Annotated in this window: 51 protein-coding genes (1 of these 51 only partly in view); 15 read left to right on the top strand and 36 right to left on the bottom strand. The window is 67.5% G+C overall.

Translation table 11 applies throughout. The features are described from left to right. From AC3A5Z_RS08875 to AC3A5Z_RS08855, 5 genes are all read right to left on the bottom strand, one after another. A protein-coding gene (locus AC3A5Z_RS08875; protein WP_487519006.1) for a helix-turn-helix domain-containing protein crosses the window boundary here: on the bottom strand, positions 1 to 1199 show its 5' portion. Its footprint begins 76 nt before the window's first position; only the first 1199 of its 1275 coding nucleotides appear in the window; the start codon lies at positions 1197 to 1199; the stop codon falls past the left edge of the window. A 204-nt stretch (positions 1200 to 1403) separates the two neighbouring features. After that, a complete protein-coding gene (locus AC3A5Z_RS08870; RefSeq protein ID WP_487519005.1) occupies positions 1404 to 2384 on the bottom strand; it encodes an ABC transporter substrate-binding protein in 981 nt (326 codons plus the stop codon). Between the two features lie 37 nt (positions 2385 to 2421). Then, complete coding sequence (locus tag AC3A5Z_RS08865; RefSeq protein WP_487519004.1) at positions 2422 to 3267, bottom strand: ABC transporter permease; 846 nt, start codon at positions 3265 to 3267, stop codon at positions 2422 to 2424. Then, positions 3264 to 4127 (bottom strand): ABC transporter permease, encoded by an 864-nt coding sequence (locus tag AC3A5Z_RS08860; RefSeq protein ID WP_487519003.1) that lies wholly within the window; start codon positions 4125 to 4127, stop codon positions 3264 to 3266. The genes AC3A5Z_RS08865 and AC3A5Z_RS08860 overlap by 4 nt, the downstream gene beginning before the upstream one ends. A 57-nt stretch (positions 4128 to 4184) precedes the next feature. Then, positions 4185 to 4982 carry an ABC transporter ATP-binding protein gene (locus tag AC3A5Z_RS08855; RefSeq protein ID WP_487519002.1) on the bottom strand — a complete coding sequence of 266 codons (798 nt, stop codon included), beginning with the start codon at positions 4980 to 4982 and terminating at the stop codon, positions 4185 to 4187. A gap of 83 nt (positions 4983 to 5065) precedes the next feature. Between AC3A5Z_RS08855 and AC3A5Z_RS08850 the strand changes: the two genes are divergently transcribed. After that, positions 5066 to 5464 carry a cupin domain-containing protein gene (locus tag AC3A5Z_RS08850; RefSeq protein ID WP_487519001.1) on the top strand — a complete coding sequence of 133 codons (399 nt, stop codon included), beginning with the start codon at positions 5066 to 5068 and terminating at the stop codon, positions 5462 to 5464. A 3-nt stretch (positions 5465 to 5467) separates the two neighbouring features. Here the strand turns inward: AC3A5Z_RS08850 and hydA are convergent, their stop codons facing one another. Together hydA and AC3A5Z_RS08840 are read right to left on the bottom strand one after the other, a co-directional pair. Further along, positions 5468 to 6922 carry a dihydropyrimidinase gene (gene hydA, locus AC3A5Z_RS08845; protein WP_487519000.1) on the bottom strand — a complete coding sequence of 485 codons (1455 nt, stop codon included), beginning with the start codon at positions 6920 to 6922 and terminating at the stop codon, positions 5468 to 5470. Positions 6923 to 7010: 88 nt separating this feature from the next. Continuing rightward, positions 7011 to 8270, bottom strand: a complete 1260-nt coding sequence (locus tag AC3A5Z_RS08840) for a Zn-dependent hydrolase (RefSeq protein ID WP_487518999.1) — start codon at positions 8268 to 8270, stop codon at positions 7011 to 7013. A gap of 138 nt (positions 8271 to 8408) precedes the next feature. Here AC3A5Z_RS08840 and AC3A5Z_RS08835 point away from each other — a divergent pair, with 138 nt between their 5' ends. Then, a complete protein-coding gene (locus AC3A5Z_RS08835) occupies positions 8409 to 9041 on the top strand; it encodes a TetR family transcriptional regulator C-terminal domain-containing protein (protein WP_487518998.1) in 633 nt (210 codons plus the stop codon). A gap of 6 nt (positions 9042 to 9047) precedes the next feature. On the opposite strand, the gene AC3A5Z_RS08830 is transcribed toward AC3A5Z_RS08835, so the two are convergent. Next, complete coding sequence (locus AC3A5Z_RS08830) at positions 9048 to 9332, bottom strand: cupin domain-containing protein (RefSeq protein WP_487518997.1); 285 nt, start codon at positions 9330 to 9332, stop codon at positions 9048 to 9050. Between the two features lie 242 nt (positions 9333 to 9574). Between AC3A5Z_RS08830 and AC3A5Z_RS08825 the strand changes: the two genes are divergently transcribed. Beyond that, on the top strand, positions 9575 to 10663 hold the full coding sequence (locus tag AC3A5Z_RS08825; protein WP_487518996.1) for a transglutaminase-like domain-containing protein: 1089 nt from the start codon (positions 9575 to 9577) through the stop codon (positions 10661 to 10663). A 2-nt stretch (positions 10664 to 10665) separates the two neighbouring features. On the opposite strand, the gene AC3A5Z_RS08820 is transcribed toward AC3A5Z_RS08825, so the two are convergent. The 6 genes from AC3A5Z_RS08820 to pxpB all read right to left on the bottom strand — a co-directional run bounded on the left by AC3A5Z_RS08820 (position 10666) and on the right by pxpB (position 17118). Beyond that, positions 10666 to 11718 (bottom strand): c-type cytochrome, encoded by a 1053-nt coding sequence (locus tag AC3A5Z_RS08820; RefSeq protein ID WP_487518995.1) that lies wholly within the window; start codon positions 11716 to 11718, stop codon positions 10666 to 10668. Then, positions 11715 to 12287, bottom strand: a complete 573-nt coding sequence (locus AC3A5Z_RS08815) for a cytochrome c oxidase assembly protein (protein ID WP_487518994.1) — start codon at positions 12285 to 12287, stop codon at positions 11715 to 11717. The genes AC3A5Z_RS08820 and AC3A5Z_RS08815 overlap by 4 nt, the downstream gene beginning before the upstream one ends. Beyond that, entirely contained in the window at positions 12284 to 12682 is a 399-nt protein-coding gene (locus AC3A5Z_RS08810; protein ID WP_487518993.1) for a hypothetical protein, read from the bottom strand. The genes AC3A5Z_RS08815 and AC3A5Z_RS08810 overlap by 4 nt, the downstream gene beginning before the upstream one ends. Beyond that, positions 12682 to 15252, bottom strand: coding sequence for a cytochrome c oxidase subunit I (gene ctaD / locus AC3A5Z_RS08805; RefSeq protein ID WP_487518992.1), 2571 nt, complete (start codon positions 15250 to 15252; stop codon positions 12682 to 12684). Before ctaD ends, AC3A5Z_RS08810 begins: the two co-directional genes overlap by 1 nt. After that, positions 15249 to 16226 carry a cytochrome c oxidase subunit II gene (locus tag AC3A5Z_RS08800; protein ID WP_487518991.1) on the bottom strand — a complete coding sequence of 326 codons (978 nt, stop codon included), beginning with the start codon at positions 16224 to 16226 and terminating at the stop codon, positions 15249 to 15251. Before AC3A5Z_RS08800 ends, ctaD begins: the two co-directional genes overlap by 4 nt. A 160-nt stretch (positions 16227 to 16386) precedes the next feature. Then, positions 16387 to 17118: a 5-oxoprolinase subunit PxpB gene (pxpB, locus tag AC3A5Z_RS08795; RefSeq protein WP_487518990.1), complete on the bottom strand. Its 732-nt coding sequence runs from the start codon at positions 17116 to 17118 to the stop codon at positions 16387 to 16389. A 108-nt stretch (positions 17119 to 17226) separates the two neighbouring features. On the opposite strand from pxpB, the gene AC3A5Z_RS08790 reads away from it, so the two are divergent. Next, positions 17227 to 18006, top strand: coding sequence for a LamB/YcsF family protein (locus AC3A5Z_RS08790; RefSeq protein ID WP_487518989.1), 780 nt, complete (start codon positions 17227 to 17229; stop codon positions 18004 to 18006). A gap of 3 nt (positions 18007 to 18009) precedes the next feature. Here the strand turns inward: AC3A5Z_RS08790 and AC3A5Z_RS08785 are convergent, their stop codons facing one another. The 3 genes from AC3A5Z_RS08785 to AC3A5Z_RS08775 form a co-directional block, all read right to left on the bottom strand. Continuing rightward, positions 18010 to 18954 (bottom strand): 5-oxoprolinase subunit C family protein, encoded by a 945-nt coding sequence (locus tag AC3A5Z_RS08785; protein WP_487518988.1) that lies wholly within the window; start codon positions 18952 to 18954, stop codon positions 18010 to 18012. 80 nt (positions 18955 to 19034) lie between these two features. Further along, positions 19035 to 19325 (bottom strand): DUF2934 domain-containing protein, encoded by a 291-nt coding sequence (locus AC3A5Z_RS08780; RefSeq protein ID WP_487518987.1) that lies wholly within the window; start codon positions 19323 to 19325, stop codon positions 19035 to 19037. Between the two features lie 28 nt (positions 19326 to 19353). Beyond that, complete coding sequence (locus AC3A5Z_RS08775) at positions 19354 to 20334, bottom strand: DUF808 domain-containing protein (RefSeq protein ID WP_487518986.1); 981 nt, start codon at positions 20332 to 20334, stop codon at positions 19354 to 19356. Positions 20335 to 20567: 233 nt separating this feature from the next. Here AC3A5Z_RS08775 and AC3A5Z_RS08770 point away from each other — a divergent pair, with 233 nt between their 5' ends. The 3 genes from AC3A5Z_RS08770 (at position 20568) to AC3A5Z_RS08760 (ending at position 22157) form a co-directional block, all read left to right on the top strand. Then, entirely contained in the window at positions 20568 to 20711 is a 144-nt protein-coding gene (locus AC3A5Z_RS08770; RefSeq protein ID WP_487518985.1) for a hypothetical protein, read from the top strand. Positions 20712 to 20817: 106 nt separating this feature from the next. After that, complete coding sequence (gene gap, locus AC3A5Z_RS08765; protein WP_487518984.1) at positions 20818 to 21819, top strand: type I glyceraldehyde-3-phosphate dehydrogenase; 1002 nt, start codon at positions 20818 to 20820, stop codon at positions 21817 to 21819. Between the two features lie 182 nt (positions 21820 to 22001). Beyond that, entirely contained in the window at positions 22002 to 22157 is a 156-nt protein-coding gene (locus tag AC3A5Z_RS08760) for a hypothetical protein (RefSeq protein WP_487518983.1), read from the top strand. 6 nt (positions 22158 to 22163) lie between these two features. On the opposite strand, the gene coaD is transcribed toward AC3A5Z_RS08760, so the two are convergent. From coaD to AC3A5Z_RS08745, 3 genes are all read right to left on the bottom strand, one after another. After that, positions 22164 to 22664: a pantetheine-phosphate adenylyltransferase gene (gene coaD / locus AC3A5Z_RS08755; RefSeq protein ID WP_487518982.1), complete on the bottom strand. Its 501-nt coding sequence runs from the start codon at positions 22662 to 22664 to the stop codon at positions 22164 to 22166. Positions 22665 to 22734: 70 nt separating this feature from the next. After that, entirely contained in the window at positions 22735 to 23169 is a 435-nt protein-coding gene (locus AC3A5Z_RS08750) for a CBS domain-containing protein (RefSeq protein WP_487518981.1), read from the bottom strand. A 52-nt stretch (positions 23170 to 23221) separates the two neighbouring features. Further along, entirely contained in the window at positions 23222 to 24109 is an 888-nt protein-coding gene (locus AC3A5Z_RS08745; protein WP_487518980.1) for a LysR family transcriptional regulator, read from the bottom strand. A 99-nt stretch (positions 24110 to 24208) separates the two neighbouring features. On the opposite strand from AC3A5Z_RS08745, the gene AC3A5Z_RS08740 reads away from it, so the two are divergent. Further along, on the top strand, positions 24209 to 25708 hold the full coding sequence (locus tag AC3A5Z_RS08740; protein WP_487518979.1) for a CoA-acylating methylmalonate-semialdehyde dehydrogenase: 1500 nt from the start codon (positions 24209 to 24211) through the stop codon (positions 25706 to 25708). 154 nt (positions 25709 to 25862) lie between these two features. Here the strand turns inward: AC3A5Z_RS08740 and uvrA are convergent, their stop codons facing one another. From uvrA to AC3A5Z_RS08705, 7 genes are all read right to left on the bottom strand, one after another. After that, a complete protein-coding gene (gene uvrA, locus AC3A5Z_RS08735; protein WP_487518978.1) occupies positions 25863 to 28727 on the bottom strand; it encodes an excinuclease ABC subunit UvrA in 2865 nt (954 codons plus the stop codon). 107 nt (positions 28728 to 28834) lie between these two features. Further along, entirely contained in the window at positions 28835 to 30010 is a 1176-nt protein-coding gene (locus tag AC3A5Z_RS08730; protein WP_487518977.1) for an MFS transporter, read from the bottom strand. Between the two features lie 39 nt (positions 30011 to 30049). Next, the gene (gene lpdA, locus AC3A5Z_RS08725; RefSeq protein WP_487518976.1) at positions 30050 to 31444 is read right to left on the bottom strand and encodes a dihydrolipoyl dehydrogenase; all 1395 of its coding nucleotides are present in this window, start codon (positions 31442 to 31444) and stop codon (positions 30050 to 30052) included. 97 nt (positions 31445 to 31541) lie between these two features. Then, positions 31542 to 32117, bottom strand: a complete 576-nt coding sequence (locus AC3A5Z_RS08720; protein WP_487518975.1) for a DUF924 family protein — start codon at positions 32115 to 32117, stop codon at positions 31542 to 31544. Between the two features lie 56 nt (positions 32118 to 32173). Beyond that, positions 32174 to 33424 carry an MFS transporter gene (locus AC3A5Z_RS08715; RefSeq protein ID WP_487518974.1) on the bottom strand — a complete coding sequence of 417 codons (1251 nt, stop codon included), beginning with the start codon at positions 33422 to 33424 and terminating at the stop codon, positions 32174 to 32176. Positions 33425 to 33510: 86 nt separating this feature from the next. Next, a complete protein-coding gene (queA, locus tag AC3A5Z_RS08710) occupies positions 33511 to 34542 on the bottom strand; it encodes a tRNA preQ1(34) S-adenosylmethionine ribosyltransferase-isomerase QueA (RefSeq protein ID WP_487518973.1) in 1032 nt (343 codons plus the stop codon). Further along, a complete protein-coding gene (locus AC3A5Z_RS08705; RefSeq protein WP_487518972.1) occupies positions 34539 to 37877 on the bottom strand; it encodes a YhdP family protein in 3339 nt (1112 codons plus the stop codon). The genes queA and AC3A5Z_RS08705 overlap by 4 nt, the downstream gene beginning before the upstream one ends. Before the next feature lie 96 nt (positions 37878 to 37973). On the opposite strand from AC3A5Z_RS08705, the gene AC3A5Z_RS08700 reads away from it, so the two are divergent. The 4 genes from AC3A5Z_RS08700 to AC3A5Z_RS08685 all read left to right on the top strand — a co-directional run bounded on the left by AC3A5Z_RS08700 (position 37974) and on the right by AC3A5Z_RS08685 (position 41288). Next, a complete protein-coding gene (locus AC3A5Z_RS08700; RefSeq protein ID WP_487518971.1) occupies positions 37974 to 38435 on the top strand; it encodes a peroxiredoxin in 462 nt (153 codons plus the stop codon). A 23-nt stretch (positions 38436 to 38458) separates the two neighbouring features. Continuing rightward, complete coding sequence (locus AC3A5Z_RS08695; RefSeq protein ID WP_487519597.1) at positions 38459 to 39271, top strand: ferritin-like domain-containing protein; 813 nt, start codon at positions 38459 to 38461, stop codon at positions 39269 to 39271. A gap of 168 nt (positions 39272 to 39439) precedes the next feature. Next, positions 39440 to 40780 (top strand): DUF5930 domain-containing protein, encoded by a 1341-nt coding sequence (locus AC3A5Z_RS08690; RefSeq protein ID WP_487518970.1) that lies wholly within the window; start codon positions 39440 to 39442, stop codon positions 40778 to 40780. Beyond that, on the top strand, positions 40770 to 41288 hold the full coding sequence (locus AC3A5Z_RS08685; protein ID WP_487518969.1) for a bactofilin family protein: 519 nt from the start codon (positions 40770 to 40772) through the stop codon (positions 41286 to 41288). Before AC3A5Z_RS08690 ends, AC3A5Z_RS08685 begins: the two co-directional genes overlap by 11 nt. Before the next feature lie 61 nt (positions 41289 to 41349). Here the strand turns inward: AC3A5Z_RS08685 and AC3A5Z_RS08680 are convergent, their stop codons facing one another. From AC3A5Z_RS08680 to AC3A5Z_RS08660, 5 genes are all read right to left on the bottom strand, one after another. Continuing rightward, on the bottom strand, positions 41350 to 42126 hold the full coding sequence (locus AC3A5Z_RS08680) for a DUF2189 domain-containing protein (protein ID WP_487518968.1): 777 nt from the start codon (positions 42124 to 42126) through the stop codon (positions 41350 to 41352). 79 nt (positions 42127 to 42205) lie between these two features. Beyond that, on the bottom strand, positions 42206 to 43333 hold the full coding sequence (gene prfB / locus AC3A5Z_RS08675; RefSeq protein ID WP_487518967.1) for a peptide chain release factor 2: 1128 nt from the start codon (positions 43331 to 43333) through the stop codon (positions 42206 to 42208). Between the two features lie 110 nt (positions 43334 to 43443). Further along, positions 43444 to 45993 carry a penicillin-binding protein 1A gene (locus tag AC3A5Z_RS08670; protein WP_487518966.1) on the bottom strand — a complete coding sequence of 850 codons (2550 nt, stop codon included), beginning with the start codon at positions 45991 to 45993 and terminating at the stop codon, positions 43444 to 43446. Positions 45994 to 46120: 127 nt separating this feature from the next. Beyond that, positions 46121 to 47314 carry an N-acetylmuramoyl-L-alanine amidase gene (locus AC3A5Z_RS08665; RefSeq protein ID WP_487518965.1) on the bottom strand — a complete coding sequence of 398 codons (1194 nt, stop codon included), beginning with the start codon at positions 47312 to 47314 and terminating at the stop codon, positions 46121 to 46123. A 12-nt stretch (positions 47315 to 47326) separates the two neighbouring features. Beyond that, positions 47327 to 48475 carry a pyridoxal phosphate-dependent aminotransferase gene (locus AC3A5Z_RS08660; RefSeq protein WP_487518964.1) on the bottom strand — a complete coding sequence of 383 codons (1149 nt, stop codon included), beginning with the start codon at positions 48473 to 48475 and terminating at the stop codon, positions 47327 to 47329. 174 nt (positions 48476 to 48649) lie between these two features. On the opposite strand from AC3A5Z_RS08660, the gene AC3A5Z_RS08655 reads away from it, so the two are divergent. Continuing rightward, complete coding sequence (locus AC3A5Z_RS08655) at positions 48650 to 49387, top strand: DsbA family protein (RefSeq protein ID WP_487518963.1); 738 nt, start codon at positions 48650 to 48652, stop codon at positions 49385 to 49387. Positions 49388 to 49407: 20 nt separating this feature from the next. Here the strand turns inward: AC3A5Z_RS08655 and ispG are convergent, their stop codons facing one another. The 4 genes from ispG to AC3A5Z_RS08635 form a co-directional block, all read right to left on the bottom strand. Next, a complete protein-coding gene (ispG, locus tag AC3A5Z_RS08650; protein WP_487518962.1) occupies positions 49408 to 50541 on the bottom strand; it encodes a flavodoxin-dependent (E)-4-hydroxy-3-methylbut-2-enyl-diphosphate synthase in 1134 nt (377 codons plus the stop codon). Positions 50542 to 50627: 86 nt separating this feature from the next. Next, the gene (locus AC3A5Z_RS08645; protein ID WP_487518961.1) at positions 50628 to 51830 is read right to left on the bottom strand and encodes a helix-turn-helix domain-containing protein; all 1203 of its coding nucleotides are present in this window, start codon (positions 51828 to 51830) and stop codon (positions 50628 to 50630) included. A gap of 113 nt (positions 51831 to 51943) precedes the next feature. Beyond that, positions 51944 to 53167 (bottom strand): 5-aminolevulinate synthase, encoded by a 1224-nt coding sequence (gene hemA, locus AC3A5Z_RS08640; protein ID WP_487518960.1) that lies wholly within the window; start codon positions 53165 to 53167, stop codon positions 51944 to 51946. Between the two features lie 136 nt (positions 53168 to 53303). Continuing rightward, complete coding sequence (locus tag AC3A5Z_RS08635; protein WP_487518959.1) at positions 53304 to 53876, bottom strand: 5-aminolevulic acid synthase; 573 nt, start codon at positions 53874 to 53876, stop codon at positions 53304 to 53306. A 108-nt stretch (positions 53877 to 53984) separates the two neighbouring features. Between AC3A5Z_RS08635 and AC3A5Z_RS08630 the strand changes: the two genes are divergently transcribed. Further along, positions 53985 to 55358, top strand: a complete 1374-nt coding sequence (locus tag AC3A5Z_RS08630; protein ID WP_487518958.1) for a M20/M25/M40 family metallo-hydrolase — start codon at positions 53985 to 53987, stop codon at positions 55356 to 55358. After that, positions 55355 to 55843, top strand: coding sequence for an N-acetyltransferase family protein (locus AC3A5Z_RS08625; RefSeq protein WP_487518957.1), 489 nt, complete (start codon positions 55355 to 55357; stop codon positions 55841 to 55843). The genes AC3A5Z_RS08630 and AC3A5Z_RS08625 overlap by 4 nt, the downstream gene beginning before the upstream one ends. The last annotated feature ends 72 nt before the right edge of the window (positions 55844 to 55915 follow it).

Below are 55915 nucleotides of genomic sequence, written 5' to 3'. Positions count from 1 at the left end.
CCCACCGGCACCGCCTCGCCCGGCTCCACCGACGGCTCGATCAGCATCGTCGCCTCGCGCAACTCCACCCCGGCAAAGCCGCGCGGCAGGTCCGGCGCGCAGAAGGCCCGCACCCGGAACCGCCGGCGGCCCCGCCCCGCGGTCTCGACCAGCGCCTGAACCGGCTGCATCGGCCGCGACAGCGCGGTGTAGAGCGGCCAGAGCGGACAGGCCGCGCCGAACCGCGGCAGCGGAAAGCCCTCCGGCGGCTTGCGATACACCAGCGTCCCCGAACCGTCGCAGATCACCAGCCCGGCCTGCGACCCCGGCAGGAGCGCCGCCCGCCGCAGCACCGCGCCGATGCCCACGCCGAACTGCCGCGCCACCAGCCCCGGATCGCCAGAGGACAGCGCCGCGCGGAACGGCTCCAGGGGCAGCGCCACCGCATCCGCCGCCAGCCGCGCAAGCCAGCCCCGCGCCATCGCCCGCGCCGCCGCCGAAGCGAGGCCCTCGACCTCCGGCTCCAGCGCCGCCGCCTCGCCGCCCTCCAGTTCGGGCAGATGCCAGCCCCGCGCCGCCAGCCAGCCCTCGACCTCCTCCTGCGGCGCGGCGACGCCCTGCTCCTCCGCCGCCGACCCGTCGAGATAGGCCACCAGCGCCTCGGCCCCCACCGCCAGCCGCTCGCTGTCGACATGCAGGTTGCCATGGAAGCGCGCCCGCCAGACCGGATCGATATCCTCGGTCTCGGCCAGGATCGCCGCGGTGGAGCGCACCGAGCTCACCGCCGACAGCACCTCGTGCAGCGCCTGGCTCAGATAGCTGTCATGGGTGATCCGGTCGTTCAGCGCATTGACCGAGCGTTCGAGCAGCGTCACCCGCCGGTGCTGCGCCGCCACCAGTCCCGCCCAGCCGGGAAAGCGCCCGACGAAATCCTCGACCCGGTCGAGCTCCGCCGCCCCGCCCTCGGCCCCCTCGGCCACCGCGCCGCGCAGATCCTCGATCAGCACGCCCTCGTCGCCCGCCTCCAGCACCTGCGCCTCGACCCCCAGCGCCCGCGCCAGCCGCCCCAGCACATCGGTGCCGATCCGGCGCCGGTTGTGCTCGATCAGGTTGAGGTAGGAGGCCGACACCCCCGCCGCCCGCGCCAGTTCCGCCTGCCGCATCCCCAGCGCCAGCCGCTTCTCCCGCACCCGGCTCCCGGTCAGCGCCGTCATCGGCATGACAAACTCTCCCCCTCGCTTTACAGAATTATCAAGGTTAACGAGCGCTTTGCCAAACGCTTTCCTTCCCCCTCACCTTGGAAAAATATCCTCGGGGTGGGGGTCCGGGGGAGGGGCAGACAGCCCCTCCCCCGGCGCTGGCCACCGGCGCAACGCAAAGGGGGCGCGCCCTAAGGCACGCCCCCTCGTCTCAAGCCAGCGTCCTCAGTTCAGCGCCTTGTCCGTCACCTGATGCGTCCAGGCCCCTTCCGGCGCCTTGGAGATCACCGGGTCCGACCCGCCGCCCAGAAGCGCATCCACCGTGCGCTGGTAATCCGCCTCGTCCAGCGTGCCGTTCGAGCCCGCGGTCAGCTTGGCGATCTCGCCCATCATCCGCTTCTGGTGCTCTTCGGTCTGTGCGCCGGTGTCGTCATTCTCCAGCACGATCATCGCCGCCTCGTCGGGGTTCTCCTCCGCCCATTTCCAGCCCTTCATCGAGGCGCGGACGAATTTCACCATCTTCTCCTCGAAGGCCGGGTCGGAGAGCTTCTCCTCCATGACGTAGAGCCCGTCCTCCAGCGTTGCGACACCCTGATCCTCGTATTTGAACACCACCAGATCGTCCGGCGTGAGGCCGGCGTCGATTACCTGCCAGTATTCGTTGTAGGTCATGGTCGAGACGCAGGCCGCCTGCTTCTGCAGCAGCGGATCGACGTTGAAGCCCTGCTTCAGCACGGTGACGCCGCCCTCGGACCCGTCGGTCGCCAGCCCCAGCTTCGACATCCAGTTCAGGAAGGGGTATTCGTTGCCGCCGAACCAGACGCCCAGCGTCTTGCCCTTGAAATCCTCGGGGCTGGCGACGCCAGACTCCTTCAGGCAGGTCAGCATCATGCCCGACGATTTGAACGGCTGGGCGATGTTGACGATCGCCGCCCCCTGCTCGCGCGCGGCCAGCGCCGAGGGCAGCCAGTCCACCATCACGTCGGCGCCGCCGCCCAAGAGAACCTGCACCGGCGCCACATCCGGACCGCCCGGCTTGATCGTGACCTCGAGCCCCTCTTCCTCGTAGAAGCCCTGATCCTGCGCCACGTAATAGCCGGCGAACTGGGCCTGGGTCACCCATTTCAGCTGCAGCGTCACCGCATCCTGCGCCTGCGCCGTGCCCGCCAGAAGCGCGAAGACCGCGCCCGTCACCAATGTCCTCATGTCGACCTCCGTGTTGTGAGCCCTTGCAGGGCTTCGTTTACGTCCGTTGCGACGGGTGCCAGAAGGTCACCCCCCGTTCGATCAAGGCGATGACGCCATAGAAGGCCGAGCCCGCCAGCGCCGCCACCGCGATTTCGGCCCAGACCATGTCGAGCCCCAGCCGCCCGACCTCGGTCGAGATGCGGAACCCCATGCCGCGGATCGGCGAGCCGAAGAACTCCGCCACGATGGCGCCGATCAGCGCCAGGGTGCTGGCGATCTTCAGCCCGTTGAAGATGAAGGGCATCGCCGCGGGCAGCCGCAGCTTCACGAGCGTCTGCCAGTAGTTCGCCGAATAGGTCGCCATCAGGTCGCGCTGCATCGGCTCCGAGGCCGCCAGCCCCGCCACGGTGTTCACCAGCACCGGGAAGAACACCATCACCACCACGACGGCGGCTTTCGAGTGCCAGTCGAAGCCGAACCACATCACGAGGATCGGCGCGATGCCGACGATGGGCAGCGCGGCCACGAAGTTGCCCACCGGCAAGAGCCCGCGCTGCAGGAAGGGCGAGCGGTCGATGGCCACCGCCACCAGCACCGCCGCGGCGCAGCCGATCAGATAGCCGCTCAGCGCGCCCTTGACGAAGGTCTGCAGGAAATCGACCCAGAGCACCGGCAGGCTGGTCGCGATCCGCGCGCCGATGGCCGAGGGCGGCGGCAGGATCACCCCCGGCACCTCCAGCCCGCGCACCACCGCCTCCCAGACCACGAGGATGGTGACCCCGAAGATCGCGGGCACCAGCAGCCGCCCGCCCCGGCTTTTCACGAGGCGCGAGCGCGACAGCCAGATGTTCAGCGCCAGCGCGCCGATCCAGAACAGCGCGGCAAAGACCAGCCAGCTCATCGCGCCATCCCCATCCGCCGCAGCGTCACCCGCTGGATCGCGCCGATGATCCCCACCAGCGCCGCCGCCGCGATGGCCGCCGCGAACAGCGCCGCCCAGATCTGCACCGTCTGGCCGTAATAGCTCCCGGACAGCAGCCGCGCCCCGAGCCCCGCCACCGCGCCGGTCGGCAGCTCGCCGACGATGGCGCCGACAAGACTCGCCGCCACCCCCACCTTCAGCGAGGCGAAGAGATAGGGCATCGACGAGGGCAGCCGCAACTTCCAGAAGGTCTCGCCCCGGCTGGCATTATAGGTGCGCAGAAGATCCAGTTGCATCGCATCCGGCGAGCGCAGCCCCTTCACCATGCCGACGACCACCGGGAAGAAGCTGAGATAGGCCGAGATCACCGCCTTCGGCAGCAGCCCTGACAGCCCGACCGAATTCATCACCACGATGATCATCGGCGCGATGGCGAGGATCGGGATGGTCTGGCTGGCGATGGCCCAGGGCATCACGCTCAGATCCATCGCCCGGTTGTGGATGATCCCAACGGCCAGCAGGATGCCGAGCCCGGTGCCGATGGCGAAGCCGAGCAGCGTCGCCGACAGCGTGATCCAGCCGTGATAGATCAGGCTGCGCTTCGAGGTCACCTTCTGCCCGACGACGCTCTTCCACAGCTCCGCTGCGACCTGATGCGGCGCGGGCAGCACCGGCCGCTCCTGCGCCAGCGTCTGCGGGATGACCTCGGCCAGCGTCACCTCGGTCTCGGCCCGCGCGGCCTGATCGTAGACCCATTGCGCATTCATCCAGACCGCGGCCGCATACCAGAACGCGACGATCACCGCGACCACCGTCAGGATCGGCAGCACCGATTTCATGCCGCGCTCCCCGTCTGCATGGGCTGTGCATCGGATGTGCATGGGACGTGCATCGCCCTATTCGTCATAGGAATGCCCCGCCCTCAGCCCCTCGCGCACCCGATGCGCGATCTCGATGAACTCCCGGCTGTCGCGGATGTCGAGCGGCCGCTCCTTCGGCAAGGGGCTGTCGATCACGTCGGTGATCCGCCCCGGACGCGGGCTCATCACCACGATCTTGGTGGAAAGATAGACCGCCTCCGGAATGGAATGCGTAACGAATCCAATGGTTTTCCCGGTCCGGTTCCAGAGCTTCAACAGCTCCTCGTTCAGCCGGTCGCGCACGATCTCGTCCAGCGCGCCGAAGGGTTCGTCCATCAGCAGGATCTCGGCATCGAAGGCCAGGGCCCGGGCAATCGACGCCCGCTGCTGCATCCCGCCCGAAAGCTGCCAGGGATACTTCCTGCCGAATCCTTCCAGATCAACGAGTTGCAGAACGTCCTTCACCCGCCGCTCCTGCTCGTCGCGCGAGAAGCCCATGATCTCCAGCGGCAGCCGGATATTGCCCGCGATGGTCCGCCACGGGTAAAGCCCCGCGGCCTGGAAGACATAGCCATAAGCCCTTGACTTGCGGGCCTCTTCCGGCGTCATGCCGTTGACGGTCAGCACCCCCGCCGTCGGATGCTCCAGGGCCGCGATGGCGCGCAGGAAGGTGGTCTTGCCGCAGCCCGACGGCCCGATGAACGAGACGAATTCCCCCTTGCCGATCAGCAGGTTGACATCCTTCAGCGCATGCACCGGCCCGTCCGAGGTCTGGAAGGTCAGCTCCAGCCCCCGCGCCTCGATCACCGGCGATCCCGCCCCCTGATCGCTCATGCCATCCCCCCGGCGCGTGCAGGCAGTTGTCGGACGCGGCGCCCGTGGTATCCTGCCGACGTGGCCCCGAGGGAGGAACGCCGATGACCGACTGCCGCAAACTGCGCCCGACCGGGCTCTACGCCGGAAAGCAGGGCTTCAGCTACAACGAGGGAATCTCCGCCGAAACAACGGCTTCCCGCGCGATCTGCATGCATCTTCTGACCATCCCGCCCGGTGGGCGCGCCAAAGTGCACAAGCATTCCACTCATGAGACGGCGATCTACATGCTGGAGGGCGAGACGGTAATGTTCTGGGGCGAGCGGCTCGAACACCGGATGGACACCTTCGCCGGCGACATGATCTATATTCCCGCCGACATGCCGCATCTGCCCGTCAACCTCTCCGACCGTCCCGCCACCGCCGTGATCTCGCGCACCGACCCGCATGAGCAGGAAAGCGTCACGCTGCTGCCGGAGCTCGAGCATCTGGTTCCGCTCTGACACTCAGACCCCCGTTGCCGGAATGCCGCCCCGGGCCACCGGGCGCGGCGAGGTCAGGTCCTTCCAGGCCGAGAGCGCCCGGTTCACCGCCGGACGCGGCTCGCGCGCGACGAACTTGCCATGGCCCTCCTCGGTGCGGATCTCGCCGTCCATGACGGCGACCTTGCCGCGGCTCAGCGTGTAGCGCGGCAGGCCCTTCACCTCCTTGCCTTCGAAGACATTGTAATCGATGGAGGATTGCTGCGCTCCGGCCGAGATGACCTTGGTCTTCTCCGGGTCCCAGACCACCAGATCGGCATCCGCCCCCACCAGCACCGCGCCCTTCTTCGGGTAGCAGTTCAAAATCTTGGCGATATTGGTCGAGGTGACCGCCACGAATTCATTGGGCGTTAACCGGCCCGTGTTAACACCATAGGTCCAGAGCATCGGCAGCCGATCCTCCAGCCCGCCGGTGCCGTTCGGAATCTTGGTGAAATCGCCGACGCCAAATCGTTTCTGCTCGGTGGTGAAGGCACAGTGATCGGTGGCCACGACGGAGAGCGAGCCGGACTGCAACCCGGCCCAAAGCGAATCCTGATGCTGCTTGTTGCGGAACGGCGGGCTCATCACCCGGCGCGCCGCATGATCCCAGTCGGCGTTGAAATACTCGCCCTCGTCCAGCGTCAGATGCTGGATCAGCGGCTCGCCCCAGACCCGTTTGCCTAGGCTGCGCGCCCGGCGGATCGCCTCGTGGCTGTCCTCGCAGGAGGTATGCACCACATAGAGCGGCACCCCTGCCATGTCGGCGATCATGATCGCCCGGTTGGTCGCCTCGCCCTCCACCTGCGGCGGGCGGGAATAGGCATGCGCCTCCGGCCCGGTGTTGCCCTCGGCCAGCAGTCGCGCCGAAAGCTCGGCCACCACGTCGCCGTTCTCGGCATGCACCATCGCCAGCGCCCCCAGATCGGCGCAGCGGCGGAAGCTGGCGAAGAGCTCGTCGTCGTTCACCATCAACGCGCCCTTGTAGGCCATGAAATGCTTGAACGAGGTGATCCCGTGATCGACTACCGCCTGCATCTCTTCGAAGACCTGCTCGCCCCACCAGGTGATCGCCATGTGGTAGGAATAGTCGCAATTCGCCCTGCCGGACTTGTTGTGCCACATCTGCAGGGCGTCCATCAGCCCCTGCCCGGGCGCCGGCAGCGCGAAATCGACCACCATCGTGGTGCCGCCCGCCAGCGCCGCGCGGGTGCCGCTCTCGAAGTCGTCCGCCGAATAGGTGCCCATGAAGGGCATCTCCAGATGGGTATGCGGGTCGATGCCGCCGGGCATGACATAGCAGCCGGAGGCGTCGAGCACCTCGTCGCCCACGAGGTTCGGCCCGATGACGGTAATCACCCCGCCCTCGATCAGCACATCCGCCTTGTAGGTCAGATCCGCGGTGACGATGGTTCCGTTCCTGATGACCGTGGTCGCCATGTCTCACTCCCTGATGAAGGTCTCTGCCTTCTTCCCTGTGACAATATCCTCGGATGACGCGGGGGCCGGACGCCCCCCGCCACCGCTGTCAGGCGACAATTTCCGCCGTCTCGAGCACCGCGTGGAACAGCACATCCGTCCCCGCCGCCGCCCATTCCGGCGAGATCGCCTCGGCCTCGTTGTGGCTCAGCCCGCCGACGCAGGGGCACATGATCATCACCGTCGGCGCCACGCGGTTGATCCAGCAGGCATCGTGCCCCGCACCCGAGATGATGTCGCGATGCGAATAGCCCAGCTTTTCGGCCGAGGCGCGCACCGTCTCCACCAGCGCGGGATCGAAGGTCACCGGGTCGAAATGCCCGACCGGCTCCACCTCGAAACCAAGACCCAGCGCGTCGGCGATCTCTGGCGCCTCGGCCTCCAGCCGTGCCCGCATGCCGTCGAGCTTCTCGCGGTCGGGCGAGCGGAAATCGACGGTGAAGACCGCCTTGCCCGGGATCACGTTGCGCGAATTGGGATAGACATTGGCCTGCCCCACCGCGCCCACCGCGTCCGGCTGCGCCTCCATAGCGATGCGGTGCACCAGCTCAATGATCCGCGCCATGCCGAGCCCGGCATTCACCCGCATGTCCATCGGCGTGGAGCCGGTGTGCGCGTCGCGCCCGGTGAGCGTGATCTGCAACCACCAGAGCCCCTGGCCATGGGTCACCACGCCGATCTCCTTGCCCTCGGCCTCGAGGATAGGCCCCTGCTCGATATGCAGCTCCAGCATCGCATGCATCTTGCGCGCGCCGACCTCTTCGTCGCCAACCCAGCCGATCCGCTTCAACTCCTCGCCGAAGCTCTTCCCGTCGGCATCGGTGCGCGTATAGGCATAGTCCTGCGTGTGCAGCCCGGCGAAAACGCCCGAGGCCAGCATCGCCGGGGCAAAGCGCGCGCCCTCCTCGTTGGTCCAGTTGGTCACGACGATGGGGTGTTTCGTGCGGATGCCGAGATCGTTCAGCGAGCGCACCACCTCCAGCGCGCCCAGAACCCCGAGCACCCCGTCATACTTGCCGCCCGTCGGCTGGGTGTCGAGATGCGAGCCCATGTAGACCGGCAGCGCCTCGGGGTCGGTCCCGGGGCGGGTGGCGAACATGTTGCCCATGGTGTCGACGCCCATCGAACAGCCCGCGTCCTCGCACCAGCGCCGGAACAGCGCGCGGCCCTCGGCATCGGCATCGGTCAGGGTCTGGCGATTGTTGCCTCCCGCGATGCCGGGGCCGATCTTTGCCATCTCCATCAGGCTGTCCCACAGCCGCGCGGAATTGATGCGCAGGTTCTCGCCCGCGGCTGGACTGGCAGTCATGCTGGTCTCCCTGTGAGGGCGGGGTCTTCTGCCCCTTGCCCCGACTCTTCTGTTGTTCTCGGGCTCTCGCTCTGATCAGATCGAAGCGAGCACAACCTGACCAAGCGGTCAACAATATTCTGGGGGCGGGTCCTGCGCATGGCCGATGGCACCAGACCGACCAGACGCGAGGAAGCCCGGCGCGAGAACGAGCGGGCGATCCTTGCCGCGGCGGAAAAGGTCTTCGCCGAGGCGGGCTTCGGCGGCGCCACGATGCAGCTGATCGCCGATCTGGCAGGGCTGCCCAAGGCGAACCTGCACTATTATTTCCCAACCAAGGAAGACCTCTACCGGCGCGTGGTGCAGGACATCTTCGAGATCTGGCTGCATGCGGCGGATGTCTTCGACCTGGCCGATGGCCCTGTGGAAGGCATCGGTGCCTATATTGACGCCAAAATGGAAATCTCCCGCCGCCATCCCGCCGGATCGAAGGTCTGGGCGTCCGAGGTGATGCACGGCGCGCCGGTGATCCAGGATTATCTGGAAACCACGCTGCGCGACTGGACCGACAGCCGCATCGCCCGGATCGAGACCTGGATCGCCCAAGGCAAGATGGCCCCGGTCGATCCGCGGCATCTGCTCTACATGCTCTGGGCCACGACCCAGCATTACGCCGATTTCGGCCATCAGATCGAGACGCTGAACGGCGGCCGCGCCTTGAGCGAGGCCGACTGGCAGGCGGCGAAGCACAGCGTCAAGACGATCCTCCTGCGCGGGATTGGCGCGCGCTGAGCGCGGTCACTTCAACTCGACCTCGACGAAGCTCATGCCGGTCTCGCTCCGGCAGACCACATTGTGCTCCACGCCTTCGGCCCGCAGATAGGCTTCGCCTGCCCGCACCAGCACCTCGCGCGTGGCGCCGCCCGGCTCCTCCAGCAGCATGGCGCAATCGGTGATCGCGGTGATCACATAGTCATGGCCATGCCGGTGCCATCCGGTCTCGGCACCGGGGGCGAAGTCGAAGCGGGTGACGCGGACACGCGCGTCGTCGATCAGTGGGATGGCGATGCAGGCGGCTCTCATGCGGGGCTCCTCGGGGCCTATCGCGGCAGCATGCGGGGCCGGCCCTTCCGGCGCAAGGCGCTCGCGCCTTCTGCGAAAGCGCGGGGGCACGATCTTTCTGCGAAAGATCGGAGAGAGCGTTTTCGCAGAAAATGCGAGGGGGGGCGGATTTTCGCAGAAAATCCGGGTCAGGTGCGACAGGCTTGCATTGGAAGCGCGCTGGACCTAAAGCGCGACAGACCGCAGCCAGAAGGAGCCGGGTGATGGACAGACGGACAGCGATGAAGATCGGTGCGGCGGCCTCGCTGGCATCCTTCCTGCCGCGCGGGGCTTTTGCCGCCTTCACCCCCCGGCCCGCCGGCTGGCGCCAGTTCGAGGTGACGACCCGGATCGAGATCGCCCCCCCCCGCGCCGCGGCCCAGGTCTGGGTGCCGGTGCCGTCGGTCACCGAAGCCGACTGGATGCGCGCCGGCGACACGACCTGGACGACCAATGCCGCCAACGCCACCCTGACCCGGGACCCAGTCTATGGGGCCGCCCTCGTCCATGCCACCTGGGAGGCAGGCGATGCCCCCGCGGTGCTCGAGGTGATCTCCACCGTCTCGACCCAGGACCGTGCCGCCGACCTGAGTGCGCCCGGCACCCCTGCGCCGCTCTCCGAGGCGGATCGCGCGCTCTATACCGCGCCGACGCTGCTGATCCCCACCGACGGCATCGTCAAGACAACCTCCGACGAGATCGTCGCGGGCGCGGGCAGCGACATCAAGAAGGCGCGGCGGCTCTATGACTGGATCGTCGAGAACACCGCTCGCAACCCCGAAGTGCGTGGCTGCGGGCTGGGCGATGTGGCCTCGATGCTGGCAATGGGCGATCTGACCGGCAAATGCGCAGATCTGAACGCGCTCTATGTCGGCCTTGCCCGGGCGCAGGGCCTGCCGGCGCGCGATGTCTACGGTCTGCGCGTGGCGCCTTCGGCCTTCGGCTACAAGAGCCTCGGCGCGGGCTCTGCCACCGTCACCAAGGCGCAGCATTGTCGGGCCGAGGTCTTCCTCGAAGGCTTCGGCTGGATCGCAGTCGATCCGGCGGATGTGCGCAAGGTGATGCTGGAGGAGCCGCCGAAGAACCTCTCGATCGACGATCCCAAGGTGGTCGATGCCCGCGCCGCGCTGTTCGGGGCCTGGGAAGGCAACTGGATCGCCTACAACTTCGCGCATGACGTGGCCCTGCCCGGTGCCACGCAGGATCCGGTGGAGTTCCTGATGTATCCGCAGGCCGAGGTGGATGGCGAGGCGCTGGACCCGCTCGATCCCGACGCCTTCGCCTATACGATCACCGCGCGCGAGATCGCCTGACCTCAGCCGCCCGGTTTCGCGGGCGGCAACGAGGCATAATAAGCCGCGAGCGCCGCGATCTCGTCATCGTCGAGCGCTTCTGCCGCCTTGCGCATCAGCTGCGCCCGCGGCCCGCCACCACGCGGGCCGTCGCGCCAGAGCTTCAGCTGCTGGATGAGGTAAGGCTCGTACTGGCCTGACAGAGAAGGATATTCGGCATTCTCGCGCTCCGGCTCCGGGCCGTGGCAGCTGTGGCAGGCGGGCACGTCGCGGTTGCCGGTTTCGGCGAAGGCGAGCGCCCGACCGGCCTCGGCCTGCGGCGAGGGCTGAGCCTCGCCTTCGACCTCGGCAGAGGCGAAATGCCGGGCGAACTCGGCCAGGGCCGGCTCGGGCACGGCGGAGGCGGCTTGCGCCATGATCCCGCTCTGGCGGCGCCCTTCCCGATAGGCCTGCAGCGACATGGCGAGATAGGCTTCGGTCTGGATATCGAGCCGGGGGATGTGCGGATTTCCGGATCGGCCCTCGATGCCGTGACAGCCCGCGCAATAGGCCAGCCCCTTGGGGCCCTCGGCGGGAGCATTTTCCACCAGCGCCTCGTAATCGCTGGCGCCCATCTGCTGCACCCGGGTCAGGAAGGCCACCACCGGCCAGACCTCGTCGTCGCGGGCCGAGGGCCAGCCGGGCATGCCGCTCATCTTCACGCCTTCGCGGACGATGTAGCCAAGCTCGTTCGGCTGCCAGTTGCCCACCGCCTCGGCAATCGGCGGCGGCCGGGGGGTCATGGCGCGCATCGTGGCCGTTGTCTCCTCGCCCGGAGCGGCATGGCAGACGCGGCAGGCGGACTCGTAGTGCCGGGCGCCGAGGGCGGCCATGGCATCGGTCAGCTCTGGCACCTCCTCGGGGGCCGGAGCGCGCAGTTCGACGCCATTGCGGAAGGTGGTGTGCAGCACCCAGCCGACGCCCGGCCAATGGCCGTCGCGCGCCGACGTGTTGTAGAGCCCGAGAAACACCACCGAGCCTCCCGCAGCGGCGCCGAGCAGGACGAGCGTGGCCAGCGTCTTGATCACCGTGTTCATACCCGCTCCTCCCCCGGCAGGCGCAGCGCCCGCGACACCAGCCAGAGCCCGCCCAGGAGGTAGGCGGGCGTGCCGATCCCCAGCATGAGAAGGCCGCCGAGCCGCTGCCCGTCGATGTCCGGCGCGGTGCCGCAGATCTCGGCATAAAGATCGTCTGAGGCCAGCACCAGAAGCGCGCCCAGCAGCGTCATGTGCATCGAGGTGAGCAACAGCCCACCTGCCCCGGCCAGCGGCTCAGCCCGCAGCGCCCCGGCCCAGACCGCGAGCCCGCCCGCGAGGAACAGCGCCTGCTCCAGCAGATACCACGGCGCCTCCGTGCGGGCCGCGCCATGAAGCGCCGGCAGATGCCAGCCCCAGACGGTCAGGAACTCGATCACAGCCCCCGCCAGCACCGGCACACGCAACCGGCGCAAGGCGCCGGGAAAGGCCAGCACCAGCGCCGGGGCGGCGATGGCGACCAGCAGCATATGGGTCAGCATATGCGCCGGAAAGCCCCCGAAGCGCTGCAGTGGCGCGATCCAGGCCAAGGTGAGCACCACGGCGGCGAAGGCTGCGGCGGGGCGGTTCATTGGCAGGTTCCGGCAAACAGCGCGGGCAAGGCGCTGTAGACCGTGCCGATGAAGGCGACGATGGCGAGGAGGAAGGCGGCATGGCCGAGAAACTCGTGCCGCGCCTCGCTGTCGCCCGCGCCGTGGCTGTAGTCGTAGTCGTCGAGGTAATCCCACTGCCGCCAAGCCACCCAGCCGACCCAGAGGATGCCGCCGAGCGCCACCAGTGTCACCAGACCGATGCCGCCGCGCAGAAGCGGCAGCGCCTCGGGCGCCTTGGCGCAGACCACGGCGGTCGCGGCGTAGCAGAGCACGAAATGCACCGCCCAGATCAGCGGGCCGAAGGTGATGCGCCAGAGGCTCGAGCGTTCCTCGGAGAACTCCTGCTCCTGCGAGATGAGGCGGGTCTTTGCCATCACATCAGCCTCGGTGCGGCGGCGATAACCGCGACCGTCACCAGAACGGTGAGAGCAAGGAAGTGCCAGAACAGCGTGACATTCCAGAGCGGCGCATCGTAGCGCGGCGTGACCTTGCCGAAGATCAGCCCGGCGAGACAGTAGAGCTGCATGATGATCCCGCCGCCGATATGCACCGACGCCCAGACCACCAGCACGCACATTGAGGCCGGGTAGACATGCGAGGTGGGCGAGAGATCGAGCACCGAGCCGATGAGCGCCGCCCCGCCCGCCGCCGCCAGCAGGGGCGCCAGCACGAGGCAGAGCTTGGCCAGCCCCGGCCTCTCCCGCCGGTTGACCTCCCGCGCGGCGATCATCAGCGCCCAACTTGCCGCGAGGGCGACGAGACAGCCGAGCGCCAGCTGCCAGTCGGCATGGAGTGCGCCTTCGGGCGGGTAGTTCGGGCTGGCGGTCCAGTAGAAGAACACGCCGAAGACGAGGCTGGCGAAGGCGGTGGCATCGCCCAGCATGGTGATCCAGACCGCCCACCAGCCGACCGCGCCAGAGCCCGAGACATAGATCGGCAGCCGCAGCTTCAGCCCCGCGTCCATCGTCTCGGCCTCCGGGATCTCGGCGGTGCCGGTCCAGAGCCAGATGAGCACGGTGAGGATGGCGAAGCCTGCCGAGACGATGGCGGGCACATAGAGGTCGAAGGTCGGCAGGATGAAGGCGCCCCCGGTGAAGGCCGCGGCCCAGAGGGTGATCCAGGTCGGCTTGCCGATGCGCAGCACCTGCGACGGCCGCGCGTCGATGACCGAGGTGATCAGCGTTTCTCGGTCGCCGGTGGCGGCGTCGGGCAGGTAGTAACGCCCGCCGTCCATCCGCTCCAGAAGCTTTGGCTGCTCCCAGAGCGGGTAGCGGCTGTGGATGTAGGGGATCGAGCGCACGCCCCAGTTCTCGCTCGGGTTCACGTCATGCGACCATTCCAGCGTGCCCGCGTTCCACGGGTTGCGCTCGGTCACGGGCTGGCGGCCTTTCGGGCGGATCAGATCCCAGGTGAAGACGCAGAACCCCAGCGCGATGATAAAGGCGCCGAGGGTCGAGACCATGTTGAGCCCGTCCCAGCCGATCTCGCCCGGATAGGTGAAGACCCGGCGCGGCATGCCGAGAAGCCCGGTGAGGTGCATCGGCATGAAGCAGAGGTTGAAGCCGGTGAAGATCAGCCAGAAGCTCCAGCGTCCCAGCCGCAGCGAGAGCTTCTTCTTGGTGATGACCGGGAAGAAGTAATAGACCCCGGCGATCAGCGGAAAGATCATGCCGCCAAACAGCGTGTAGTGGAGATGCGCCACGATGAAGTAGCTGTCGTGCACCTGCCAGTCGAAGGGGGCGATGGCGACCATGACGCCGGTCAGCCCCCCCGCAGTGAAGATCGCCAGCGCCCCGGCGATCCAGAGCATCGGCAGGCTCATCGTCACCCGGCCCACCATGAGCGTCGCCACGAAGGCGAAAAGCTGCACGCCGGTCGGGATCACCACCGCCTCGGAGGCCGCCGAGAAGAAGCCGAGCGACATGGCGGGCAGGCCCGTGGTGAACATGTGATGCACCCAGAGCCCGAAGCTCAGGAAGCCGGTACCCACCGCCGACAGCACGATCCAGGAATAGCCGACGATCGGGCGCTGCGCCGCCGTGGGCACAATCATCGCGGCAAGGGCGATGGAGGGCAGGAAGATGATGTAGACCTCCGGATGGCCGAAGATCCAGAACAGGTGCTGCCAGAGCATCGGGTCGCCGCCGCGCGTCGGGTCGAAGAAGGGCCAATTGAACTCGCGCTCCATCTCGAACAAGAGGTCGCCCGCGATCAGCGGCGGGAAGGCGAAGAGGATCATCCCGCCGACCACCAGCACATACCAGGCGTAGAGCGGCATCAGGTTGACCCGCATCCCGGGCGGGCGGCATTTCAGCACGCCGACGATCAGCTCCACCGCCGCGGCGATGGAGGCCACTTCGATGAACGACAGGCCGAGAAGCCAGATGTCGGACCCATGGCCCTCGTCCTGCGTGGCCAGCGGCGGATACATGAACCAGCCCGAGCGCGGCGCGGCATCGAACAGCACCGAGCCCATGACGAAGATGCCGCCGATCACGAAGCACCAGAAGCCGTAGGCCGAGAGCCGGGGGAACGGCAGGTCGCGGGCGCCCAGCAGCGAGGGCAGGATGATGATCGAGACCGCCTCGAACATCGGCACGGCGAAGAGGAACATCATCGCCGAGCCGTGCATGGTGAAGAACTGATTGAAGCGGTCGGCGGAGAGGAAATCGTTGCCGGGCACTGCGAGCTGCACCCGCATCAACAGCGCCAGCACCCCCGCCGCCAGCATGAAGAAGAAGGCGGTCATCGCATACCAGACGCCCACCTCGGAGTTGTTCACGTCCGACAGGTAGCGCCAGCCCTTCGGACTTTCCCAGACCTTGCGGAGCCGCTCGGCCTGCGCCTTCTGCAGCGCCTCGGGCACCGGCTCGGAAAGCATCTCCTCGCTCGGGGGGAAGATGCCTTCGGGCAGCGGCGCGTCGGTGGCCGTGATGCGCGTCATTTCAAACTCTCCAGCCAATCGGCAAGCACGCCCAGTTCGTCGCGCGTCAGGTGGTCATAGGCGGGCATTGCCGCACCGGGCTTTATCGCCGGGGCATTGGCGACCCAGTCGATCAGCGCCTCGCGCTCCATCGGCAGGATCCCCCCGGCGAGCGAGGTGCGGCTGCCGAGATGGCTGAGGTCGGGGCCTACGGCAGAGACGGCGGAGGTGCCGCGCAGGGCGTGGCAGGCGGCACAGCCCTCGGCAAAGAAGAGATCGCGCCCGGGACCGGGGGGCGCGGCAGAGGCCGCCGCCTCGCCCGCCAGCCAGTCAGTGAAGGCCGCCTCCTCCATCGTCACCGCGTTCAGGGCCATCAGCGCATGCGACAGCCCGCAGAACTCGGCGCATTGCCCGCGATAGGTGCCGGCCTTCACCGGCTCCAGCGACATGCGGGTGAACTTGCCGGGGAACATGTCGGTCTTGCCGCCAAGGCCCGGCACCCAGAAGGAATGGATGACGCGCGACGAGGTCAGCTCGATCTCGGTGCGGCGCCCGACCGGCAGGCGCAGCTCGTTGGCCGAGAGGATCGGCGTCTCGGCGCCCTCGGGCCAGTATTCGACCCGCCACCAGAATTGCTCGGCGGTGATCCGCACCTTGAGCCCGTCGCCGGCGGCGCGCTGGTCGGGCATGATGCTGAGCCCGTAGCTGAGCAGCGCCGTCAGCACCACGACAGGCAGCACCACCCCGCCGCCGATGATCACGCCCTCGGCCAGACGACGCGACATCGGGCGTTCGGTGAAGCGGGTGACGTAGAAGAAGAGCCCGTTCACGCCAAGCCAGAGCACCACCGCCCCGGCCAGCATGACGTAGAACAGCCGCCCGAGCTGCACCGCATCGGCCCCGCCCCCGCCGAAGGCCGATTGCGGCCCATCGCACGCGGCGAGGGTCAGGCCCGAGAAGACAAGGAGAAGGCAGGCCCGGGGGGTAAGGCGCATACGGTCACTCGACGTCTGTTCCACACAAGCGCGCCCATCCCCGCGCACTGGCAGGGATCACGGGAATGCCGTTTTCTTCACAGAAACGTGCGTCCGCGCGAAGCGTTCCCCTGGAGCGCCAGATTATCCGCTGCCTCTGGGGGCCGCCGCCATTCGTGCTTCACGAATGGCGGGGCATCTCCTCGAGCTCGGCGCAGATCTCGCCCCGCGCGCTCAGCGCGTCGAGCCGCGCGGCTTCGGCCTCGGCTATGGCGTGGAAGCGGATGGCATCGCCCGCCTCGAAGACGAAGGGCCGGGAGCGGGCCGGATCGAAGCTCCGCAGCGGGGTGCGCCCGAGGAAGCGCCAGCCGCTCGGCGAGGCGACCGAGCCGACCGAGGCCTGCCTGCCGCCGATGGCGATGCCGCCCGCCGGGGTCAGCTGGCGCGGGGTGGCCAGACGCGGCATGTGCAGCGCCTCGGGCAGACCGCCGAGATAGGCATAGCCCGGGACGAAGCCGATCATGTAGACGCGATACTCCGCCCCCGCATGAAGGCCGATCACCTCGGCCGGGGAGAGCCCCTTCAGCCGCGCGATCTCTTCCAGATCGAGCCCCGCCGCGCCGCCATAGAGCACCGGCACATGCCAGAGCCGTTGGGCCAGCGTCTCGGGCCGCGCCGCCGCGGCACGGTCCAACAGCAGGGAACCGAGAGCGGCGCCACGGATCACATCGGGGTCGTATTGCACCAGAAGCGAGCGGTAGCTCGGGGTGGTCTCCATCAGACCGGGGATCGGGTGCGCGGCCAGATCGCGGTCGAGCGCAATGACGCGGGCATTGTCCTCCGGGTCGATGCGGTCGGAAAATTCCACCACCAGCGCCTGATCGCCTGCCGCGAGAAGTCTTGGCTCCGCCATCGCTGCCCCCTGCCCGCCCCGCCACCGGCAGGGCCATTGCCTTTCGGGTTGCAGTATCGGTCTCGCGCGGTATGTCAAGCCAACCGCCCCCGGGGCAAGGAGGTCGCGATGACCAGAACCATCGATCTGAACTGCGACATGGGCGAGGCCTTCGGCCCCTACCGGCTGGGCGACGATGCGGCGATGCTGGCTCTGGTAACCAGCGCCAACATCGCCTGCGGCTTTCATGCCGGCGATCCGGTGGTGATCCGCAACACGCTGCGTCTGGCGCGCGCGCGGGGCGTGGCGGTGGGGGCGCATCCCTCTTTCCTCGACCTCTACGGCTTCGGACGGCGGCGGATCAGCGGCGAGAACCCCGAGGATCTGGAGGCGCAGCTGATCTACCAGATCGGCGCTGTCGAAGCGCTGGCGCGGGCCGAAGGCTGGCCGATCACCCATGTGAAGACCCATGGCGCATTGGCCAACATGGCCGCCGAGGATGCCGTGCTGGCCGGGGTCTGCGCCCGGGCGGCGAAGGCGGTCGATCCGGGGCTGACCATGGTCGTGCCGCCCTATTCCGAGGCTATGCGCGCCGCCGAGGCCGAGGGGCTCGCCGTCGCCTGCGAGATCTACGCCGACCGTGCCTATACCGACGCGGGCGGGCTGATGCCGCGCAGCCGACCCGGCGCGGTGATCCACGACCCGGCGGCGAGCCTGAAGCAGGTGCTGCACATGGTGGTTGACGGCTTCATCCCCACCGAAAGCGGCAAGCGGTTGCCGGTGGAGGCCGCGAGCCTCTGCATCCATGGCGACACGCCCGGCGCGGTGGAGATCGCGACGCGGCTGCGCGAGGGGCTGGAGCGCGAGGGCGTGAGCGTCCGCCCCTTCCGCCTGCCCCCGACGGGCTGAGGCTCAGACCGGCTCCAGCCCGGCCAGCGCTTCGGCATAGGCGGCGCGGGAGGCGAGCAGCAGATCCTCGGCCTCGGCCTGCCCGATGCGGAGGAAGCGGAAACGCGCCCCGGTCGGCATCTGCGCCAGCCGCGGCAGATCGACCGAGGCGACGGTGGCGATCTTGGGATAGCCGCCCGTGGTCTGGCGATCCGCCATCAGCACGGTGGGCTGGCCCGATCCCGGCACCTGCACCGACCCAGCAAGCGTGGCGTCCGACACGATGTCATGCCCCTTGCAGGCAGGCAGCAGCGGGCCTTCCAGCAGCGTCGCCATCCGGTCGCGCTTGGCGCTGACGGTATGCGGGTGACGCAGGAAGCGGGCCCAGGTCTCCGCGTCGAAGTGATCCTCCTGCGGCCCCGGCACCACGCGGACCGGCCCGCGCCGCAACCGCCAGGGGCGGGTCAGCCGCAGCTTCGGCGCAGGCTTGGCCTCGCCCAAGGGCAGGACATCGCCCTCTTGCAGCGCCCGCCCCCCGTGCCCACCGAGCCCGGTGCGCAGATGGGTGGCCCGCGCGCCCAGCACCGGCTCGGTCAGTATGCCCCCTGCCACGGCCACATAGCCCCAGACCCCGTCGCGGATCGCGCCCACCGTCACCAGCGCGTCCGCGGGCACCGGGTGGCTCTGCCAGACCGGCACCGGCTTGCCGTCGATCCTGAGGTCGGTCACAGCGCCGGTCACGGCGATGCGCAGCGCGGTGGAGGCGGTGAAGCTGCCGCCGAAATAGGCAAATTCGAGAGCGGCGGAGTCGGAATCGTTGCCGACCAGCGCATTGGCCATACCGAAGGCTTCGGCATCCATGGGCCCCGAACGCGAAACGCCGGAGCGCAGGTATCCCCTGCGTCCGGCGTCCTGAACGGTCATCATCAGGCCGGGTTTCACGATGCTCAGGCTGGGCGCATGGCGCATGGTCCGCTCCCCGATCCGGACGCGTCGGCGCCCCCCGGATCAGGGTCTAGGCGCCCGCTCCCCGGAAGGCAATGCACGCCTCAGTCCCAGCTCGGGCGGCCTTCGCGCTTGGGATAGGCCTGTTCCTCGCCCTGATCTGTGGTCGTGGGAAACTCGCCCTGGTTCTCGACGGCAAGAAGCGACTCGCCGTCCGGCAGATGCTCGTTCACCTCATGGGTGCCCGCATGCGGGTTTTCCTCGATCGCCAGAAGTTCGCGCGCCCGGTCGAGATAGGGAATGAAACCGCCGTCGGGTGAGCCGTCCTCCTTCCAGAGGGTTTCGGCACGTTCTGCGACCCGGCGATCCCAGGCTTCGAATTCTTCGCGGTTCATCGGCAGCTCCTCTGGATTTGCTGCCGCCTCAATGCTTGGGCGCGGCGCCGGTTCCGTGGCTGTCGCGGCGGAAGAGCCCCATGACCGGGGCCACGATGTAGCTGGCGACCGGGATCAGCGCGAAGCCGAGCGCCAGACCGAAGATGCCATCCATTGCCGCCTTGGCCACCCATTCCACCGCGCCCGGCGCCTGCGGCACAAGCGCCCCGGCAGCCGCAGCCCAGTCGTGGATGTGATGGCCGAGCCAGCCGAAGCCCAGCTCCTCCATGCCGTGGATCACGATGGAGCCGCCGACCCAGAGCATCGCTGCCGTGCCCACCGTGCTGAGCGCAGTGAGGAACTTGGGCATCCCCTTGACGATGGCCCGCCCCAGCGCGCGGGTGAGGCCGAGCCGGCCCTGCAGGCTCATGTGCAGGCCCACGTCATCGGCCTTCACGATCAGCGCCACCCCGCCATAGACGAGGATGGTGATGCCGATGCCAACGACGGCGAGGGTCATGGCCTCCATCACGAAGCTGCCCACCGGGATCGCTGCGAGGGCGATGGTCATTATCTCGGCCGAGAGGATGAAATCGGTCTTGATGGCGCCCGCCACCTTGGCCTCTTCGAGATGGGTCGGATCGCCGGTCTGATACTGCTCATCGGCATGGCTGCCGGGAAAGAGCTTGTGGGCGATCTTCTCCGCCCCCTCGAAACAGAGATAGGCGCCGCCGAGCATCAGGAGCGGCGAGATCACCCAGGGAGCGAAGGCCGAGAGCGCGAGCCCCGCCGGAAGCAGGATCAGCAGCTTGTTCTTCAACGACCCCTTGGCGATGCGCCAGACGATAGGCAGTTCGCGCTTGGCCTCGAAGCCCTGAACGTATTTCGGCGTCACCGCCGCGTCATCGATCACCGCGCCCGCGGCCTTTGCCCCGGCCTTGGCCGCCTGCCCGATCACGTCATCCACCGAGGCCGCCGCCACCTTGGCGATCGCGGCGACATCATCGAGCAAGGCAAGCAATCCGCTCATCCGGTATCCTTCGGGGTCAGGGCCGGAGAGCCGGCGGCAACATCTGCATCGGTGTCTTGTCAGGCCATAATGTTCGCGGCAAGCCCCGCGTTCCGCAACTTGCGCGCAGTTGCCGAAATTCGGCCCGGGGCTGGCCGCGCGCCCGCCGAAGTGTCGCATTCCCGCACGCCGCCCCGAAGGTCAGGCTTCGCCGCCAGCCCCCAGACGGCGGGCGCTTTCTGCCGGAGCATGCCATGACCGACCGCCTCGCCCTCGTCCTCGCGCTGCTGGTCCTCGGGCTGGTGGCGCTGGATCTGGGGCTCGTGCAGGGCGGCGCGACGCTGCTCATCTTGCGCAAACTGTCGCGGCTGGTCGAATATGTGGCGTTCTGGCGCTGAAAGCTCCAGTGTAAGGGTTGAATCGGACGGATTTCTGAGGACGTTAGCCATGGTGCTGACCGGATTCGCGCGAGTCGCGACGCTCCGGCATAATTGGGAGAACTCTATGACCGTAAAAGTGGCAATCAACGGCTTTGGCCGTATCGGGCGCAACGTGCTGCGCGCCATCATCGAGTCCGGCCGCACCGACATCGAGGTGGTTGCGATCAACGACCTCGGGCCGGTCGAGACCAACGCCCATCTCCTACGTTTCGATTCCGTGCACGGGCGTTTCCCGGGCACCGTGACCACCACCGCGACCACCATCGACGCGGGCCGCGGCCCGATCGAGGTCACGGCGATCCGCAACCCGGCCGAACTGCCTTGGGGCCATATCGACATCGTGCTGGAATGCACGGGCATCTTCACCGACAAGGAGAAGGCCAAGATCCACCTCGAGAACGGCGCCTCGCGCGTGCTGGTCTCGGCGCCCTCGACCGGCGCGGACAAGACGATCGTCTATGGCGTGAACCATGACACGCTGACCAAGGACGATCTGATCGTTTCCAACGCCTCCTGCACGACGAACTGCCTGTCGCCGGTGGCGCAGGTGCTGCATCAGGCGATCGGGATCACCAAGGGCTTCATGACCACGATCCACAGCTACACCGGCGACCAGCCGACGCTGGACACGATGCACAAGGATCTCTACCGCGGCCGCGCCGCCGCCCTGTCGATGATCCCGACCTCGACCGGGGCCGCCAAGGCCGTGGGTCTGGTGCTGCCGGAACTGAAGGGCAAGCTCGACGGCGTGGCGATCCGCGTGCCGACGCCGAACGTGTCGGTCGTCGATCTGGTGTTCGAAGCCTCGCGGGCAACCTCGGTGGAAGAGATCAACAACGCGATCCGCGAAGCCGCCGATGGCCGCCTGAAGGGCATCCTCGGCTACACCGACGTGCCGAACGTGTCGTCCGACTTCAACCACGACCCGCATTCGTCGATCTTCCACATGGACCAGACCAAGGTCATGGACGGCAACATGGTGCGCATCCTGTCCTGGTACGACAACGAGTGGGGCTTCTCCAACCGCATGGCCGATACCGCCGTGGCAATGGGCAAGCTGATCTGATCCACGTCTGATCCAAGACCGCCGAAAAACCGGACGGGCCGACGCTTTTCCCAGCGTCGGCCCGTTTTCGTCATGCCGCGGACGCATGGCGCCACGGTTCAGACGCAGGTGGTTGACGTTAGGGAGAGCGGCTATATCGGGGACGGAGGAGGACGAGTGAGACGACAGTAAAGGATACCAACATGACCACCCTCATCAGCACGCTTCTCGACGCCGCCCGCAAGCAGGCCCGCTACCGCCGCACCCGCGCCGAACTGGCCCGCCTGCCGATCGACACAAGGCTCGACAACGACATCTACGACATCGAAGAGACCGCCCGCCGCGCGATCTGGGGCTGAGCCTTCTCAGCCCTGCCGCGGGTAGCGCGCTCCCAGCGCCGCCTCCACCTCGGGGGTCACGAATTTCGACACGTCGCCCCCCAGCCGGGCAATCTCCTTCACCAGCTTCGACGCGATGGCCTGCCTGCGGGCATCTGCCATCATGAAGACGGTCTCGATGCTGGCATCGAGCGCGCGGTTCATGCCGACCATCTGAAATTCATATTCGAAGTCGGCGACCGCCCGCAGGCCGCGCACGATGACGGTGGCGCCCACGTCGCGGGCGCAATCGATCAGCAGGTTCTCGAAAGGATGCACCACGATCTCGCCGCCGCAGCGCGCGACGATCTCGGCGCATTCGGTCTCGACCATCGCCACCCGCTCCTCCAGGCTGAACAGCGGCCCCTTGTCGCGGTTGATCGCCACGCCGATCACCAGACGGTCGACCAGTGCCATGGCGCGCTGGATGATGTCGACATGCCCCAGCGTCACCGGATCGAAGGTGCCGGGATAAAGACCGATGCGCATGGAAGCCCCCTTTTAGCGTCCCGGGAACGCAACATTACTGTGCACCGGGATGCAACCGGAAAAGCTGCGGCTAAAATCCCTTGATCATGCCCTCCAGCGCGTCCTTCTGCATCGACAGCTCCGAGAGTCGTGCCTTCACCACGTCACCGATCGAGATCATCCCGACCATCTCGTCCTCGACCATCACCGGCATGTGGCGGAATCGCCCGTCGGTCATGGTCTGCAGCACATCGACCGCCCGGTCGGAACAGCCGCAGGTGATGACATTCGCCGTCATGATCGCGTCGACCCGGTCGTTCAGGCAGGCCGGCCCGCGCCGCCCCAGCTCGCGCACGATGTCGCGCTCGGACAGCATGCCCTCCAGCTTCTTGCCGTCGGAAGAGACCACCACCGCACCGATCCGCCGCGACGAGAGCACCTCCACCGCGCTGGCTATGGAGGCATCGGGCTGGACTGTGACCACCCCGTCGTCCGACTTCAACTTCAGGATCTGTTGAACGATCATCATTTCCTCCCAGAAACTCTTCGCCTCCGACTCAGCTTAGCGCAGATTCGGCTCAAGTCATGCCTTCCAAACGTATGACTTCGCGCCGGAGGCCGCTGGCCAGCGCATCGGCGAAGCGGTTCATCCGCTCCACCCGCCGGTCGTCGGCATGGCGGATCAGCCAGAAGGCCCGGGTCAGGCTGACGGCCTCGGGCAGGATCTTCACCAGCTCCGGCGCCGAGGGGATGGCGAAGTCATGCACGATGCCGATGCCGCCGCCGGTCCGGAGCCAGTTCAGCTGCACCGAGACCGAGTTCGAGGCCAGAGGCGCCGCCCCTGCCCCGATCTCGGTCAGGTAGTCCAGCTCCTTGTCGAAGATCATGTCGGGGATATAGCCGACGATCCGGTGTGCCTTCAGATCCTCGAGGCTCTGCGGCGCCCCCGCCCGCTCCAGATAGGCGCGGCTCGCCGCCAGATGCAGCTTGTAGTCGGTCAGCTTCTGCACCGTCAGCCGCCCGGCCTCGGGCCGCGAGACGCCGATCGCCATGTCGGCCTCGCGCTTCGACAGGTTGAAGACCCGCGGGAGGGCAACGATCTGCACCTCCAGCCCCGGGTTTTCCTCGCAGATCCGGGTGACGACCTGAGGCAGCAGGTAGTTGGCGCAGCCGTCCGGCGCGCCGATCCGGATCTGCCCGGTGAGCCCCGAGGCGCCCTGCACCTCTTCCACCGCCTCCAGCATCGCCTGCTCGGCCCGCTCGGCATGGGCCAGCATCCGCTGGCCCTGCTCGGTCAGCGCATAGCCCTGCGGGCTCTTGGCAAAGAGCCGCGCCGTCAGCGCCTCTTCCAGCCGAGCCACCCGCCGCCCCACCGTCGCCGGATCGAGACGCAGCACCTTGCCTGCGCCCGACAGGCTCTCGCTGCGCGCCACCGCCAGAAACACCCGCAGATCGTCCCAGTCCATGCCCCGCCCCTGCAAAACCGCAAAACGCTTTTGAAACCTTGCCGCTTTATCCGGCAAATTTGCAAGGCTAAGGTCAGGTCAGCAAATCGGGAGGACTCCATGCAGGAACTGAGCCACTGGATCAACGGCAAGCACGTGAAGGGCACCTCGGGCCGCTTCGCCGATGTCTTCAACCCCGCTACCGGCGAGGTGCAGGCCCGCGTGCCGCTCGCCTCCAAGGCCGAGCTTGACGCCGCGGTCGAGGCCGCCGCCGCCGCCCAGCCGAAATGGGCCGCCACCAACCCGCAGAAGCGTGGCCGGGTGATGATGGCGCTGGTCAACCTGATCAACCGCGACATGGAGAAGCTGGCCGAGGCGCTGAGCCGCGAGCATGGCAAGACCATCCCCGACGCCAAGGGTGACATCCAGCGCGGGCTGGAAGTGATCGAATATTGCATCGGCGCGGCACAGATGCTGAAGGGCGAGTTCACCGACTCCGCCGGCCCCGGCATCGACATGTATTCCATGCGCCAGCCGGTCGGCGTGGCGGCGGGCATCACCCCCTTCAACTTCCCGGCGATGATCCCGCTGTGGAAGATGGGCCCGGCGATGGCCTGCGGCAACGCCTTCATCCTCAAGCCCTCCGAGCGCGACCCCTCGGTGCCCTTGATGCTGGCCGAGCTCTGCAAGGAGGCGGGCCTGCCCGACGGCATCCTGCAGGTGGTGAACGGCGACAAGGAATCGGTCGACGCGATCCTCGACAACCCGACCATCGCCGCGGTGGGCTTCGTCGGCTCCACCCCGATCGCCGAATACATCTACACCCGCGGCTGTGCCAACGGCAAACGGGTCCAGTGCTTCGGCGGCGCCAAGAACCACATGATCATCATGCCGGATGCCGATCTCGATCTGGCCGCCGACGCGCTGGTCGGTGCGGGCTACGGGGCGGCGGGCGAGCGCTGCATGGCGATCTCGGTCGCGGTCCCCGTGGGTGACGCCACCGCTGACGCGCTGATCGAGCGGCTGATCCCGCGCATCGAAAAGCTGAAGGTCGGCCCCTATACCGCCGGCAACGATGTCGATTACGGCCCGGTCGTCACCGCCGCCGCCAAGCAGAATATCCTCAAGCTGGTGCAGTCGGGCGTCGATCAGGGCGCGAAGCTGGTGGTCGATGGCCGCAACTTCGCGCTGCAGGGCTACGAGGACGGCTTCTTCGTCGGCCCGCATCTCTTCGACCATGTCACCCCCGAGATGGACATCTACAAGAAGGAGATCTTCGGGCCGGTGCTCTCCACCGTGCGCGCCGCCTCCTACGAGGAAGCGCTGGGTCTGGCGATGGACCATGAATACGGCAACGGCACGGCGATCTTCACCCGCGACGGCGATGCCGCCCGCGACTTCGCCAACCGGGTGAACATCGGCATGGTCGGCATCAACGTGCCGATCCCGGTGCCGCTGGCCTATCACACCTTCGGCGGCTGGAAGAAATCCGGCTTCGGCGACCTGAACCAGCACGGGCCCGACGCCTTCCGCTTCTACACCCGCACCAAGACCATCACCACGCGCTGGCCCTCGGGCATCAAGGAAGGCTCCGCCTTCAATTTCAAGGCAATGGACTGACGTCAAAAGGGCGGCACCTCACAGTGCCGCCCCTCATTTTCTGTCCGCAAATATCCCCGCCGGAGGCTCCCCGGCCTCCCCGGGCGACACCCCTTGCCGATCACCCCCGCGGCAGCAGCGGCGCGCGGGGGCTCGATGCCCCCGAGCGGCGCTCCTACTCCGCGGCCAGCCGGCGCGGCTTCAGCATCGGCGCCAGGTAGCGCCCGGTGTGCGAGGCCTCCACCTTGGCCACATCCTCGGGCGTGCCCTCGGCGACGATGATCCCGCCGCCATCGCCGCCCTCGGGGCCGATGTCGATGATCCAGTCGGCAGTCTTCACCACGTCGAGGTTGTGCTCGATCACCACCACGGTGTTGCCCTGCTCGACCAGCTCGTGCAGCACCTCCAGGAGCTTCTTCACATCCTCGAAATGCAGGCCGGTGGTCGGCTCGTCGAGGATGTAGAGCGTGCGCCCCGTGGCCCGCCGCGCCAGCTCCTTCGACAGCTTCACCCGCTGCGCCTCGCCGCCAGACAGCGTCGTCGCCTGCTGGCCGACCTTCACATAGCCGAGGCCGACCCGCACCAGCGCGTCCATCTTCTCGCGGATCGAGGGCACGGCCTGGAAGAAGACCTGCGCATCCTCCACCGTCATGTCCAGCACGTCGGCGATGCTCTTGTCCTTGAACTTCACCTCCAGCGTCTCGCGGTTGTAGCGCGCGCCCTTGCAGGTCTCGCAGGTGACATAGACGTCGGGCAGGAAGTGCATCTCGATCTTGATGACGCCATCGCCCTGACAGGCCTCGCAGCGCCCGCCCTTCACGTTGAAGCTGAAGCGCCCGGGCTGGTAGCCGCGCGCCTTGCTTTCCGGCAGGCCCGCGAACCAGTCGCGGATCGGGGTGAAGGCGCCGGTATAGGTCGCCGGGTTCGAGCGCGGGGTGCGGCCGATCGGGCGCTGGTCGATGTCGATCACCTTGTCCAGATGCTCGAAGCCGCGGATCGTCTCGCAGGGCGCGGGCGTCTCGCGCGCGCCGTTCAGCCGGGTGGCGGCGGTCTTGTAGAGCGTCTCGATGGTCAGCGTCGACTTGCCGCCGCCCGAGACTCCGGTGACGCAGACGAACTTGCCCAGCGGGAAATCCACCGTCACGTCATGCAGGTTGTTGCCCGAGGCCTTCACCACCGTCAGCTTCTTGCCGCTGCCCGTCCGCCTGGTCGAGGCGACGGGAATGCTGCGCGCGCCGGACAGATATTGCCCGGTGAGGCTGGCCGGATCTGCTGCGATCTCGGCGGGCGTGCCATGCGCCACCACCTGCCCGCCATGCACCCCGGCGCCGGGGCCGATGTCGAAGACATAATCCGCCTCGCGGATCGCATCCTCGTCATGCTCCACCACCAGCACTGAATTGCCCTGATCGCGCAGGTTCTTCAGCGTGGTCAGCAGCCGGTCGTTGTCGCGCTGGTGCAGCCCGATCGAGGGTTCGTCGAGCACGTAGAGCACCCCGGTCAGCCCCGAGCCGATCTGGCTCGCCAGCCGGATGCGCTGGCTCTCGCCGCCCGACAGCGTGCCCGCCGCGCGGCTGAGCGACAGGTAGTCGAGCCCGACATTGACGAGGAAACCAAGCCGCTCGCGGATCTCCTTCAGGATCGCCCGGGCGATCTCGTTCTTCTGGTTGGTGAGCGCATCGGGCACCGTGCCGACCCAGGCAAAAGCCTCCTTGATCGACATCTGCACCACCTGGCCGATGTGGATGCCGCCGATCTTCACCGCGAGCGCCTCGGGCTTCAGCCGGTAGCCGTGGCAGGCGCCGCAGGGGCGGTTGTTCTGGTAGCGCTCGAACTCCTCGCGCACCCAGGCCGAATCCGTCTCCTTGTAGCGCCGCTCCATGTTGGGAATCACGCCTTCGAAGACGCGGCTGACCTGATAGATCCGCCCACCCTCATCATAGCGGAAGCTGATCTCCTCCTCGCCAGAGCCGCGCAGGAAGACCTGATGCACCTTCTCGGGCAGCTCCTTCCATTTCTTCTTCTTGTCGAAGCCGTAATGCTTGGCCAGCGCGTCGATGGTCTGGTTGAAATAGGGCGACTTCGATTTGGCCCAGGGCGCCAGCGCCCCCTGCGCCAGCGTCAGCCCTTGGTCAGGCACCACCAGCCGCTCGTCGAAGAACAGCTCCATCCCCAGACCGTCGCAAACCGGGCAGGCGCCGAAGGGCGCGTTGAACGAGAACAGCCGCGGCTCGATCTCGGGAATGGTGAAGCCCGAGACGGGACAGGCGAATTTCTCGGAGAAGGTGGTGCGGATAGGGTCGCCCTCGCCCTCAGCCGGCGCCGTCTCCAGCACGGCGATGCCGTCGGCGAGGTTCAGCGCGGTGCGGAACGAATCCGCCAGCCGGGTCTGGATGCCGTCGCGCACCACGATGCGGTCGACCACCACGTCGATGTCATGGCGGAACTTCTTGTCCAGCGTCGGCGCGTCCTCAAGCTCGTGGAAGGTGCCGTTCACCTTGACCCGCTGGAAGCCCTGCTTGCGGAGCTCCATGAACTCCTTCTTGTACTCGCCCTTCCGGTCGCGGACGATCGGCGCCAGCAGATAGGCGCGCGTGCCCTCCGGCATGGCCATGACCGCATCGACCATGTCCTGCACCTGCTGCGCGGTGATCGGCAGGCCGGTGGCGGGGGAATAGGGCGTGCCGACCCGCGCCCACAAAAGGCGCATGTAGTCGTAGATCTCGGTCACCGTGCCGACGGTGGAGCGCGGGTTCTTCGAGGTGGTCTTCTGCTCGATGGAGATCGCGGGCGAGAGGCCCGAGATATGATCCACATCGGGCTTGCCCATCATGTCGAGGAACTGCCGCGCATAGGCGCTCAGGCTTTCCACATAGCGGCGCTGGCCTTCGGCATAGATCGTGTCGAAGGCGAGGCTCGACTTGCCGGAGCCCGACAGACCGGTGATCACCACAAGCTGGTCGCGCGGAATGTCCACGTCGATGCCCTTGAGGTTATGCTCGCGCGCCCCGCGCACCGAGATGAACTTCTGTTCGGCCATGCCCACGTCCCTGCTGTCTGAAGCACCAGAGATAGGCGAGCAGGGCTGAGTCTCCAACCCAAAAACGTGAACAATCTATGAACGCAGAGCTGGTTTGCGGAAATAGTTCAGCTCGCGACGCGGCGCCGGGCGGAAAGCCACTGATGCAGCACGATCCCGGCGGTCGCGGGCAGCAGGCAGAACAGCACCAGCCCGGCAATGCCCTGCCCGGCGATCAGCGCAGCGAGCAGCGGCGTGCCGCAGGTGGTGCCGAGATTGCCGAGTTGTGCCAGCGCCCCGGAGGCGCGGCTGCGGCTCTCAAGATCAGGGTTGAGCTGCGGGATGGCGGCGAAGCTCGCCCCCTGCACCAGCCCCAGCGCCGCGGCGAGGATCAGGCTCGCCACCGCCAAAGGCAGCGGCGCGCCGCGCTCCAGCCAGATCAGCCCGGCGGCAAGCAGCGTCGCAGCGAAGCCCAACTGCACCACCCGGATCGCCGGCACCCGCCCCAGCAGCCAGACCCCCAGCGTCAGCGAGACGGCGATGCTGGTCAACGGCATGGCCGAGGCGAGAAGCTCGCGGTAAGGCCCCGCAAGCGTCGGCAGCAGCGTCAGCAGCGCGATATAGATGAGCGCATAGCAGTAGAAGCCGATGGCGGGGGCAGCGACGCTGGGCGAGGCATAGATCTCGCCATGCTGGCGCAGCAGACGGCCCGGCGACAGCGGCAGGGCGGGCCCCGGCCGATCCAGCGGCAGGACACGCCAGAGCAGGAGCGCGAAGGCAGCCATATAGGCGGCATGCGCCAGAAACAGCGCGCTGACTCCCTGCGCCTCGGTCAAAGGGCGGCCGAGCGCGGCTGTGATAGCGAAAGATACGGCGAAGAAGCTGCTCCACAGCGTCATCGCCAGCCCCTGCAGCCGGGGCGGCGCAATCTGCGCGATCAGCACCGGGGCGGCCACCACGATGGCCAGATGCGAGCCACCCTCGACCAGCCGCAGCGCCAGCATCACCGGCAGCGGCGGCAGCAGCGCCTGCAGCGCGGAGAGCACGCCCCCCAGCGAAAGCGCGGCGACCAGCACCCGCCGGTAGCCCAGCCGCTGCACGAGGAGCCCCGCCGTGGTGCCGAAGATCAGCCCGACGAAGCCGACGATGGAGACGGTGAGCCCCAGCGCCACCTCGCCCCGACCCGGATAGGCCAAGGCGATATGGTCGAAGATCACGCCGAGCTTAGCGAATTGCGCGGCAGAGCCGAGCCCGGCGCCCCAGAGCGCCAGAACCAGCAGCATCGGAGGTGCGGGACGGGTCATGCGCGCAGGGTTAGCCCACGGCCACAGCCGGGGCCAGCCTCAGAAATGCAGCGCGCGGCCGTAGGCGTCGAGCACGGATTCATGCATCATCTCGGACAGCGTCGGATGCGGGAAGACCGTCTCCATCAGCTCGGCCTCCGTCGTCTCCAGCGTGCGGCCGATGACATAGCCCTGGATCAGCTCGGTCACTTCCGCGCCGATCATATGGGCGCCCAGCAGCTCGCCGGTTTTGGCGTCGAACACCGTCTTGATGAAGCCCTCGGCCTCGCCCAAGGCGATTGCCTTGCCGTTGCCGATGAAGGGGAAACGCCCGACTTTCACCTCGAAGCCCGCCTCCTTGGCCTTGGCTTCGGTCATGCCGACCGACGCCACCTGCGGATGGCAATAGGTGCAGCCGGCGATCGAGCCCGGCTTGATCGGATGCGGATGGCCGCCCGCGACCAGTTCGGCCACCATCACGCCCTCGTGGCTGGCCTTGTGCGCAAGCCAGGGCGCGCCGGCGATGTCGCCGATGGCATAGAGCCCCTCGACGCCGGTGCGGCAGAACTCGTCCGTCACCACATGGGTCCGGTCGATCTTCACGCCCAGCGCCTCCAGCCCCAGCCCCTCGACATTGCCGACGATGCCGACGGCAGAGATCACCGTGTCGAACTCCATCGTCTCGGTCTTTCCGCCCGCCTCGATATGCGCGGTGACCTTCCCCGGCGAACGGTCGAGCTTCTTGACGGTGGATTTCTCGAGGATCTTCATGCCCTGCTTCACGAAAGCCTTCTTCGCAAAGGCAGAAACCTCGGCATCCTCGACCGGCAGCACGCGGTCCATCACCTCGACCACGGTGGTATCGGCGCCCAGCGTGTTGAAGAAACTGGCGAATTCGATGCCGATGGCGCCCGAGCCGATCACCAGCAGCTTCTTCGGCATGCGCTTGGGCTGCAGCGCGTGGCGGTAGGTCCAGACCAGATCGCCGTCGGCCTCCAGCCCCGGCAGCTCGCGCGCCCGGGCGCCGGTGGCGAGGATGATGGTCTTGGCCTCCAGCTCCTCGGTGCCCTTGTCGGTCTTCACCTGCACCCGGCCCTTGGCGGGCAGCGTCGCCGTGCCCATCACCACGGTGATCTTGTTCTTCTTCATCAGATGGCCGATGCCGCCCGACAGCTGCTTGGCCACCCCGCGCGAGCGGGCGACCACCGCGTCGAGGTCATAGCCGATGCCGTCGGCCTTAAGGCCGAATTCCTTGGCGCGGTGCATCAGGTGGAACACCTCGGCCGAGCGCAAGAGCGCCTTGGTCGGGATGCAGCCCCAGTTCAGGCAGATGCCGCCGAGGTTTTCCCGCTCCACGATGGCGACGTTCAGCCCGAGCTGCGCCGCCCGGATCGCGGCGACATAGCCCCCCGGACCGGACCCGACCACGATCATGTCAAAGCTCTTGGCAGCCATCGTCATCTCCTGGAAAAAAAGTAGTTTGGCATTAAACCATTTTTTGAGACCGCGCAACGAAGGCCAAAAGCGCCACGCCATGCAGGGTTTGCATGGCTCACGCCTTCATCGCGCGCACCACGCCGGCATAGGCTCCGCCCTGCAGGAACTCTTCCTCCTCCGGCGTCGACTCGCGCCCCAGCGCCGCGTTGCGGAACGGGAAACGGCCGTAGCGGCGGATGATCTCGGCATGAGCGCGGGCATGCAGCAGGTTCTCGGCCCCGGTCTCGGGCATCCGGGTGGAGAAGAGCTCCACAGACAGATCCTGATCGGCGGGATCTTCGGAATGCTCGAAGGGCATGTAGAAGAACTGCCGCTCCGGCTCGGGCGCCTGCATGTCCCAGCCCCCCTCCAGCGCCTTGCGGGCACAGGCGCGGGCTTGCGGATCGGTGTCGAAGGCCTCGGCCTTGTCGCGGAAGATGTTGCGCGAGAACTGGTCGGTGAGGATCAGGAAGGCCAGACTGCCCACCGTGCCCTCGCACCAGTGGTCCAGCCCGCCCTCGCGCGCCGCCTGCCACAGATCGCCGAACCGGCCGCGGATCTCGTCGTCGAGCTCCTCCGAGCCGAGATACCAGCCCTCGGGGCCAACCTCGCCCAGCCAGTAGTCCAGCACGCCTTCGGGATCGTCTGCCATCATGTCCTCCGCTTCCTGAGGCCGAGCCTGACAGGTCCGGCGGCGGGCTGCAACATTCAGCGGCCCGAGGTGTCGACGCCCTCCTGCCCCTGCTCCATCATGGTGCCGACCGCCAGAGCCGAGGCGGTGGGCGCCAGAGTGGCGAAGGCCCCGGTATCGGCCACGGCGGGCGCCGCGCGCTGCGTCATCCGCCAGGCGGCGTAGGTCGCCAGCACCCCGAAGAGGATGCCGATGAACAGGAAGAACCCGTCCGGCCCGGCCTGCTCCATGATCCAGCCGGTGACCAGCGGCCCGAAGATCGCGCCGAGCCCGTTCATGAAGATCAGCCCGGCCGAGGCGCCGGCCATCGACTCCTTGCTGAGGAAGTCGTTGGTATGGGCGATCAGCAGCGAGTAGAGCGGGTTGGTGATGCCGCCCAGCAGCAGCGAGACGATCAAAAGCCCCCAGAACGGCGGGGTGAAGAGCACCGCCACCGCCATGACAGCGCCGCCGACCACCGCCAGCCCCAGCACCAGCTTGCGTCGGTCCATCCGGTCCGAGAACCAGCCGATCGGATATTGCAGCACCAGACCGCCGACGTACATCGTCCCGATGAAGATCGAGATGTCGCGCACGCTCAGCCCTTCCAGCGTGCCCCAGACCGAGGCCATGCCGAACATCGCCGAGAAGATGCCCCCGGTCAGCAGCATGCCGATGACGCCGAGCGGCGAGATCTCGAACAGCTCCTTGAAGGACAAGGGCTTCGTCGTGTCGAAGACCGGCGCTGTGGTGGTGGTCAGCAGGATCGGCATGAAGGCCAGCGAGACCAGCACGGAGGGGATGACGAAGAGCGTGAAGCCCGAGGGCTCTGCCACGTTCAAGAGCGCCTGCGAGCCGATGATGCCGATCATCTGCACGATCATGTAGAGCGACAGCGCCTGCCCGCGGGTCTCGTTGGTGGAGCTGTTGTTCAGCCAGCTCTCGGCGGTGATGTAGACCCCCGAGAAGCAGAAGCCCACAAGCACCCGCATGCCCGCCCAGACCGTCCACTCCGGCAGCACCGGATAGACCACCAGCACCGCCGAGATCAGCGAGCCGAGCGCCGCGAAGACCCGCACATGGCCGACGCGGCGGATCATCTCGGGCGTCACGCGCGACCCGAAGAGGAAGCCGAGGAAATAGGCCGACATCACCATCGACAGCTGGAAGGTGCTGAATCCCTCGATCCCGCCGCGGATGCCCAGCAGCGAGCCCTGGATGCCGTTTCCGACCATCAGCAGCATGACGCCCAGCAACAGCGGCCAGGTGGAAGCGAGAACCTTGAACATCGACGGACTCCGGGGGTTTCGGGCACAGTAGCAGCGGCCTCCCGCCCGGGAGGGCGCAAAGGCGACGGTTGGACGGGCGGGCGCGCCTAGGGGATCAGCAGCGAGGCGTCGCCGTAAGAGAAGAAACGGTATTCGGTATCAACCGCATGACGGTAGATCCGCTCGATCCGCTCCTGCCCCATCAGGGCCGAGACCAGCATCAGCAGCGTGGACTTCGGCAGGTGGAAATTGGTCATCAGCGCGTCGGTCACCCTGAAACGGTAACCGGGATAGATGAAGATATCGGTCGTCCCCCGCCAGGGTTCAACCGCACCAGTCGCCGCCGCCGACTCGATCAGCCGCAGCGCCGTGGTGCCGACCGGGATCACCCGCCCGCCCGCCGCCTTGGTGGCGTTCATCTCGGTGGCCGCCGTCTCGGTCACCTCGCCCCATTCGGCATGCATCCGGTGCGTGGTCACATCCTCCACCTTCACCGGCAGGAAGGTGCCGGCGCCGACATGCAGCGTCACCTCGGTGAACTGCACGCCCTTCGCCGCCAGCGCCTCCAGCAGCGGCGCGTCGAAATGCAGCGAGGCGGTGGGCGCTGCGACGGCCCCGGCATGCCGCGCGAAGACGGTCTGGTAATCGGTCTCGTCCTGCGCGTCGGGCTTGCGCTTGGCGGCGATGTAGGGCGGCAGCGGCATCGCTCCCGCCTCGGCCAGCGCCGCGTCGAAATCCTCGCCCGCGAGGTTGAAGACCAGCCGCAGGTCGGTCTCGCTCTTCTCCGCGACGGTGGCGCTCAGCGCGTCGGAGAAGCGGATCACCTCGCCGGGGCTCACCTTGCGCAGCGGCTTGGCCAGCGCGCGCCAGCCCTCGGCGGCGGGCTCCATCAGCGTGATCTCCACTTTCGCGACCGCCTCGCCGCGGGTCCGCGTGCCGGTCAGCCGGGCTGGGATCACCTTGGTGTTGTTCAGCACCAGCCGGTCGCCGGGGCGGAAGATCTCCACCAGATCCGCAACGTGCAGATCGCGGATGGCATCGCCCTCGGCCAGCAGCAGCCGCGCCGAGCTGCGCGGCCGCGCCGGCCGCGTGGCGATCAGCCGCTCGGGCAGGTGGAAATCGAAGTCAGACAGTTTCATGGCCCCTCCAGCACCGGTGCGGGCGCGCGGAATATCTCGCGGAACATGCCCGGCGTCAGGATCGACAGCGGATTGACCGAGACCGAAGGCCGGTCAGAGCTGCCGCTCAGTTTGTAGTTGAAACCGAACAGCCCCTCGCCGCGACGGGTGAGCACCGCGCCGATGCCGTTCAGCAGATAGATCGGCGAGATGACGCCCTGCATGTCCAGCCGCTTTCCCACCGCATCGAAGACCCCCGCCACCGACACGCCCAGCGAGGCACCCACGGCGGCCCCGCGGGTGATCTCGATCGCCTCCGGCGTCAAGCGGAAATCGGCGTCGGCCTCGTAGAAAACCAGCCCGTCGCCGTTCAGCTGCTCCAGAATCCCCACGACGGAAATGGCGCTCAGCAGCGCCGCCAGCACCGGGGCGTTCTGCACCCGCACATCCGTCGCCTCGGCATGGCCATTGTAGTGGCCCTTCGGCCCGGTCGGCGTCAGCTGCAGGTCGAGCGTGCCACCCCGGGCATCGGGAAACACCCCGGTCGAGGCCATGACACCCCCGGCATCGTCGGATTGGATCCGCACCGCCGTGCCGAGCCGCACCGGCACCACTGCGCCGCGCACCACTGCCCCACCATTGACCCGCGCGGCGAAATCGCCGTTGAAGCCGCCGCTGGTAGTGAAGAGCCCACCAAGCCCGGTGAGCGAGATCTTCTCGGTCACCTGCAGGCGGTCGAGTTGCACCTCGATCGGCACCGCCCCGCCCGAGCCGCCGCCGCCACCGCCGCCCGAACCGAGGCTCAACCGTCGCAGATCGACGCTGCCGCCGGTAACCGAGACCTTCGGCGTCTGGCCGCGGCCGCGCCCGGTCAGCACCACCGGCGCGTCGATCCACCCGTTCAGCCGCACGCGGTCGAAGCTCGCCCGGTCGAGCCCGCCATCGGCGCGCAGGCTCACCCGGCCCTCGGCCTGCAGCCCGCCGCCCTCGACCACCAGCCGCTGCACCGCCGCGGGCTTGCCCAGCGTCGCCTGCACTTCCAGCCGGCCCGCGCGCGAGGCGGGCTTGCTGAAGCCGATCTCCGGCAGGCTCAGCCCGACCCCGGTGAGCGCGGAGCTCAACGTCAGCTTCGGCGGCTGGTCCTTGGCCAGCTCCACGGTGAACCGTGCCCGTCCGCTGCCCGAGACCAGCCCGCGCGGCAGGCCGATGCCGAATTCGTCGATCGGCACCTGCGACAGCGTGGCCGTGCCGTCGATCCGCGCCCGCCCCCGGTCATCGGGCGCCAACCCCTGGGTGAAGGTCGCATCGAAGGGCGCCGTGCCCAGCTTGCCCGCGCCCGAGACCCGCAGCCCGGTCGGATCGGCGGAAAGGGCCAGCTCCGGCGCGGTCAGCACCCGCTCCGGCACCAGAAGGTCGGAGCGGAAATCGAACACCCGGCCCGTCACCGAGAAATCCACCTCGGAGGGCTGCAGCCGCGGCTTCAGCGGCAGGCGGATCACCGTCTGCATCTCGGCCCGGCCGGTGCCGAGCGCGACGGGGCGACCGGCCTTGGTCAGAAAGCCGAACGGCGGCTGGTCGAGCAGCGACAGCGCCGCCGTCACGCTGCTCTTCGTGTTCAGCCGGATCTCGGCATGGACCGGCTTGCGCGTCACGTCGGGCACGAGAAACAGCGAATCCGCCACCGCGACCGCCCCTCCCTCCGGCGCCGTCACCCGGCCGCGGTTCAGCACCATCGTGTAGCGCCGCCCCTCGATCGTGGCATAGCCGCTGCCGGCTTCGATCGGCGGCAGGGTCTTGAGGAAGCGCACATCGGCATCGCGGAACTCGTAACCGAGCGCCAGCCGCGGCTCGCGGCCCGGCACCATGCGAAGCCCCGCCTTCACGTCGAAGAGCGAGCCCTCCTGCACGTTGTTCACGACCCAGTCGCGGGTGCGCGGCACCAGCGACAGCGGCCAGAGCGCCAGCAGCCCCTGATGCGAGATCTCGTTCAGCGTCATGTCGAAACCGACATGCCAGCCCTGCGGCTCGGCCACCACCCGGCCCTTGCCGGTCAGCCGCCGCTCGCCCTCGACCAGCGAGATCTGACCGATGTCGATGCTGAACGGGTCGAGCCGCATCCGCAGATCCAGCGCGCCCTGTGAGAAGGTCACCGGCTGCTCGAAGAGCCCCGCCGGATCGGCATTCACCTCGCCCAGCCGGATCTGCGCGAGAAATGCTTCGGGCATGCCCTTGGCAACGCCCGGCAGATAGGAATGCCCCGTCGCGGTGAAGTTCAGCGAGCGGCTCTGCACCGCCAGATCGGTGAGGGTGATCTTTTCCTCGGCGGGGTCATAGCTGAAGGCGAGACCCGCCGTATCGAAGGCGATGGGCTTGATGTCGGGCCGCGGCCGCAGCGCGCCCGCGCCGCTGTTCAGCGATGCCTCGAGCCCGGTCAGCTTGCCCTGCGCGTCGAGCCCCGCCGAGAACCGCCCCGAAAGCTGCGCATCCAGCACCCCGAGCCAGGTGATCGGCAGCGCCTGTGCCGCGATATCTGCGGCGGCGACATGATCGACGGTCGCGGCGATCCGCGCCTCCGGACTGCCCGGGGTGGTGACGAAGGTCAGAACTGCCTGCGCGGGGGCCTGCCCTGCCCGGCCCAGCAGCGTCAGCCCGACCTCCAGCGCCCGGCGCTCCGGGCCGGTGTCGAGCGCCAGCCGCCCGTCGCCCACCTGCCAGGTGCGCCCTGCCCGCTGATCCTCCAGCGTCAGGCTCATCCCCTCGGCCTCAACCCGGCGCAGGTCGGCCAGCAGCGGCAGGGCAAAGATCCGGTCCACCGCCTGCATGATTGCGGCATAGCTCTCGATCCGCGCGTCACCGCCGCCGCCGAATCCCAGATCGAAGCGCCCGTCCGGCAGACGGCGCAGCGCGAAGCGGGCGCCCACCAGATCGACGCTGCGCGGGTGCAGCCTGAACCGGGCCATAGAGGCCGGATCGAAGGCAATACGGGCCTCCGGCAGGGTCAGCAGTGCCCGCCCCCCACGCTGCAGCAGCCGCACATCCTCGAGCCGCAGCCGGGGCACCCAGTCGCGCCCCACCATGACGTCGATGCCACCCAGCGAGACCGAGGCCCCGCCCGTCGCCTGCACCGGCGCCAGCGCCCGGTTCATCCGCGTCTCGACCTCGGCCACGGCCCAGACCGGCAGCGACAGCGGCCGCCCGGTCAGCGCCATCACGCCGAGCCCGCCCGTTGCCGCGAGCAGCACGAGGCTGAGCAGCAGCCAGAGCGAGATCCGCCCCCGCCGCCGCCTGCGCGGCGCGCGCGAGGGGGCTGCGGATGCCTCGACCTCCCCTCCCGCTCTGCCGTCCCGCTCTGCCATGCCTGCCCGTATCCTTTTCGGCGGGCTTGCCTTTATCCGTGGCGGAAGGCAACTAAAACAGCAGTGACCCAGCCCGCCACGCGCAAGGAGCCGCCCATGATCGCCGAAGGCCAGACCGCCCCCGATTTCACCCTGCCGCGCGACGGGGGGCTGAGCGTCTCGCTTGGCTCCTTCCCACCCAACAAGGTCGTCGTCTATTTCTACCCCAAGGACGATACCACCGGCTGCACGCTGGAAGCGCAGGATTTCACCACCCGCGCCCCGGCCTTCGCCGCGGTGAACACCACGGTGATCGGCATTTCCAAGGACAGCGTGAAGAGCCACGACAAGTTCTGCAAGAAATACGGGCTCGGCATCATCCTCGCCTCCGACGAGGAAGGCAGCACCTGCGAGGATTACGGCGTCTGGGTCGAGAAGAGCATGTACGGGAAAACCTACATGGGAATCGAACGCTCGACCTTCCTGATCGACGGCGAGGGCAAGATCGCGAAAATCTGGCGCAAGGTCTCGGCCAAGGGCCATGCCGAAGAAGTACTGCTCGCGGCGCAGGGCCTGTGAGCGCGGGCCTGACGCTGGCGCAGATGGCCGTCGAGGTGCTGGGCACCGCAGACGGCCGCGAAAAGACCGCCTTGTCGCGTCGTCACGCCGCGGCCTGGCTGGCCGCGCGCGACCAAGGCGAGCCACTGGCCATCGGCACCGCGACTCCGCCCCAGCGCCCGGCGCGTCCTGCGCTGCCGGAGCTTCTCTCGCCGCGCGACATGCCGCGGCGTGGGCCGGGAAGCGTTGCGGGGCGTCTGGCACTGATCCATGCCGTCGCGCATATCGAGCTGAACGCGGTCGACCTGCACTGGGACATCATCGCCCGCTTCACCGACATCAGGATGCCGCTCGGCTTTTATGACGACTGGGTGCGGGCGGCGGATGATGAGTCACGTCATTTCAACATGATGTGCGATTGTCTTGAGGGAATGGATTCGCATTACGGCGCACTTCCTGCCCATGCGGGCATGTGGCGTGCGGCGGAGGACACCGCCGAAGACCTGCTCGCCCGCCTCGCCGTGGTGCCGATGGTGCTCGAGGCGCGCGGGCTCGACGTGACGCCGGGCATGATCGAGATCTTCGTCAAGAGCGGCGAGACCCAGGTGGTCGATGCGCTGTCGGTGATCTATGCCGAGGAGGTAAGCCATGTTGCCTACGGCTCGAAATGGTTCAACTTCCTCTGTGGCCGCGCCGATTGCGATCCGAAGGACAGCTTCCACAGCCTTGTCCGGCGCTATTTCCCGAGCCCGCTGAAACCGCCGTTCAACGAGGAAAAGCGCGCCGACGCGGGCCTGCCGCCGGATTTCTACTGGCCGCTTTCCGGGCAGAGCCCGGGCAAACGCAGCCAAACGTAGGCGGGTTCCTGCCGTTTTCGGCAGGGTTCCGCCCGTGAGTAAGCCCATTTGGTCAAATTTGTTGCGACCTCCCCCCCCGCTGGCTAATCAAGTGCCGGGGACCAGGATCTGTGCGGGGGCACCACAGACAGGTCGACGTTCCCGGCCAACAACAGACGGGACCTGCCAGTGCTGACGAGACTCTCCTATCGGATCAACTCGACACTCGAACGCTTTCTGCCGGAACGGCGGTTGTTCCTGAAATCCGATACGGAAACGCGTTTCGTCCGCCTCCGTCCCGTTACGCAAGCCGTCGCCCTCACCGGCAGTGCCATCGTCGTCGGCTGGACGATCATCGCCACCTCGATCCTGCTGATGGATTCGATTTCGGCCGGCAGCACCCGCGACCAGACCCAGCGCCAGCAGGCGCTTTACGAATCCCGGCTCAACGCCCTCTCCGCCGACCGCGACCGGCGCGCCGAGGAAGCGGTCCATGCGCAGGAACGCTTCAACCTCGCGCTGGCCGAAGTGTCGAAGATGCAGGAGGCGCTGCTTGCCACCGAAGATCACCGCAAGGAGCTGGAGACCGGCATCGAGGTGATCCAGGACACGCTGCGCCGCACCATCATCGAGCGTGACGACGCCCGCGACGAGGCCGAGCGGGTAACGCTGGCCCTGGCCGAACAGACCGGCTCAAGCCGCACCGGCGAATCCCGCGCCAACGATACGCTGGCCACGCTGGAGGTGCTGAGCTCCACCCTCGGCAACACCGCCCGTCAACGCGACGATCTCGCCAATGCCGCCCTCCTCGCCAAGGAGGAGACCGAGGCCGTGGTGCAGGAGAAGCTGGAGCTGCAGGCCCGCAACGACGCGATCTTTTCGCGGCTGGAAGAGGCGGTCTCGATCTCGATGGAGCCGCTGGACAAGATGTTCCGCGCCGCCGGCATGTCGCCCGACGACCTTCTGAGCAAGGTGCGCAGCGGCTATTCCGGACAGGGCGGCCCGCTGTCGCCGCTCACCGTCTCGACCAAGGGGGAATCGCTCACCCCCGAGGAGATCCGCGCCAACGAGATCCTCGAAGGTCTGGACCGGATGAACCTCTACCGCATGGCCGCCACCAAGGCACCCTTCGCCATGCCGCTCAAGACCTCGTTCCGCTACACCTCCGGCTTCGGCGGGCGCAACGACCCCTTCGGTCGCGGCAAGCGCCGCCACGACGGTACCGACATGGCTGGAGCCTATGGCTCGCCGATCTATGCCACCGCCGATGGCGTCATCACCGAGGCCGGTTGGGCCAGCGGTTACGGCCGTCTCGTGAAGATCAAACATGACTTCGGCATCGAGACGCGCTACGGCCATCTTGCGCAAATCCGGGTCGAGGTCGGACAAAGGGTATCGCGCGGCGACCGGATCGGTGATATGGGCAACTCAGGCCGGTCCACCGGCACCCATCTTCACTACGAGGTCCGGCTTGGCGGTACTGCCGTCAACGCGATGACCTTCATCAAGGCGGCGAAAGATGTTTTCTAAAAGCAGAATCAACGAGCCCGGCCCCAAGCAGGGCGAGGGTGACAAGACCAGAACGCAGGATGCGCCCGTGCAGAAACCGATGAACGACTTCACTCCCGGCGCGGCCAAGCCGAAACCTTCCGCCTCGGTCCTCTCGTCGGATCTGACGGTGGTCGGCAACCTGAAAACCACCGGCGACATCCAGGTCGAAGGCACGGTCGAGGGCGACATCCGCGCCCATCTGCTGACGGTCGGCGAAAGCGCCACCATCCGCGGCGAGATCGTGGCTGACGACATCGTGGTGAACGGCCGCGTCATCGGCCGCGTGCGCGGTCTGAAGGTGCGCCTGACCTCCACCGCCCGGGTGGAAGGCGACATCATCCACAAGACGATCGCCATCGAATCCGGTGCGCATTTCGAGGGCTCCGTGCAGCGTCAGGAAGACCCGCTGGCCACCGGCAAGCCTGCCGGTGCAGCGCCTTCCTCGGCAGCTCCGGCCCAGGCAGCGACCAAGCCTGCCGACGTCTGAGGGATACGGTGGACCGATGCTTCAAGGGCGCCTCGCGGCGCCCTTTTTCTTTGCCCCCTGCTCAGTCGAGGGCGCGGATGTAAAGATGCCACGTCGCATGGCCGAGCACCGGCAGCACGACGAAGAGCCCCAGAAACCCGGGCAGCATCCCCAGAAACAGTAGCGCCGCGATCAGCACGCCCCAGACCAGCATCACCCCCGGATTGGCCCGCACCACATCGACACTGGTGATCATTGCCGTCACGAAGTCGATCTCGCGGTCCAGAAGCAGCGGCAGGCTGATGACGGTCAGCGAGAAGAGCACGCTGGCGAAGACCGCGCCGACCAGCGTGCCCACGGTCAGCATGGTCAGACCGTTCAGCGTCAGGAACACCGCAAGGGAACTCGTGACATTGGTCATGGCCGACAGCCCCATGAACAGCGCGAAGATCATGTGGGCAAGGAAGTTCCAGAACAGGAAGAAGATCACCACGACCGCCGCCATCGACGGGATCTGGCGATCCTTCTGCCGCAGGATCACGCCCAGCACCTCCGGCCAGCCGAGGCTCTCGCCCCGGTCCATCCTGCGGCTCACCTCGTAGAGCCCACAGGCGATGAAGGGGCCGAGGATGGGAAAGCCTGCCGCCGCAGGCAGCGTCCACCAGAGCTGTCCCGAGGCGGTGAGCGCGAAGACGATCAGCCAGCCGCCCAGCACATAGACCGCGCTGAAGAACAGCCCGAAGGCCGGCGCGCGGCGGAAATCCTGCCAGCCCGCCGCAAGGGCGGCACGCAGGTCGTCGATCGTCAGCGCCCGCACGGCAGGCACCGCCGCAGCCTCGTTGATGTAGTGATCAGACATGCCGAGTCTCCCCCCTCTGCGGAAGGGAATCTATGCCCGGCGTGGCGCTTCGGCCAAGATGAATCTGTCGGGAAGGGCCTCAGCCTTCAGCGTTGGCCTCGGCGCGGCTCTTGCCCGCCACGTCCTGCGCCAGCGTCGCGGCCATGAACTTGTCGAGATCGCCGTCCAGCACGCCCTGCGAGTCCGAGGTTTCCACCCCGGTCCGCAGATCCTTCACCATCTGGTAGGGCTGCAGCACATAGGACCGGATCTGGTTGCCCCAGCCGGCATCGCCCTTGCTTTCATGCTGGGCGTTGATCGCCGCGTTGCGCTTGTCCAGCTCCAGCTGATAGAGCCGCGCCTTCAGCGCGTTCATCGCCGCCTCGCGGTTCTGGTGCTGTGACTTCATCGAGGAGGTCACGACGATGTTGGTCGGCAGGTGGGTGATCCGCACGGCGGAGTCGGTGGTGTTGACGTGCTGCCCGCCCGCGCCCGACGACCGGTAGGTGTCGATGCGGATGTCGCGGTCCGGCACCTCGATCTCGATGTTGTCATCGACGACCGGATAGACCCAGACCGAGCTGAACGAGGTATGCCGCCGCGCCGCCGAATCGTAGGGCGAAATGCGCACCAGCCGGTGCACGCCGCTTTCCGACTTCAGCCAACCATAGGCGTTCGGGCCGCTGATCTTGTAGGCGGCAGATTTGATGCCCGCCTCTTCGCCCGCGCTTTCGGACTGAAGCTCGACCTTGTAGCCCTTCTTCTCGGCCCAGCGGACATACATCCGCGCCAGCATTGAGGCCCAGTCGCAGCTCTCGGTGCCCCCGGCGCCCGCGTTGATCTCGAGGAAGGTGTCGTTGCCGTCGGCCTCGCCGTCGAGCAGCGCTTCCAGCTCCTTGGCCCGCGCCGTCTCGACCAGGTCGCGCAGCGCAGCCTCGGCCTCGGCGATGATCTCGGCATCGCCCTCGGCCTCGCCCAGTTCGATCAGCTCGACATTGTCGCGCAGCCCGGTGTCGATCAGCTTGTAGGTGGAAAGCTGGTCCATCAACCCCTGACGCTCGCGCATCAGCTTTTGCGCCCGGGCCGGATCGGACCAGAGGTTGCCGTCCTCGATCATCGCATTCATCTCTTCGAGACGATGCGGCGCGGTCTCCACATCCATACGCTGCGCAAGGAGCGCGAGCGAACGGGTGATGGCGTCCACGTGATACTGGGTTTCGGTCCGCATGGCAGAGCTTCCTCGGGGCTGTTCAGGCGCGGGTGATACCGCTTTGACGCGGCACGGGCAAGGGCACGGCGGTTCGGGAAGCGGCAGGCAGGGCGTCGCCCTGCCGCCGCCTAGTAGAGCCCGCCCGAACTCAGCGTGCCGAAATCGGCCTTCTTCGGAATCACCCGCGTCTCGCCGGTCGAGGTGGTGACCGTCGCCGCCTCGTCGCCGCTTTCGCCATAGGCAAAGAGCGGCAGGTTCGACCCCATGGCAAAGCCGCCATCGACCAGCGCGCCGAGACCGAAGATCGGGTCCTCGCCCTCGCGGAAATACTCGGCCACGACGTTCTCGCCCGAGGCGTCATCCGGCAGACGCGCGCCGGTGAAGCGGTCGATCTTGATGAAATAGCCGCCCGGCGGCACGCGGAACTCGGAGCCACCGTATTTCTGCACCGCCTTCGACATGAACTCCTGGAACACCGGGCCGCAGAAGCCGCCACCCGAGGCGGAGCCCATGCTGCGCGGCTGGTCGTAGCCGATGTAGCAGCCCGCAACGATGTTCGAGGTATAGCCGACGAACCACACGTCCTTGGCGTCGTTGGTGGTGCCGGTCTTGCCTGCCACCGGCACCGGCAGGTTGATGCCGCGCGCCGTGCCGCGCTGCACAACGCCCTGCATCATCGAGGTCAACTGGTAGGCGGTGATCGCATCCATCACCCGCTCACGGTCCGACACGATCTGCGGCGCGCGACCACTGGCGAGCGTGGGCGCGGTGCAATCGGTGCAGACGCGCTGGTCATGCCGGTAGACGGTCTTGCCGTAGCGGTCCTGCACCCGGTCGACCAGCGTCGGCTCCACCCGCTCACCGCCGTTGGCGAACATGGCATAGGCAGCGACCATCTTCCAAAGCGTCGTCTCCTCGGCGCCGAGCGAGTTGGCGAGGAACTGCCCCATCCGGTCGTAGACGCCGAAACGCTCGGCATAGCCCGCCACCGTTTCCATGCCGATCTCCTGCGCGATCCGCACGGTCATCAGGTTGCGCGACTGCTCGATGCCGGTGCGCAGCGGGGTCGGGCCGTAGAACTTGTTGGAGGAGTTGCGCGGCGTCCAGAGACCCTGCGGCGTCATCACCTCGATCGGCGCGTCCACCACGATGGTCGCCGGGGTGAAACCCGAATCCAGCGCGGCGGCATAGACGAAGGGCTTGAAGCTCGACCCCGGCTGGCGCGTCGCCTGCGTGGCGCGGTTGAACACCGAGTCCTGATAGCTGAAGCCGCCCTGCATCGCCAGAACCCGGCCGGTGTTCACGTCCATCGCCATGAAGGCGCCCTGAACCTCGGGCACCTGCCGCAGCGACCAGCGGCGGAAGCTGCCGTCGTCGTCGCTGGTGACGGCACGCACCATCACCACATCGCCGACCGAGACGAGATCGCCCGCAGCGCGCGCCTTCGGCCCCAGCCGCCCGTCGGCCTGCCGCTTGCGCGCCCAGGTCACATCCTCGGCGGGGATGAAATGGCCGTCCTCATCCTCGGGCACGCCCTCGATGCCGATCCGGGCCGAGCTGTCGCCGACCTCCAGCACCACTGCCGGATGCCAATCGGCCACGTCGCGCGGCAGCCGCAGCCCGGCCAGCGCCGGGCGCCAGGTCTCCTCGCTGGCCAGCGCCTCGGCGGGCAGCACCTGCCTCGTGCCGCGCCAGATCCCCAGATTGCGGTCGTATTTCTCCAGCCCGTCGCGCAAGGCCTCGGCGGCCTCCAACTGCAACTCGGGGTCCACCGTGGCGCGGATCGTCAGACCGCCGCCGAAGAACTCCTCCTCGCCGAAGCTGCCCGACAGCTGGCGGCGGATCTCGTCGGTGAAATAGTCGCGCGGCGGCAGGGCGTTGCGGAAGGCCGGGTAATCGCCGTTCTGCACCGAGCGCAGCGGCTGGTTCAGCGCGGTCTGCAGCGTCGGCTCATCGATATAGCCGTTGTCGAACATCTCGCGCAGCACGTAGTTGCGCCGCTCGGTCACCCGCTCCTTGGCGCGGACCGGGTGATACTGGCTCGGCGCCTGCGGCATCGCCGCCAGCATCGCCGCCTCGTCCACCGTCAGCTGGCTCAGCGTCTTGTTGAAATAGGTCTGCGCCGCCGCCGCCACCCCGTAGGAGTTCTGGCCGAGGAAGATCTCGTTCAGATAGAGCTCTAGGATCTTGTCCTTCGACAGCGTCTCCTCGATCCTCGTGGCGAGGATGATCTCCTTGATCTTGCGCTCGCCCGTGCGGTCGCCCGACAAGAGGAAGTTCTTCATCACCTGCTGGGTGATGGTCGAGGCCCCGCGCACGTTCGACCCGCGCGACCGGATCGCCTCGAAGGCCGCCGCCGCGATGCCGCGGGCGTCGTAGCCGTGGTGGGTGTAGAAGTTCTTGTCCTCGGCGCTGATGAAGGCGTTTTTCACCTGATCCGGGATATCCTCGATCGGGGTGAACAGCCGCCGCTCATGGGCGAATTCGTCGATCATGTTGCCCTCGCCGGAATAGATCCGGCTGATCGTCGGCGGGGCGTATTGCGCGAGGCTCTCATGGCTCGGCAGATCGCGGGAATACATCCAGAAGATCGCGCCGATGGTCAGCGCGACCGCGAAGATGCCCAGCGTCAACGCGGTGAAGATGGCCCCGAAGAAAGACCCGACGAACCTGACCAATGACTTATCCTCTTTGTGCGCCGCCCTTATACACGCGGCCGGAGGGGAAGGTCAAAAGCTGCATCCCGGATGTGCTTCGCAATCGCGCGAGCACGACGAAGCCTTGCCGAAGCCGGAAAAACGCCTCTCAGCGCCGCAAAAGCTGCTTGAGCGCCGCATCTTCGCGGGTCCAGGCCTTCAGACCGTCGCGCAGCGCCACCGCCATCCGCCCGCGCCAGGCCGCATCCTGCAGCCGCGCCAGATCCTGCGGGCTGGACAGGAACCCCAGCTCCACCAGGATCGACGGCGTGTCGGGCGACTTCAGCACCGAGAAACCCGCCGACTGCCGGGGGTGGCGGTGCATCGTCAGATCGCCCGCCTTGATCGCCGCCTCCAGCGCCAGAGACAGCCGCTCGCTGCGTGGCATGGTCTCGACCCGGGCAATGTCCATCAGGATCTTCGCCACCATGTCGTCCTGGCCGGTCAGATCGACACCTGACAGCAGGTCGTCGCGGTCGTGCCGTTCGGCCAGCACCGCCCCCGCCACATCCGAGGCCTCCTCGGACAGCGTGTAAAGCGTCGCCCCCACTGCCTCGCCCTCGGCCAGCGCATCGGCATGCAGCGAGACGAAGACATGCGCGCCCGCCTCATGTGCCAGCGTGATCCGCGTCTCCAGCGGCACGAAGATGTCCTCCTCGCGGGTCATCACCACGCGGAAGCTGCCGTCGCGCAGCAAGAGCTCCTTCAGCTCGCGCGCGAAGGTCAGCATCAGCTGCGCCTCGCTCATCCCGCCCCGCTCGGCGCCCGGATCGAGGCCGCCGTGGCCGGGGTCGAGCACGACCACCAGCGGCCCCCGCCCCTCGGCGGCCCTGGCCGTCAGCGCGGCGGGCGGCAGCGCCCAGCCCGGCGGCTCGGGCTGGCTTGCGCGTGTCGCGAAGTCCTCGGCGCTGGCGCGGGCCAGCCGGACCGAGACACGGGCCGCGTTGCCCGTGGTCATCTCCGCCTCAATCACCGTATAGGGGCCGTCCAGCTCCAGCACCAGCCGCGACCAGCCGGGCCGGTAGACCCCGGCGCGCAGGCTCAGCACCCGGTCGCTCTCCTCGGCCAGCGCACCGATCGCGCCGAAATCCACCTCGCGGAAATCCATCACCAGCCGCGGCGGCTGGTCCATCACCCGCACCCGCCACGGCACCGGCTGCGACAGCGCCAGCTCCACCCCGACGCCGCGCCGCACGTCCTCCACCTGGCTCGCTGCTGGGTCGAGCCGAGCCACCGCCGTCAGATCCTGCGCAGCGAGCGCAGATGCCCAGATCAGCGCCAGAGCCGCCAGCCATGCCCGCATCCCGTCCCTCCTTCAGCCGCGCGCCGCCATGAAGGCCTTGAGCCGCGCCAGCCCCTCGACAATCTCCGCCCTGCCCTGCGCATAGGAAAAGCGCAAGGTGCGCGCGCCCCGCTCGGGATCGAAATCCAGCCCCGGCGTGACCGCCACCCCGGCACCATTCAGGATCTCGGCGGCGAAGGCCAGCGAGTCATCGGTGAATTCCGACACATCGGCATAGACATAGAAGGCCCCGTCCGGCGGCGCGAAGCGGGTGAAGCCCGCCTCGGGCAGCCCCTCCAGCATCAGCTGGCGGTTCTCGGCATAGACGGCGCGGTTCGCCTCCAGCTCCTGCACGCAGTCGAGCGCGGCCAATGCGGCCACCTGACTGGCATGCGAGGGGCAGATGAACATGTTCTGCGCCAGCCGCTCCACCAGCCGGATGTGGTCCTCGGGCACCACCATCCAGCCGATCCGCCAGCCGGTCATGCTGAAATACTTGGAGAAGGAGTTGATGACGTAGAGATCGTCCGAAATCTCCAGCGCCGAGACCGCGCGCTGGGCGAAGTCGAGCCCGTGGTAGATCTCGTCCGAGATGAAGGCGATGCCGCGCGCCTGCGCATGGGTGATCAGCGCCGCCAGCTCCTCGCGCCCCAGCATCGTGCCCGAGGGATTGCCCGGCGAGGCGACGATCAGCCCGGCCAGATCCGCCACCGGCTCCAGATCGGCAGGCACCGGCTGCAGCCGGTTCGCCTCCGACGCGGCGACACCCACCGGCTCGAGGCTGAGCGCCTTCAGGATCTGGCGGTAGGACGGATAGCAGGGCTCGCCGAGCGCCACCCGGTCGCCCGCGTCGAAGAGCGCGGTAAAGGCCAGCAGGAAGGCCGAAGACGCGCCCGCGGTGATCACCACCCGCGACGGGTCGATCTCCAGCCCGTACCAGCGCCGATAGAGCCCCGCGATCCCGACCCGCAGCTCCATCAGCCCCAGCCCGGCGGTATAGCCCAGAGGCCCCGCCTCCATCGCCGCCCCAAGCGCCGCGCGGGCGGCGGCGGGGGCCGGCGTGCCGGGCTGGCCGATCTCCATATGCACGATATGCCGCCCCGCCGCTTCCAGCGCGCGGGCCTGCTCCATCACGTCCATCACAATGAAGGGATCGACCGCCCCGCGTCTTGATACCCGCATTCCCTGCCCCGTAGACTTGCCTCGCCTCCGTTCCTGAAACTTCGGCGGCGGAAGGTCAATGGCGGCACGGCGCCCGAGGGGTGCGAGCGCGCTTGCCAATCTCCGCGGTTCGGTGTTCCTGACGGGAAAGACGCAGCCCCTTCACGGCGAATTCGCCAGACCCGGAGATACCTGATGAAGCTCCCCGCCCTCGGCGTTCTCGCCCTCCTCGCCACCACCGCGCCGCTCGTGGCGCAGGACATGACCGACGCCGAACGTAGCGCGTTCCGCGACGAGGTCCGCGCCTACCTTCTGGAAAACCCCGAAGTGCTGATCGAGGCGATGACCGCGCTCGAGGCCAAGCAGCAGGCCGAGCAGGCCAACAACGACCTCACGCTGCTGCGCGACAATTCCGAAGAGATCTTCCGCGACCCGGCGAGCTGGGCCGGCGGCAATCTGGAAGGCGACATCACGCTTGTCGAATTTGTCGACTACCGCTGCGGCTATTGCCGCAAGGCGCATGACGAGGTGGCCGAGCTGGTGCAATCCGACGGCAACATCCGCTTCGTGCTGAAGGAATATCCGATCCTCGGCGAGGAATCGCTGGTCGCCTCGCGCTTCGCCATTGCCGTGCGCCAGTTGGCGGGGGACGAAGCCTACAAGGAGGCGCATGACACGCTGATCGCCTTCCGCGGCGACATCAACACCGATACGCTGGGCCGGCTTGCCTCCGACATGGGGCTCGACAGCGCGGCGATCCTCGCGCGAATGGATGCGCCCGAGGTGACGGCGGTGATCGAGGCAAACCATGCGCTCGCGACCAAGCTCGACGTCAGCGGCACGCCAACCTTCGTGATCGATCAGACCATGGTGCGGGGTTATGTGCCGCTCGACGGGATGCGCCAGATCGTCGACGGCCAGCGCAAGGGCTGACCGTCATCCGGCCGGGGCGGTCACTCCGCCGCTTCGGCCGCCGCAGCTTCGGTCGCTTGGATCTCGGCGGCCTTCTGTTCCACCAGGCTCACGATCTCGTCGATCATCCGCTCGTTGCCAAGCTTGTGAACCTGCTTGCCCGCCAGATAGACCATCCCCGACCCGTTGCCGCCGCCGGTGAAGCCGATATCGGTCATCAGCGCCTCGCCCGGCCCGTTCACCACGCAGCCGATGATCGACAGGCTCATCGAGGTGGTGACATGCGCCAGCCGATCCTCCAGCGCAGACACCGTCTTGATCACGTCGAAGCCCTGCCGCGCGCAGGATGGGCAGGAAATGATCGTGACGCCGCGGTGCCGCAGCCCCAGCGATTTCAGGATCTCGAAACCGACCTTCACTTCTTCCACCGGATCGGCCGACAGCGACACCCGAAGCGTGTCGCCAATGCCATTCCACAACAGGTTCCCGAGACCGACGGCCGATTTCACCGTGCCGGAGGTCAGCCCGCCGGCCTCGGTGATCCCGAGATGGATCGGCGCGTCGGTCGCATCGGCCAGCGCCTGATAGGCGGCGGCGGCGAGGAAGACGTCCGACGCCTTCACCGAGATCTTGAATTCGTGGAAGTCGTTGTCCTGCAGGATCTTGATGTGGTCGAGCCCGCTCTCCACCATCGCGTCCGGGCAAGGCTCGCCGTATTTCTCCAGCAGGTGCCGCTCCAGCGAGCCGGCGTTGACGCCGATGCGGATCGAGCATCCGTGGTCCTTGGCCGCCTTGATCACCTCGCGCACCCGGCTCGCGTCGCCGATGTTGCCCGGGTTGATCCTGAGGCAGGCCGCCCCGGCCTCCGCCGCCTCGATGGCGCGCTTGTAGTGGAAATGGATGTCGGCGACGATCGGCACCGGGCTTGCCGCGCAGATCTGCTTCAGCGCCGCGGTCGAGGCCTCGTCCGGCGCCGAGATCCGCACGATGTCCGCCCCGGCATCGGCACAGCGCTGCACCTGGGCGATGGTCGCCGCCACGTCATGCGTCAGCGTGTTGGTCATGGTCTGCACCGAGATCGGCGCATCGCCCCCGACGGCGACCTTGCCCACCATGATCTGGCGCGACTTGCGGCGATAGATGTTTCGCCAGGGACGGACGTGATTCAAGGACATGGGAACCTCGGGTCAGAGTTGCCCCTTAGATACGCCTTGCGGCGCGGCGGGGCAACCGCCTGCGCCAATAAGCCCCTGTCAGCAGGTCACTGGGTTTCGGCCTGCGCCACCGTGACGAAGCGGGCGAGATCGGCATCGCCGGTCAGGTCGGCCTCGGCATAGCTCCCGGTCAGCGAGTCGGGCGTCAGCGCCACGTTCTTGACCACCTGCGCGCCGGGGGCCGAAGGCCCGTAAGTCTTGCCATTCACGGCAAAATACAGCGAGCCGGAGTTGCCTGCGCGCAGCACGGCAGGCGCTTCCATCTGGGGCACTTCATAGCGTTCGCCCGCGTCGAGGATCTTCTCGAACAGCACCGTGCCATCCGCCGCCGACACCCGCACCCAGGAGGGGCGGACGGCGAGCAGTTCAACTTTCGGTGCGACCGGCTCCACCACCTGCACCACATCCGCCACCACCTGCTCGATTGCCGAGGCGGTCGCGGCGCTCTGCACCGGGGCGGCATTGGGGATGAGCCCCAGATCGCGCGGGTTGATCGAGGCGATCGGCCCGTCGCGCGAGGTCAGCACCGGCACGTCCAGTGCCTGCGGGCGGTAGAGCCGCCCCATGATGTCGGGCGCGGAGCTTTCGGTCTCGTTGGCGGCAACCTCGGTCTCGGCGGCATCCGGCGCGCTGCGCACCAGGGGCGGCATGCCGCTGACATTGCCCAGCGGGTCGATCTCGGCCACCACCTTCGGCGCCTGATCCACCGGGGCCAGCTGCACGCGCTGCACCTCCTGCAACACGGACCATCCGCCGTAGCCGATGGCCCCGATCAGCGCCAGCAGCACCAGCACCGAGCCGACGGCACCGGGCTCGACACTGGCGAAGATGCTCTCGGTGCGCGGCACGAAGACGGCGTTCGGATCGCCCAGCGGGTCGCGATGCTCCGACGGCACCCGGCGCGGCGGGCGGGCGGGCGAGGCCGCCGCCGACATGCCATGCGCCACTGTGAAATTCGCCTCGGCGCAGAAGCGGGTGTAGGCCCACTCGGTATCCATGCCGAGATAGCGCGCATAGGACCGCACATAGCCTGCCACGAAACCCTGCGTCTCGAAGGCCGAGACGTCGCAATTCTCGATGGCGGCGATGTAGGTTGCCTTGATCTTCAGCTCGCGCTGAACGTCGAGCAGGGACTTGCCCAGCGTCGCACGCTCCCCGCGCATCAAATCCCCCAGACGCAACTCGAAATCGTCAAACCCTTTGGGTTTATCGATCTCAGCCGTCGAAGGTTTGGTCCTCCGCCAGATCATGCGTATTGCCCGTCCCTGCCCCATGTCGCCTGAGTCATTTATCGTCCGACTCAGAAGCGTGCTATTGAAAAATAACTAGCACAGGGCAGAGACCTTTGCATCTGCAGAAGCGTTCAGGCGGAGACCTCGGCGCGATTCAGCGCACAGTGCTGCCAGAGCAGATCCATGGCTTTCACGACGGCGTCGATCTGCCCCGAATCATGCACCGGCGAGGGCGTGAACCGCAGCCGCTCGGTGCCGCGCGGCACGGTCGGGAAGTTGATCGGCTGGACGTAGATCCCGAAGTGTTCGAGCAGCATGTCCGAGATCATCTTGCAATGGATGGGGTCGCCAACATGCACCGGCACAATATGTGAGCCGTGATCGATGATCGGCAGGCCCAGCCCCTTCAGCCGCATCTTCAGGATGCGGGCATGCAGCTGCTGCTTGTCGCGCGGGGTCTGGTCGGTCTTCAGATGGCGCACCGAGGCCGCCGCACCCGCCGCGATCGCCGGGGGGATCGAGGTCGAGAAGATGAAGCCGGGGGCATAGGAGCGCACCGCATCGACCATCTTCGCACTTGCAGCAATGTAGCCGCCGAATACGCCGTAAGCCTTAGCCAGCGTGCCGTTAATGATGTCTATGCGGTGCATCAGCCCGTCACGCTCGGCCACGCCCGCGCCGCGGGGGCCGTACATGCCGACGGCGTGCACCTCGTCGATGTAGGTCAGCGCGCCGAACTCGTCGGCCAGATCGCAGATCTCCTTGATCGGGCCGAAATCGCCGTCCATCGAATAGATCGACTCGAAGGCGATGACGATCGGACGGCCCTTCTCGACCCCCTGCAGGATGCGGCGCAGGTCGGCCACGTCATTGTGCTTGAAAATGTGCTTCTCGGTGCCCGAGCGGCGGATGCCCTCGATCATCGAGGCGTGGTTCAGCTTGTCCGAGATGATGACGAGGCCGGGAAACAGATGCGGCAGGGTCGAGAGCGTGGCGTCATTGGCGACATAGGCCGAGCTGAAGACCAGCGCCGCCTCCTTGCCGTGCAGATCGGCAAGCTCCGCTTCCAGCCGCTTGTGATAGACCGTGGTGCCCGAGATGTTGCGCGTGCCGCCCGACCCTGCCCCCGTCGCGTCAAGCGCCTCGTGCATCGCCTTCAGGACGACCGGATGCTGCCCCATGCCGAGATAATCATTGCCGCACCAGACGGTGATGTCCTTCTCGCTGCCATCGGGCTTGCGCCACACGGCGTTCGGAAAGGCACCGGCGCGCCGCTCGATATCGATGAAGGTCCGGTAGCGGCCTTCGGTGTGGAGCCGGTTGATCGCCGTGTCGAGTGCCTGATCGTAGTTCATTGAACTGTCTCCCTGACGCCCGGTTTGCCGGGCCAGCTGGGTGCATCATGTAAGGATCATTAAGGCAGCAGCCTTGATACTGATCAAATTCTAAATCTTACGCCGGGGTTTTGACCAGTCCGACGTTTGGTCTGCGTCAATCGGCCACCGCAACGGCGCAGTCCTTGACCCCGCGCCCCATTGCCGCGCAGGCCGCAAGCGCCGCTTCGGCAGCCCCGTCGCCCCTGCCAAGGCCCCAGACACCGCTCGCCGCCGAGGCCGCCAACGCCCTCGGCCCGCGCCGGCCGTAGCCCTCGCGGAACGCCTCGGTCGCCGCCGCCGAGAGTGTCAGCGGCGCAGGCTTCCATGCGGCGGGCCGGATCAGCGCCACCACGGCGCAGGGCGCCTTGCCCTTGCGCTTGGCCTCGCAGCCCGCCAGCGCCGCCACCGAGGCCGCCTCCACCGTATGATAATTGGCAGCGGCCACCGTCGCCTCCACCATGATACCCTCGTCGGGCGAGACGGCGATGGCGCCGTGGTAGGCCTGTTGGGCGCCGACCATCTTCAGCATCTCGGCCTGATCCGCGGGCAGAAAGTCCTGCGGCAGGATCTCCACCTCGGCCTTGCCGGGGGCGAAGAGCATGTCCCGCGCCGCCTTTCCCGTCACCGGCTCGGCCTCTGCCGCGCCCGCCAGCAGGACCAGCCCCGCCATCATCGCCCTGCCGCGCATCCTGCTCTCTTTCGCAACCACACGCGGACTTTACCGCAACCCTGCGGCACTGGACAGGGGCGGTGCGCCTGTTAGGCTCTGCGCCGAAATCACAAAAAGGATACCCCGATGTCGCTGGATGCCGTGCTCGCCCGGATAGACGAAACCCTTCCGCAGGCGACGGACCGGCTGATCGACCTGCTGCGAATCCCGTCGATTTCCACCGATCCCGCCTTCAAGGCCGACTGCGACCGCGCCGCCGACTGGCTGGTGGCCGAGCTGGAAAGCCTCGGGTTCGAGGCCTCGAAACGCCCGACCCCCGGTCATCCGATGGTGGTCGCCCATTCCGCGGGCGAGGGCCCGCATGTGCTGTTCTATGGCCATTACGACGTGCAGCCGGTCGATCCGCTGAACCTCTGGCACCGTGATCCCTTCGATGCGGCGATCGAGGAAACCCCGAAGGGCCGGGTGATCCGCGCCCGCGGCGCCTCGGACGACAAGAGCCAGCTGATGACCTTCCTCGAGGCCTGCCGCGCCTGGAAGGACGTGCATGGCGCCATGCCCGGCCGCATCACCATCTTCTTCGAGGGCGAAGAGGAATCGGGGTCGCCCTCGCTTGTGCCCTTCATGAAGGAAAACGCCGCCGAACTGACCGCCGACATCGCTCTGATCTGCGACACCGGGCTCTTCGAATCGAAGACCCCCGCCATCGTCACCATGCTGCGCGGCCTTCTGGGCGAAGAGTTGACCATCCGTGGCGCCGACAAGGATCTGCATTCGGGCATGTATGGCGGCGCGGCGATGAACCCGATCCGCGTGCTCGCCCGCATCGTCGCCGGGCTGCATGACGACACCGGCCGCATCACCCTGCCCGGCTTCTACGATGGCGTGACCGAGCTCTCCGACGAAATCCGCGCCCAGTGGCAGAACCTCGCCTTCGATCACGCGCGCTTCCTCGGCGATGTCGGTCTTTCGGTGCCCGCGGGCGAGCAGGACCGCACGCCGCTGGAGATGATCTGGTCGCGCCCGACCTGCGAGGTGAACGGCATCTGGGGCGGCTATACCGGCGATGGCTTCAAGACCGTGCTGCCGTCGGAGGCCCATGCCAAGATCAGTTTCCGCCTCGTTGGCCAGCAGAACCCCAACGCGATCCGCGAAGCCTTCCGCGCCTATGTCGAGGCCCAACTGCCCGCCGATTGCGAGGTCGAGTTCAAGGGGCACGGCAATTCCGCCGCCGGCCAGATGCAGATCGACCACCCGGCCTTCGAGCAGGCGCGTCAGGCGCTGACCGAGGAATGGGGGCGTTCGGCGGCCTATGTCGGCTGCGGCGGCTCGATCCCCATCGCCGGCTATTTCAAGACCGTGCTCGGCATGGACGCGATGCTGATCGGCTTCGGCAAGGATGACGACCAGATCCATTCGCCGAACGAGAAATACGATGTGGAGAGCTTCCACAAGGGTATCCGTTCCTGGGCGCGCGTGCTGGAAAAGGTGATGGGATGAGCGACAGCCACGCCGTCGAAGACGCCGACCTGCGACCGTGCCCCGAGATCGAGATCCGCGACGCGGGCCCCGGTGACGAGGCGGCGTGGCGCGAGCTCTGGGGCCAGTATCTCGCCTTCTACAAGGTGAAGATCGCCCCCGAAGTCTCGGACCAGACGTGGAAACGCTGCCTCGACCCCGCCTCGCCGCTCAAGGCGCGGCTGGCGGTGGCGGGCGAGCGGGTTCTCGGCTTTGCCATGTATCACCACCACCTCAGCACCTGGGCCCTCGGCTCGGACTGCTATCTGGAAGACCTGTTCCTCTGCCGCGAGGCCCGAGGCCTCGGGCTGGGCCAGGCGCTGATGGACGACCTGATCGCCATCTGCAAGGAGCGCGGCTTCGACCGGCTCTACTGGCACACCGACGTGAACAATCACCGCGCCCGCAAGCTCTACGACAAGCTCGCGGCGGCGGATGGCCATGTGCGCTATAGGATCAGCTTCTGAGGAAGCCCCAAAATGAAAGCGGCGCAACCGGAAGGTTGCGCCTGCTTTGGGATCGTCATCTGGGGAAGAAGG

The organism is Cereibacter sp. Soil_C_27 (assembly GCF_057657095.1).
This window is presented reverse-complemented; position numbering and strand designations above follow the sequence as displayed.

Coding starts and splice junctions, on each gene's coding strand:
- AC3A5Z_RS08870 (WP_487519005.1), bottom strand. CDS start 2,384: ATGAGGACATTGGTGACGGGCGCGGTCTTCGCGCTTCTGGCGGGCACG.
- AC3A5Z_RS08865 (WP_487519004.1), bottom strand. CDS start 3,267: ATGAGCTGGCTGGTCTTTGCCGCGCTGTTCTGGATCGGCGCGCTGGCG.
- AC3A5Z_RS08860 (WP_487519003.1), bottom strand. CDS start 4,127: ATGAAATCGGTGCTGCCGATCCTGACGGTGGTCGCGGTGATCGTCGCG.
- AC3A5Z_RS08855 (WP_487519002.1), bottom strand. CDS start 4,982: ATGAGCGATCAGGGGGCGGGATCGCCGGTGATCGAGGCGCGGGGGCTG.
- AC3A5Z_RS08850 (WP_487519001.1), top strand. CDS start 5,066: ATGACCGACTGCCGCAAACTGCGCCCGACCGGGCTCTACGCCGGAAAG.
- hydA (WP_487519000.1), bottom strand. CDS start 6,922: ATGGCGACCACGGTCATCAGGAACGGAACCATCGTCACCGCGGATCTG.
- AC3A5Z_RS08840 (WP_487518999.1), bottom strand. CDS start 8,270: ATGACTGCCAGTCCAGCCGCGGGCGAGAACCTGCGCATCAATTCCGCG.
- AC3A5Z_RS08835 (WP_487518998.1), top strand. CDS start 8,409: ATGGCCGATGGCACCAGACCGACCAGACGCGAGGAAGCCCGGCGCGAG.
- AC3A5Z_RS08830 (WP_487518997.1), bottom strand. CDS start 9,332: ATGAGAGCCGCCTGCATCGCCATCCCACTGATCGACGACGCGCGTGTC.
- AC3A5Z_RS08825 (WP_487518996.1), top strand. CDS start 9,575: ATGGACAGACGGACAGCGATGAAGATCGGTGCGGCGGCCTCGCTGGCA.
- AC3A5Z_RS08820 (WP_487518995.1), bottom strand. CDS start 11,718: ATGAACACGGTGATCAAGACGCTGGCCACGCTCGTCCTGCTCGGCGCC.
- AC3A5Z_RS08815 (WP_487518994.1), bottom strand. CDS start 12,287: ATGAACCGCCCCGCCGCAGCCTTCGCCGCCGTGGTGCTCACCTTGGCC.
- AC3A5Z_RS08810 (WP_487518993.1), bottom strand. CDS start 12,682: ATGGCAAAGACCCGCCTCATCTCGCAGGAGCAGGAGTTCTCCGAGGAA.
- ctaD (WP_487518992.1), bottom strand. CDS start 15,252: ATGACGCGCATCACGGCCACCGACGCGCCGCTGCCCGAAGGCATCTTC.
- AC3A5Z_RS08800 (WP_487518991.1), bottom strand. CDS start 16,226: ATGCGCCTTACCCCCCGGGCCTGCCTTCTCCTTGTCTTCTCGGGCCTG.
- pxpB (WP_487518990.1), bottom strand. CDS start 17,118: ATGGCGGAGCCAAGACTTCTCGCGGCAGGCGATCAGGCGCTGGTGGTG.
- AC3A5Z_RS08790 (WP_487518989.1), top strand. CDS start 17,227: ATGACCAGAACCATCGATCTGAACTGCGACATGGGCGAGGCCTTCGGC.
- AC3A5Z_RS08785 (WP_487518988.1), bottom strand. CDS start 18,954: ATGCGCCATGCGCCCAGCCTGAGCATCGTGAAACCCGGCCTGATGATG.
- AC3A5Z_RS08780 (WP_487518987.1), bottom strand. CDS start 19,325: ATGAACCGCGAAGAATTCGAAGCCTGGGATCGCCGGGTCGCAGAACGT.
- AC3A5Z_RS08775 (WP_487518986.1), bottom strand. CDS start 20,334: ATGAGCGGATTGCTTGCCTTGCTCGATGATGTCGCCGCGATCGCCAAG.
- AC3A5Z_RS08770 (WP_487518985.1), top strand. CDS start 20,568: ATGACCGACCGCCTCGCCCTCGTCCTCGCGCTGCTGGTCCTCGGGCTG.
- gap (WP_487518984.1), top strand. CDS start 20,818: ATGACCGTAAAAGTGGCAATCAACGGCTTTGGCCGTATCGGGCGCAAC.
- AC3A5Z_RS08760 (WP_487518983.1), top strand. CDS start 22,002: ATGACCACCCTCATCAGCACGCTTCTCGACGCCGCCCGCAAGCAGGCC.
- coaD (WP_487518982.1), bottom strand. CDS start 22,664: ATGCGCATCGGTCTTTATCCCGGCACCTTCGATCCGGTGACGCTGGGG.
- AC3A5Z_RS08750 (WP_487518981.1), bottom strand. CDS start 23,169: ATGATCGTTCAACAGATCCTGAAGTTGAAGTCGGACGACGGGGTGGTC.
- AC3A5Z_RS08745 (WP_487518980.1), bottom strand. CDS start 24,109: ATGGACTGGGACGATCTGCGGGTGTTTCTGGCGGTGGCGCGCAGCGAG.
- AC3A5Z_RS08740 (WP_487518979.1), top strand. CDS start 24,209: ATGCAGGAACTGAGCCACTGGATCAACGGCAAGCACGTGAAGGGCACC.
- uvrA (WP_487518978.1), bottom strand. CDS start 28,727: ATGGCCGAACAGAAGTTCATCTCGGTGCGCGGGGCGCGCGAGCATAAC.
- AC3A5Z_RS08730 (WP_487518977.1), bottom strand. CDS start 30,010: ATGACCCGTCCCGCACCTCCGATGCTGCTGGTTCTGGCGCTCTGGGGC.
- lpdA (WP_487518976.1), bottom strand. CDS start 31,444: ATGGCTGCCAAGAGCTTTGACATGATCGTGGTCGGGTCCGGTCCGGGG.
- AC3A5Z_RS08720 (WP_487518975.1), bottom strand. CDS start 32,117: ATGGCAGACGATCCCGAAGGCGTGCTGGACTACTGGCTGGGCGAGGTT.
- AC3A5Z_RS08715 (WP_487518974.1), bottom strand. CDS start 33,424: ATGTTCAAGGTTCTCGCTTCCACCTGGCCGCTGTTGCTGGGCGTCATG.
- queA (WP_487518973.1), bottom strand. CDS start 34,542: ATGAAACTGTCTGACTTCGATTTCCACCTGCCCGAGCGGCTGATCGCC.
- AC3A5Z_RS08705 (WP_487518972.1), bottom strand. CDS start 37,877: ATGGCAGAGCGGGACGGCAGAGCGGGAGGGGAGGTCGAGGCATCCGCA.
- AC3A5Z_RS08700 (WP_487518971.1), top strand. CDS start 37,974: ATGATCGCCGAAGGCCAGACCGCCCCCGATTTCACCCTGCCGCGCGAC.
- AC3A5Z_RS08695 (WP_487519597.1), top strand. CDS start 38,459: ATGGCCGTCGAGGTGCTGGGCACCGCAGACGGCCGCGAAAAGACCGCC.
- AC3A5Z_RS08685 (WP_487518969.1), top strand. CDS start 40,770: ATGTTTTCTAAAAGCAGAATCAACGAGCCCGGCCCCAAGCAGGGCGAG.
- AC3A5Z_RS08680 (WP_487518968.1), bottom strand. CDS start 42,126: ATGTCTGATCACTACATCAACGAGGCTGCGGCGGTGCCTGCCGTGCGG.
- prfB (WP_487518967.1), bottom strand. CDS start 43,333: ATGCGGACCGAAACCCAGTATCACGTGGACGCCATCACCCGTTCGCTC.
- AC3A5Z_RS08665 (WP_487518965.1), bottom strand. CDS start 47,314: ATGCGGGCATGGCTGGCGGCTCTGGCGCTGATCTGGGCATCTGCGCTC.
- AC3A5Z_RS08660 (WP_487518964.1), bottom strand. CDS start 48,475: ATGCGGGTATCAAGACGCGGGGCGGTCGATCCCTTCATTGTGATGGAC.
- AC3A5Z_RS08655 (WP_487518963.1), top strand. CDS start 48,650: ATGAAGCTCCCCGCCCTCGGCGTTCTCGCCCTCCTCGCCACCACCGCG.
- ispG (WP_487518962.1), bottom strand. CDS start 50,541: ATGTCCTTGAATCACGTCCGTCCCTGGCGAAACATCTATCGCCGCAAG.
- AC3A5Z_RS08645 (WP_487518961.1), bottom strand. CDS start 51,830: ATGATCTGGCGGAGGACCAAACCTTCGACGGCTGAGATCGATAAACCC.
- hemA (WP_487518960.1), bottom strand. CDS start 53,167: ATGAACTACGATCAGGCACTCGACACGGCGATCAACCGGCTCCACACC.
- AC3A5Z_RS08635 (WP_487518959.1), bottom strand. CDS start 53,876: ATGCGCGGCAGGGCGATGATGGCGGGGCTGGTCCTGCTGGCGGGCGCG.
- AC3A5Z_RS08630 (WP_487518958.1), top strand. CDS start 53,985: ATGTCGCTGGATGCCGTGCTCGCCCGGATAGACGAAACCCTTCCGCAG.
- AC3A5Z_RS08625 (WP_487518957.1), top strand. CDS start 55,355: ATGAGCGACAGCCACGCCGTCGAAGACGCCGACCTGCGACCGTGCCCC.